Origin of the sequence: Photorhabdus kayaii (assembly GCF_025384895.1) — a bacterium.
GTDB lineage: Bacteria > Pseudomonadota > Gammaproteobacteria > Enterobacterales > Enterobacteriaceae > Photorhabdus > Photorhabdus kayaii.
In genome coordinates, this window is the sequence record NZ_JAJAFZ010000046.1 from 1 (window position 1) to 40,772 (window position 40,772).

The 40,772-nt window shown below is 43.0% G+C and carries 37 protein-coding genes, 1 other RNA gene and 1 pseudogene; 24 read left to right on the forward strand and 15 right to left on the reverse strand.

The window, feature by feature from the left end:
• Window positions 1-135: 135 nt before the first annotated feature.
• Complete coding sequence (locus LGZ98_RS16030) at window positions 136-291, reverse strand: hypothetical protein (RefSeq protein ID WP_162120488.1); 156 nt, start codon at window positions 289-291, stop codon at window positions 136-138.
• A gap of 82 nt (window positions 292-373) precedes the next feature.
• Between LGZ98_RS16030 and LGZ98_RS16035 the strand changes: the two genes are divergently transcribed.
• A complete protein-coding gene (locus LGZ98_RS16035) occupies window positions 374-2,395 on the forward strand; it encodes an oxidoreductase (protein WP_262978282.1) in 2,022 nt (673 codons plus the stop codon).
• A 125-nt stretch (window positions 2,396-2,520) separates the two neighbouring features.
• On the opposite strand, the gene sstT is transcribed toward LGZ98_RS16035, so the two are convergent.
• Both sstT and LGZ98_RS16045 read right to left on the reverse strand, forming a co-directional pair.
• Complete coding sequence (gene sstT / locus LGZ98_RS16040; protein WP_262978283.1) at window positions 2,521-3,768, reverse strand: serine/threonine transporter SstT; 1,248 nt, start codon at window positions 3,766-3,768, stop codon at window positions 2,521-2,523.
• Between the two features lie 290 nt (window positions 3,769-4,058).
• On the reverse strand, window positions 4,059-5,021 hold the full coding sequence (locus tag LGZ98_RS16045) for a TerC family protein (RefSeq protein WP_262978284.1): 963 nt from the start codon (window positions 5,019-5,021) through the stop codon (window positions 4,059-4,061).
• Window positions 5,022-5,110: 89 nt separating this feature from the next.
• Between LGZ98_RS16045 and LGZ98_RS16050 the strand changes: the two genes are divergently transcribed.
• The 8 genes from LGZ98_RS16050 (at window position 5,111) to LGZ98_RS16085 (ending at window position 10,073) form a co-directional block, all read left to right on the forward strand.
• Window positions 5,111-5,317: a hypothetical protein gene (locus LGZ98_RS16050; protein WP_146748133.1), complete on the forward strand. Its 207-nt coding sequence runs from the start codon at window positions 5,111-5,113 to the stop codon at window positions 5,315-5,317.
• A gap of 264 nt (window positions 5,318-5,581) precedes the next feature.
• A complete protein-coding gene (locus LGZ98_RS16055; RefSeq protein WP_112878867.1) occupies window positions 5,582-6,253 on the forward strand; it encodes a DedA family protein in 672 nt (223 codons plus the stop codon).
• A 194-nt stretch (window positions 6,254-6,447) separates the two neighbouring features.
• On the forward strand, window positions 6,448-6,753 hold the full coding sequence (locus LGZ98_RS16060; RefSeq protein ID WP_112878868.1) for an ElaB/YgaM/YqjD family protein: 306 nt from the start codon (window positions 6,448-6,450) through the stop codon (window positions 6,751-6,753).
• Between the two features lies 1 nt (window position 6,754).
• A complete protein-coding gene (locus LGZ98_RS16065) occupies window positions 6,755-7,156 on the forward strand; it encodes a phage holin family protein (RefSeq protein ID WP_228902200.1) in 402 nt (133 codons plus the stop codon).
• The gene (locus LGZ98_RS16070) at window positions 7,149-7,409 is read left to right on the forward strand and encodes a YqjK-like family protein (protein WP_113043961.1); all 261 of its coding nucleotides are present in this window, start codon (window positions 7,149-7,151) and stop codon (window positions 7,407-7,409) included. The genes LGZ98_RS16065 and LGZ98_RS16070 overlap by 8 nt, the downstream gene beginning before the upstream one ends.
• 212 nt (window positions 7,410-7,621) lie before the next feature.
• Window positions 7,622-8,017, forward strand: a complete 396-nt coding sequence (locus tag LGZ98_RS16075; RefSeq protein ID WP_113043960.1) for a DoxX family protein — start codon at window positions 7,622-7,624, stop codon at window positions 8,015-8,017.
• A gap of 848 nt (window positions 8,018-8,865) precedes the next feature.
• Window positions 8,866-9,204 carry a hypothetical protein gene (locus tag LGZ98_RS16080; protein ID WP_113043959.1) on the forward strand — a complete coding sequence of 113 codons (339 nt, stop codon included), beginning with the start codon at window positions 8,866-8,868 and terminating at the stop codon, window positions 9,202-9,204.
• Window positions 9,205-9,302: 98 nt separating this feature from the next.
• On the forward strand, window positions 9,303-10,073 hold the full coding sequence (locus LGZ98_RS16085) for a hypothetical protein (protein WP_113043958.1): 771 nt from the start codon (window positions 9,303-9,305) through the stop codon (window positions 10,071-10,073).
• A gap of 339 nt (window positions 10,074-10,412) precedes the next feature.
• Here the strand turns inward: LGZ98_RS16085 and LGZ98_RS16090 are convergent, their stop codons facing one another.
• The gene (locus tag LGZ98_RS16090) at window positions 10,413-11,309 is read right to left on the reverse strand and encodes a LysR family transcriptional regulator (RefSeq protein ID WP_112895519.1); all 897 of its coding nucleotides are present in this window, start codon (window positions 11,307-11,309) and stop codon (window positions 10,413-10,415) included.
• A 110-nt stretch (window positions 11,310-11,419) separates the two neighbouring features.
• On the opposite strand from LGZ98_RS16090, the gene LGZ98_RS16095 reads away from it, so the two are divergent.
• The gene (locus LGZ98_RS16095; RefSeq protein WP_113043957.1) at window positions 11,420-12,121 is read left to right on the forward strand and encodes a pirin family protein; all 702 of its coding nucleotides are present in this window, start codon (window positions 11,420-11,422) and stop codon (window positions 12,119-12,121) included.
• Window positions 12,122-12,164: 43 nt separating this feature from the next.
• On the opposite strand, the gene rnpB is transcribed toward LGZ98_RS16095, so the two are convergent.
• Together rnpB and rsmI are read right to left on the reverse strand one after the other, a co-directional pair.
• Window positions 12,165-12,541, reverse strand: an RNA gene (gene rnpB, locus LGZ98_RS16100) — RNase P RNA component class A.
• A 75-nt stretch (window positions 12,542-12,616) separates the two neighbouring features.
• Window positions 12,617-13,483, reverse strand: coding sequence for a 16S rRNA (cytidine(1402)-2'-O)-methyltransferase (gene rsmI, locus LGZ98_RS16105; protein ID WP_113043956.1), 867 nt, complete (start codon window positions 13,481-13,483; stop codon window positions 12,617-12,619).
• A gap of 63 nt (window positions 13,484-13,546) precedes the next feature.
• On the opposite strand from rsmI, the gene LGZ98_RS16110 reads away from it, so the two are divergent.
• The 4 genes from LGZ98_RS16110 (at window position 13,547) to dolP (ending at window position 16,941) form a co-directional block, all read left to right on the forward strand.
• Entirely contained in the window at window positions 13,547-15,289 is a 1,743-nt protein-coding gene (locus LGZ98_RS16110) for a penicillin-binding protein activator (RefSeq protein ID WP_228901164.1), read from the forward strand.
• Window positions 15,290-15,359: 70 nt separating this feature from the next.
• Window positions 15,360-15,740 carry a YraN family protein gene (locus LGZ98_RS16115; protein WP_113043967.1) on the forward strand — a complete coding sequence of 127 codons (381 nt, stop codon included), beginning with the start codon at window positions 15,360-15,362 and terminating at the stop codon, window positions 15,738-15,740.
• Window positions 15,741-15,764: 24 nt separating this feature from the next.
• Window positions 15,765-16,355 carry a DnaA initiator-associating protein DiaA gene (gene diaA / locus LGZ98_RS16120; RefSeq protein ID WP_112878876.1) on the forward strand — a complete coding sequence of 197 codons (591 nt, stop codon included), beginning with the start codon at window positions 15,765-15,767 and terminating at the stop codon, window positions 16,353-16,355.
• Between the two features lie 10 nt (window positions 16,356-16,365).
• Window positions 16,366-16,941, forward strand: coding sequence for a division/outer membrane stress-associated lipid-binding lipoprotein (gene dolP / locus LGZ98_RS16125; RefSeq protein WP_113043955.1), 576 nt, complete (start codon window positions 16,366-16,368; stop codon window positions 16,939-16,941).
• A 131-nt stretch (window positions 16,942-17,072) separates the two neighbouring features.
• Here dolP and mtgA read toward each other — a convergent pair whose 3' ends face one another.
• The 3 genes from mtgA to arcB form a co-directional block, all read right to left on the reverse strand.
• Window positions 17,073-17,798, reverse strand: coding sequence for a monofunctional biosynthetic peptidoglycan transglycosylase (gene mtgA, locus LGZ98_RS16130; RefSeq protein WP_113043954.1), 726 nt, complete (start codon window positions 17,796-17,798; stop codon window positions 17,073-17,075).
• 4 nt (window positions 17,799-17,802) lie between these two features.
• Complete coding sequence (elbB, locus tag LGZ98_RS16135; protein ID WP_113043953.1) at window positions 17,803-18,456, reverse strand: isoprenoid biosynthesis glyoxalase ElbB; 654 nt, start codon at window positions 18,454-18,456, stop codon at window positions 17,803-17,805.
• A gap of 233 nt (window positions 18,457-18,689) precedes the next feature.
• On the reverse strand, window positions 18,690-21,035 hold the full coding sequence (arcB, locus tag LGZ98_RS16140) for an aerobic respiration two-component sensor histidine kinase ArcB (protein ID WP_113043952.1): 2,346 nt from the start codon (window positions 21,033-21,035) through the stop codon (window positions 18,690-18,692).
• 750 nt (window positions 21,036-21,785) lie between these two features.
• On the opposite strand from arcB, the gene gltB reads away from it, so the two are divergent.
• The 3 genes from gltB (at window position 21,786) to LGZ98_RS16155 (ending at window position 28,416) form a co-directional block, all read left to right on the forward strand.
• Window positions 21,786-26,243 (forward strand): glutamate synthase large subunit, encoded by a 4,458-nt coding sequence (gene gltB, locus LGZ98_RS16145; protein ID WP_113043951.1) that lies wholly within the window; start codon window positions 21,786-21,788, stop codon window positions 26,241-26,243.
• Window positions 26,244-26,252: 9 nt separating this feature from the next.
• The gene (locus LGZ98_RS16150; protein WP_113043950.1) at window positions 26,253-27,671 is read left to right on the forward strand and encodes a glutamate synthase small subunit; all 1,419 of its coding nucleotides are present in this window, start codon (window positions 26,253-26,255) and stop codon (window positions 27,669-27,671) included.
• Window positions 27,672-27,909: 238 nt separating this feature from the next.
• Window positions 27,910-28,416 carry a hypothetical protein gene (locus LGZ98_RS16155; RefSeq protein ID WP_113043949.1) on the forward strand — a complete coding sequence of 169 codons (507 nt, stop codon included), beginning with the start codon at window positions 27,910-27,912 and terminating at the stop codon, window positions 28,414-28,416.
• Window positions 28,417-28,468: 52 nt separating this feature from the next.
• Here LGZ98_RS16155 and sspB read toward each other — a convergent pair whose 3' ends face one another.
• The 6 genes from sspB to tnpA all read right to left on the reverse strand — a co-directional run bounded on the left by sspB (window position 28,469) and on the right by tnpA (window position 32,705).
• Entirely contained in the window at window positions 28,469-28,984 is a 516-nt protein-coding gene (sspB, locus tag LGZ98_RS16160) for a ClpXP protease specificity-enhancing factor (protein WP_262978285.1), read from the reverse strand.
• A gap of 3 nt (window positions 28,985-28,987) precedes the next feature.
• Window positions 28,988-29,629 carry a stringent starvation protein SspA gene (sspA, locus tag LGZ98_RS16165; RefSeq protein ID WP_058589205.1) on the reverse strand — a complete coding sequence of 214 codons (642 nt, stop codon included), beginning with the start codon at window positions 29,627-29,629 and terminating at the stop codon, window positions 28,988-28,990.
• 330 nt (window positions 29,630-29,959) lie between these two features.
• Window positions 29,960-30,352, reverse strand: a complete 393-nt coding sequence (rpsI, locus tag LGZ98_RS16170) for a 30S ribosomal protein S9 (protein WP_011148146.1) — start codon at window positions 30,350-30,352, stop codon at window positions 29,960-29,962.
• A gap of 15 nt (window positions 30,353-30,367) precedes the next feature.
• Window positions 30,368-30,796: a 50S ribosomal protein L13 gene (rplM, locus tag LGZ98_RS16175; protein WP_112878885.1), complete on the reverse strand. Its 429-nt coding sequence runs from the start codon at window positions 30,794-30,796 to the stop codon at window positions 30,368-30,370.
• A gap of 253 nt (window positions 30,797-31,049) precedes the next feature.
• Window positions 31,050-32,183 carry a cell division protein ZapE gene (gene zapE, locus LGZ98_RS16180; RefSeq protein ID WP_113043947.1) on the reverse strand — a complete coding sequence of 378 codons (1,134 nt, stop codon included), beginning with the start codon at window positions 32,181-32,183 and terminating at the stop codon, window positions 31,050-31,052.
• Between the two features lie 105 nt (window positions 32,184-32,288).
• On the reverse strand, window positions 32,289-32,705 hold the full coding sequence (gene tnpA / locus LGZ98_RS16185; protein WP_113043946.1) for an IS200/IS605 family transposase: 417 nt from the start codon (window positions 32,703-32,705) through the stop codon (window positions 32,289-32,291).
• Window positions 32,706-32,727: 22 nt separating this feature from the next.
• On the opposite strand from tnpA, the gene LGZ98_RS16190 reads away from it, so the two are divergent.
• From LGZ98_RS16190 to LGZ98_RS16220, 7 genes and pseudogenes are all read left to right on the forward strand, one after another.
• Entirely contained in the window at window positions 32,728-33,924 is a 1,197-nt protein-coding gene (locus tag LGZ98_RS16190) for an RNA-guided endonuclease InsQ/TnpB family protein (protein WP_262978286.1), read from the forward strand.
• Between the two features lie 47 nt (window positions 33,925-33,971).
• Window positions 33,972-34,184, forward strand: a complete 213-nt coding sequence (locus LGZ98_RS16195) for a hypothetical protein (protein WP_146748132.1) — start codon at window positions 33,972-33,974, stop codon at window positions 34,182-34,184.
• A gap of 97 nt (window positions 34,185-34,281) precedes the next feature.
• Window positions 34,282-34,686 (forward strand): Z-ring associated protein ZapG, encoded by a 405-nt coding sequence (gene zapG / locus LGZ98_RS16200; RefSeq protein ID WP_113043966.1) that lies wholly within the window; start codon window positions 34,282-34,284, stop codon window positions 34,684-34,686.
• A 236-nt stretch (window positions 34,687-34,922) separates the two neighbouring features.
• Window positions 34,923-36,299 carry a serine endoprotease DegQ gene (degQ, locus tag LGZ98_RS16205; protein ID WP_113043944.1) on the forward strand — a complete coding sequence of 459 codons (1,377 nt, stop codon included), beginning with the start codon at window positions 34,923-34,925 and terminating at the stop codon, window positions 36,297-36,299.
• Between the two features lie 68 nt (window positions 36,300-36,367).
• Window positions 36,368-36,547: pseudogene (locus LGZ98_RS16210) on the forward strand (type II toxin-antitoxin system VapB family antitoxin).
• A 1,444-nt stretch (window positions 36,548-37,991) separates the two neighbouring features.
• The gene (gene degS / locus LGZ98_RS16215; protein ID WP_262978287.1) at window positions 37,992-39,053 is read left to right on the forward strand and encodes an outer membrane-stress sensor serine endopeptidase DegS; all 1,062 of its coding nucleotides are present in this window, start codon (window positions 37,992-37,994) and stop codon (window positions 39,051-39,053) included.
• 592 nt (window positions 39,054-39,645) lie between these two features.
• Window positions 39,646-40,772 (forward strand): PAAR domain-containing protein (locus tag LGZ98_RS16220; protein ID WP_262978288.1); only part of this gene is annotated, 1,127 nt, incomplete at its 3' end.

Genomic DNA, 40,772 nt, shown 5'->3' on the forward strand with positions numbered 1-40,772 from the left:
ACTGGGTAAATAAATCGCCTGACTGAATTAGCCTATTTTCTCTCTATGTAAGAATACAAAACCATGCTACGGACTATCTGGGAAAGTGAACGACTGAAATCGATTATGGCCCATAGTGTGATCTATTTAACCTTTCTAGAACCAATCAACAAAGAGTACATCAACAACTTTTGCATTCAGATTATTTTCACTAACTCTATGATAGAACCTGATTTCATGACCTTCATCACATTCATTTAACATTTTTTTTCCAATTAACCTTATTCCATCTAAATTTGAACCATTACTCATCCGACCACTTTGCGTTTTGTTCCGTGGTTTAAAACACAATAATAATCTGGTTATGATTGACAAACACCCGATGGAGATTGCAATGAGCCATTATCCTCACCTGTTCGCCCCTCTAGACCTGGGGTTTACCACACTAAAAAACCGCATTTTGATGGGATCAATGCACACTGGGCTAGAGGAACATCCTGATCGCGCCCAGAGGCTTGCCCGCTTTTACGCTGAACGGGCAGCCGGAGGCGTGGCATTGATTGTCACAGGCGGCATTTCGCCAAATAAACAAGGTGTTATAGGGAAAGGCACTGCATTCCTAGTAGATGAAAAAGATCTTATCCACCATAAAGTTATTACAGACGCAGTTCATCAGGCTGGTGGAAAAATTGCAATGCAAATCCTACATACCGGCCGTTATAGCTATCAACCACACCTTGTCGCCCCTACCGCTATTCAAGCACCAATTAATCCATTCATGCCTCGTGAAATGACAGAAGAAGACATTCAGCAAACCATTGCTGACTTCGCTCATTGTGCTCAACTGGCACAGCTAGCAGGTTATGATGGCGTAGAAATCATGGGTTCTGAGGGTTATCTGATTAACCAGTTTCTGACTACCCGTACCAATCGCCGCCAGGATAAATGGGGCGGAAGTTTCGAAAATCGAATGCGTTTTGCTGTGGAAGTTGTTAAAGCAGTCCGTCAAGCAACAGGGAGAGAATTTATTCTAATCTACCGGCTTTCGATGTTGGATTTAGTCGAAGATGGTTCTAATTGGCAGGAAATCGAGCAACTCGCAGTTGCTATTGAGCAAGCGGGAGCATCTATCATCAATACCGGTATCGGCTGGCATGAAGCTCGAATCCCAACGATTGCTACTATGGTTCCCCGCGCCGGATTCAGTTGGGTAACGCAAAAGCTGATGGGGAAAGTTTCTATTCCACTGATCACAACAAACAGAATTAATGATCCCAACATTGCAGAGCAAGTGCTAGCACAGGGTTGTGCCGATATGGTTTCTATGGCACGACCTTTTCTGGCTGATGCTGAATTTGTTATGAAAGCCCAGCAAGGACGAGCCGATGAGATTAACACTTGTATTGGCTGTAATCAGGCATGTCTGGATCAGATTTTTGTCGGTGAAATAGCCTCTTGTTTAGTTAATCCCCGCGCCTGCCACGAAACAGAAATGGCCGCCGAACCGGCTATCACACCGAAAAAACTGGCGGTTGTCGGTGCCGGACCTGCCGGATTGTCATTCTCAGTGACCGCTGCCAGTCGTGGTCATCATGTCACTCTGTTTGAACGTGACGGACAGATTGGCGGACAATTTAATATTGCTAAACAGATCCCCGGTAAAGAAGAATTTCATGAAACACTGCGTTATTTTCAGCGTCAGTTAGCAATCCATCATGTTGATGTACGGTTGAACCAGACTGCCACAACAGAAACACTCTCTGATTTCGATGAAGTGATTATCGCCAGCGGCATTGTACCTCGCCAACTCACGATCGATGGTATCCATCACGAAAAGGTATTGAGCTACTTAGATGTATTAAGAGATAAGAAAAATGTCGGTCAACGTGTCGCTATCATTGGCGCAGGTGGCATCGGTTTTGATACCGCAGAATATCTGAGTCAACCAGGAAAAAGTACTAGCCTTGATAGCGCCGCTTTCAGTGAAGAATGGGGTATCGACCATAATTTGACACATCGTGGTGGTTTATCCCCTCAAGGCCCCAAGCCAGAATCTTCTCCCCGGACAATTTATTTATTACAACGTAAACCGACAAAAGTTGGTGAAGGATTAGGTAAAACAACAGGTTGGGTACACAGAACCAATCTACACCTGCGTGGTGTGAAAATGCTCAACAATATGCAATATTTGAAAATAGATGATCAAGGATTACATATTAGCAGCAATGGGGAACAGCGCTGTCTTGCCGTAGATAATATCGTTATTTGTGCCGGACAAGAGCCACTGAGAGAATTATATCAACCGTTACAGCGAGCGGGAAAAACAGTGCATCTTATTGGTGGGGCAGATGTTGCAACGGAATTGGATGCCCGACGGGCTATCGATCAAGGTACTCGGTTGGGCCTTAAAATTTGATGATAAATAATGACGGTCATAGACAGGCCGTAAAAACAGAGTAAATTCTCAAACCGCGCCTTCCTGGCGCGGATATTTTACTCTTTCTTACCTAATCTTTTTTTAAACCAGAATACTTTAATCAATTAATTACGTTGAGTTAGCTGATCCGACGCCAGACGGTCATCCTCAGCCTGACAAACAGCGGCAGTGAACAATACATCGGTAGAAGAGTTCAGGCTGGTTTCCGCGGAATCCTGTAATACACCAATAATCAAACCGACTGCCACAACCTGCATAGCCATCTCATTGGAAATCCCAAACATGCTACACGCTAAGGGGATCAACAATAACGATCCCCCGGCCACACCCGAAGCACCACAGGCACAAATTGCAGCAACCACACTCAGTAGAAATGCTGTAGGCAAATCAACCGATATACCTAGCGTATTGACCGCAGCCAGAGTCAATACCGTAATAGTCACCGCAGCGCCTTCCATATTGATAGTTGCGCCTAATGGAATAGAAACTGAATAAGTATCTTCATGCAGATTCATACGGCGGCACATCGCCATATTCACTGGAATATTTGCAGCCGAACTGCGAGTGAAAAATGCAGTTACACCGCTTTCACGCAGACAAGCAAATACCAGCGGATAAGGATTACGACGAATTTTCCAGTAAACAATCAATGGATTTACAATGAATGCCATAACCAACATACAACCCAGTAATACAACCAGCAATTGGACATATCCCAGTAAGGCACCAAATCCCGTTTCTGCAATGGTTGCAGACACCAGACCGAAAATACCAATCGGTGCAAGACGAATGACCACCCGAACAACCTGAGTAACCGCCTCAGACATGTCATGAATTAGAGACTTAGTTGAATCCGTCGCATGACGCAGGGCGATACCCAAACTAATAGCCCAGGCAAGAATACCGATATAGTTACCGTTCAGTAACGCGTTTACTGGATTAGCGACAACATTAACCAGTAACCCTTTAATCACCTCCATAATGTTTTCAGGCGGAGACATCTGAGCATCATTGACAGCTAGCACCAGTTGTAACGGGAACATAAAGCTACCGACTACGGCAACCAGAGCAGCAAAAAATGTACCCAAGATATAGAGGATAAGGATTGGACGAATATTGGTTTTTTGGCCTTTTTTATGGTTAGCAATAGAAGACATAACCAGAACCCATACCAATACCGGGGCTACTGCTTTCAAGGCGCCAACAAACAACGTCCCAAGTAAACTGACTGATTTGGCAACCGAAGGCGTCAACCACGCTAACAGTATCCCTGCAATTAAACCTACCAAAATTTGTTTAACCAGGCTCCCTTGTACAAGGTAATGCACGAAGCCACGTTTTTGTTTTTCCATAGCTGATCCATTTTATTAACAGTTCTGTTAAGCCTATATTTTTTGTGTTTATTTCCTCAGTATAGGGAAACCAAGAGTAGTGAAAAGCTACGATAGTTAAAATATACAACCTCGCCAGCACTTATTAACAATACATTCACATTTGTGTGATCAAAACGGCAATTTACACATTTACAAAACACAATTATTTGTTTTTATGTTTAACCATTTCACAGCAATTTAAGACAATAAGAAACCATATCTCCCCATTCAAGAAAGATATGGTTATCTGTTAAAAAATAGTTATCTAATTACTGTATCTCTTTAGTTTTGTATTTATTTACCCAAACATTAATAATCATTGTTATTGTCAAAATACTTGCTACAGTTCCCAGAGAAATCCCCATAGGAATATGATAAAAATCCATTATTAGCATTTTAATACCGATAAATACCAGAATGACTGATAAACCATATTTCAGCATTGTAAATTTCTCTGCCACCCCTGCCAGCAGAAAATACATCGCACGTAATCCTAAGATAGCGAAAAGATTAGAGGTCAAAACAATAAAAGGATCTGTAGTCACAGCAAAAATAGCAGGAATACTGTCTACCGCAAAAATAACGTCACTCATTTCAACTAAAATCAGAACCAGGATTAGTGGAGTCGCATATAACAACTCCTTTTCTTTCACAAAGAAACGTTCTCCGTGAAGATTATCAGTGATGCGAATATGCGCTTTTAGCCAACGAACAAAAGGTTTATCGCCTATCGGGGAATCATCCTCTTTCGCCAACGCCATCTTAACGCCGGTAACCAGCAAAAAGAGGCCAAACAGATAGAGTATCCAACTGAATTGAGAAACCAACCAGCTCCCTGCAAAGATCATCACGGTACGCAACACAATTGCGCCTAAGACACCGTAAATGAGCACCCGACGTTGCAAATTTGCCGGAATAGCAAAATAGCTAAATAACATCAGCCAAACAAACACATTATCAACAGCAAGTGCTTTCTCAAGTAAATACCCGGTAAGGAAAGCCATTGTCTGACTATTGGCAACCGCTTCCCCTGCGGTTTCTCTGCAATACCACCATAATCCTAATGCAAATAAGAGCGATAAACTTATCCAGATCACACTCCAGACAGCAGCTTGACGAAATGACATTGCCTGCTCTTTCTTACGCCCCTGTAAGGATAGATCCAGCAACAACATAATCGTAATTAAGACAGCAAAACTTCCCCATAAAAGAGGGCTACCCACAGAGTTCATTTTCTCTCTCTCACAAACAAAAACGGCTGAAGTCTCAGAAGACGCCAGCCGCTGCTATATTTCTTCCCCACATCGTGGAGATGGATGTATTGCAAGCAACCCTCGCCTTCTGGCAAGGTCTCACTTACAACACAGAAAATGCACCATCAGGTATAAGTTCAGGGTTGCCCGGCTACCGGATGCTGTTGCACCGTAATGACGATAAACCGGCAAGGAAGTTACTCCCCTTTGCTGTGGTGAAAAATAAATCAAATTCAGACAAGAATCAATCTACCACTGAAAAAATAAAAAAATGACAATAAAAACAGTGGGAACAAACGCAATTCATCCAACCTCATAGACCCATTTCTTATCCTATTTTAATGAACGTTCAATTGATCACCAAAATTTTCTGTTTAGTCACCCCTGATTTTGTTACAGTGGCGCAGGCTGCGTCATTTGCTTTTTTCAACGGTGAAAAGGCATAAAAACCAACCAAATAACGTAAAATAGGATGTAATTTAATCGGTTTAGCCTCATGCTTTCAGGATGAACGAACAAAGGCATTTTAGGAACACCTGATGGAAATAGTAAAAGAACTTATATATGCACTTTGGTACCAGGATTATGAAACTCTGGCCAACCCATCCCTATTATGGGCCATTTACATCATGCTATTCTTGATTCTCTTCCTTGAAAATGGCCTCCTTCCTGCTGCATTTTTACCAGGAGACAGCCTGCTTATACTAGTTGGCGTATTGATTGCCAAAGGTGCAATGAGTTTCCCTCTAACGATTGTAGTATTAACTGCCGGAGCAAGCTTAGGTTGTTGGATTGGTTATCTCCAAGGAAAATGGTTAGGAAATACCAAGACAGTACAAGGCTGGCTCTCTCACCTTCCAGCTTATTATCACCAAAGAGCTTACAATCTTTTTCACCGCCACGGCCTATCAGCTTTACTTCTTGGCCGCTTCCTCGCATTTGTCAGAACCCTCTTACCAACACTTGCAGGACTGACAGGTCTACAAAACAGTCGTTTCCAGTTTTTTAACTGGCTCAGTGGCTTCCTGTGGGTCATTATCCTTACCTCTTTGGGTTATGCATTTGGTAAGACCCCCATTTTCCGTCAATATGAAGACTTGGTAATGAATTTCCTGATATTACTGCCACTTGCCTTACTTATTATTGGTTTTAGCGGCAGTTTGTTAGTTGTATGGCGTAAAAAAACTTGCCAACCCCCTCAAAAAAAGTAATTAATTCCAATAAAATCCAATATCCCTCCCTGCTGTAGATGAAAGTATCGTTTGCAGCAGAATAGTGAAATAACGCTAATGTTTTTTATTCACCTTCCAAAATATAAGCTATATTTAGTGATAGTCTTTTCCGGCATTAGGAAAAGCAACTGACTAAGTCAAATACACACACCTTACATTGAGGAGTAATCTACATGTCAAAGATCAAAACTACTGAAGATCTACACGTTGAATTAAAATCACTCGCAGATACACTGGAAGAAGTGATCAAAAGCTCTGGTGATAAATCCAAAGTCGAGCTGGAAGAACTTCGCGGCAAAGTAGAGGAAGTCATCAAAGATACTCGTTTTAAACTCAGTAATGCCAGTGATATGGTTGTTAAGAAAACAAAAGATATGGCGGGTCGTGCTGATGTCTACGTTCACGATAAGCCCTGGGTAAGCATCGGTATTGGTACTGTTGTCGGTGCCATATTAGGTGTAGTGTTAGCTAAACGCTAATATGATCAACTCATCCAAATCTCAAGGCCCCGCTAAAGGGGTCCTTGACATTCTCCAACGCATTGCCGCTGTTGTTATCGAGATAGTAGAAACTCGTTTGCAATTGATCGTTCTGGAGTTGGAAAAAGAAAAAGCCACTTTAATACAGCTAATAGTCATAGCCAGTCTGACACTACTGCTTACCGCTTTCGGCCTCATGTGTCTGCTTGTTATGATTTTTTGGGCTATCGATCCTAGCTGGCGCTTTATTGTATTAGCTAGTACCACTAGCACACTACTCATTCTGGCGCTTATCGGCCTTATATGGACCATCAGGAAAGCGCGAAATTCAACATTACTTAGTGCAACACGCGAGCAATTAAAGATAGATAGAGAAATGTTGGAGGATCACAGTAATGAGTAAACAACGTCAGAAAAAAAAGCTAAAAAAACAGCAACTACTCAGAAATATCCAGCTACAGCGACTTGAACTTTCCAACAATACACAGCTCTGGAAGAGCTTTACTGAACCTTATGACAAAAGCTGGCAAAAGCTTTTGTCATTAAAACCCTATCTGCGACCCGCAATCCACGCTATCTCTTTATATAGCCTGCGTCATCCTATGAAATTTTATCGTTTGTCGCGCTACATCATTCGAATATTGAAATGGAAATAATTCTTCATAATATATCTCATTGATGATAACTTTAGTTACCTACATTCAAAAACTTTGTATAAAATTGTTAATAATCCTTGCTTACAACTAAGCTCACCTACCTTTAGGATACATTCCATCCGTTAATGATTAGCAAATCGTGCTATTTCGAGTTAGTACAAGTTAATCATCAAAAAAACTATTATTATTTCTCTGCGTTTTAGGAGTTGTTAATGAAAAAATTTGAAGATAGTGCCCTGCTACTGGCTCGCATTTTGATGCCGATTCTGTTTATCGTTGCAGGTTATGGAAAATTAGGTGATTCCTACGCGGGTACTCAACAATATATGAATGCTATGGGCGTCCCTGGCTTTCTATTACCACTGACAATCTTACTTGAATTAGGTGGTGGCCTGGCAGTTCTGTTTGGTTTGTTAACCCGTACCACCGCGTTATTTACCTTTGGTTTCTGTGTCCTGACTGCCGTGCTCTTCCACAGCAATTTTGCTGAAGGGATGAACCAGACTATGTTTCTTAAGAACCTGACTATCGGAGGAGGTTATCTGTTACTGTCTATCACAGGTCCAGGTAAATTCAGTATTGATCGTCTGATGAAGAGAAACTGGTAATATCCTGCTGTGACTGTTATGAATCTGAAAAATAATAGTTTTCAGGTAAAAGGCGAAACGATCAAAATCCCACTCTCGCTCAAGGATTTTATCAGCCAAATATCCAATATTCAGTCTAAAGGTAAATAGCAAGCTGAAAGATCTCGAAGATCTTTCGGCTCACTTTAATCAATAGGACAAACTTCTATTGAATCACAATGACTCTGGTAAAATAGTTATTTTATCAAAATAAATAACCATCTCCCTTCTCGGCAGGAAATAATTAAATTATTTCATAATAAATCATTGCTATTATAATATCGAATTATTATTTATATAGAGATTTAAATTAAAATTCACACATTTTTATTATTCAATTTCACGATTAATATATTTTCTTCGCATAATTATCACTCATTATATTCCAGACAATAAAATAATAAAAAATTAACATTATCACATTAAATTAAAATCCTTTTCAATAATAGCTATACTTATTATATTACCACCACTTTTCCACAAAATAATATTAAGACAATCGGCTTTTAAAAAAACCAGTTGTTTTTTAAATTGCAGTTTGAAATTTAAAAACCCTATAACCATTAAATAAAACAAAATAAAAAGACGTGTTTAAAGAGATAAATCAAGAATATTATCAATTGACACAAAAACTGAAAAAAAACAACTTGACACATAACTATATACATTAGAAAATCATTTAAGCAATAGGAGACCCACTAAAAATATTGATAGTCACTCAGACTAATAGTTAGTATTTAAATTTAAATAATTATGTTTTAATTTCAACAAAATACCTGTACCAGATAATTCACAGAATCCTTCATACAATAAACGAATAGGGAAGACAAATGAAATATAGCTCAATTGCTTATACCATTATTTGTTTAATGCCTTTTTATGCTACCGGAGCAGGAAAATTAAAGGATGTTTGCGACGGTAAATTAATTGCTAATACATCTATAAGCAGTATAAATATTACAAGCAACCAAAATGGAAATGGACCTGCCATGAATGTATTAGTAGAAGGGAAATGGTATGACACATATCTAACCCCCGGTATTACAGAGGGTAACGGTGTTTATGGGCTCTATGATATGAGTCATAATGCTTATCTCAATGCATTAGAAGTTAACATTTGCGTAAGACTTGGCAATTTAAGAGGCATTGAATTAATTTATAGACCATAAAATTCTAAGCTAGAAAAATAGAGCTCAAATTAATCAATGTACCTATAATGCATTGTTAAATCAACATTTAATTCCCATAAAATAATAACGGAGAGTTTATGACTATCTATGGTAAAAAAATAAATGTGAGATTAAGAAAAGACACACCAGACCAACTATCCACAAGTGACTTAAAGGCACAATTAACTGCTCTTGGATTAACATGTGATCTTACGGATGAAAGTTTACTCTCAGAATATATTGAGGATGTAAGAAAACAACTAATTACAGGAAGTACACAGTCATTTGCAATTGGGGAGTATATTGCTGACAATTTCGTACATACATCCAAAGCTAACTGGTCACCAGAGGATGATGCCCTCGGATACAAAACAAAACTAATTTATATTGGTGTACCGGAACATTTTAAATGGCTAGGGGAAAATTGCAGTACATTTACGGGAAATGAGGATGATCCTCCAGCATCAATCAATAAATATGATAACGTAGAGGCAGTGAAAAATGCTTTTATCCAAATTGCCAGGGGATCTTCTGAGACTCTAGTAGAACCTCTGGACAAAACAGATATGGAATCTGCGCTAACAAATCTCCTAAGCTCAATTAACGATGACAATATCAAAGACTATGATTCCGGGTGGAGAATAAAATTCCTCTTACTAATAGATAATTTCGATAAAAAAAAATACACAAGCGATGGAATTGGGGTATTAGGAATACGTTGGAGACTACAAATAAAAGATTATAAACAAAAGAACAAAGACAGTGTTAAACATAACACAACAATTAACCTAAGTAGCTGGTCTGTCACATACGATAATACCGATGATCTTCTCAAACAATATCATATGGCAAAAAATCATTTTGGCTAAAAATAATAAATGGAGACAGATTCGGCTAATAAGTACAATTTTTCAGAAAGTCAGGCAGTTGCTATAGCAGCATCTTTCTTGCCAAAGAAAAATGCACTATGGCCTGTCCTATTTGTTGCCATCCCCCAAAATTTTGGTTCAGAAAAAATTTACACCTACTAATGATGCCAGCTCTGCTCAAAAAGATCAGCACAGCCAACCAGACAGTCTGCTGTACTAGCTGGCGCCATTTACGAATGTCACATTCGTTGTGCCACAATTTCATATTTTGTTAAACAATCATCGAATCATGTTTTTTTACATCCTAACTCCTAATTTGATTGTTCACATCGCTTCTACTTACCGACTAACAAATAATTTAGGGATTTCCCGCAAACACCAAGACTTAGCTTCCCCCATGCTGTCTCGTCGCCATGCCATAATGACATTTGTGTCATGGCTGTATTCAGAACTAATCACCCGCAAACGACCCTCTGCAATATCTTGTTCCACCATAGGATAAGGCATGGTAGCAACGCCCAGCCCAGCTAAGAGAGCACGGCGTTTATCTTCCAGAGAACTGACCGTCAAACGCTGCTGCTTATCTAACAATTGAACCGTCAATACCGGGCGCTCCCTCGCTGTATCTGCTACAGCAATACCACGGTACTTCACCCTCGTGACATCGGACAGAGGCTCCGGCTCTTGATGTATAGGATGATCAGGGCTAGCGACATAGACATTGGTAATGCTGTAAAGCTGACGTGAATTAATTTCTGCCGATGCGCGAAAATGCATATCTGGTGCAATAACAATATCCGCCCGACCAGTTTCCAACCTCTCCCATGCACCCGCCAAAACCTCAGTCAATAAAGAGAGCTGAGTATTCGATTTTTGAGCAAGCTTACCTACTAACGGGAATAATGAAGAAGCCGGAACCAATGCTTCACAAACAATTGTCAGGTGAGTTTCCCAACCTCGCGCTAATGCTTCTGCATCAGCCGTTAATTTATCAGCAGCTTCAAGCAATTGACGTCCACGCTCAAGCAACATACGGCCAACATTGGTGAATTTAGTTCTGTGACCCGAACGGTCAAACAGCACTACATCCAACTCCTCTTCTAATTTTTGCATCGTATAGCTAAGTGCAGAAGGAACACGACCAAGCTCATCAGCGGCCGCAGCAAAACTTCCCCGCCGATCAATCGCATCCATGACCCGGAGAGATTCCAGTGTAAGCGCTCGTTCTTTGCTCATATTTTTCTCAATCAGGAAATTTGAATATGCTGACCAGATTAACTGGCTAACATTTCGCCGTCCAGATAATTACTATTCTTAGTGTGTGTTTTTTTAAGGTAACCACCATCATGATTATAAATAGAACAGCAAAACAATGTGGGAAAGCTGACTATGGTTGGCTACAGGCTCGTTATACATTTTCATTTGGTCACTATTTTGATCCAAAGTTTTTAGGTTATGGTGCGCTACGTGTACTCAATCAGGAAGTCATCGCCCCCAAAGCCGCTTTCCAACCTAGATCCTATCCACATGTGGATATATTGAATATTATTCTACAAGGTGAAGCAGAATACCGTGACAGCGAAGGCAACTACATCAAAGCCGGTAAAGGAGAATGTTTACTATTTTCTACCCGTCAAGGCATCAGCTACAGTGAACATAATGCCAGTATTAATAAGCCACTAACACGCTTACAGCTTTGGCTGAATGCCTTTCCTCAGCAGGAAAGCTTACCATTGCAACGAATGGAATTACCGGAACAGCCATTGGCTATGCTAGCTTCTCCAACCGCGGAAGATGGCAGTATGCAATTACGTCAGCAAGTGTGGGTAAATCATATTTTCCTTAATAAAAATCAATCTCATCATCTGCAATTAAAGGGAAAAAATGCCTATCTGCAATCCCTAAACGGAAATATAAAAATAAGAGGCAATTCTAAGGATAGCAATTTAATTAAATGCGGAGATGGCGCTTTTATTCATGAAGAAAGTCGTCTGGTTTTAAAAGCAGATACGGAATTCCAGGGGCTGTTAATTGATCTGGCTGCTTAAAAAAGTGAAAGCCCCGTCAGATTTCAATCTAACGGGGCTAAATTTGTGAAGTTGACCGATAAGCCGGGTTCTGTCGTGGACAGTCATTCATCTAGGCCAGCACTTACGCACTGGCTCAAGCAGCCTACCCGGGTTCGATACGGGCCGTACCTAATGAACCCCTATTTGGCCTTGCTCCGGGTGGAGTTTACCGTGCCACGAACTGTCACCAGCCGCGCGGTGCGCTCTTACCGCACCCTTTCACCCTTACCTGATCCTACATTAAGTAAGCCATCGGCGGTTTGCTCTCTGTTGCACTGGTCGTGGGCTTTCACCCCCCAGACGTTATCTGGCACCCTGCCCTGTGGAGCCCGGACTTTCCTCTCCTCCATCTATCATCCAAAGGATTAATGATAAAGCAGCGACTGTCTAGTCAACTCCGCGGCGGATTATAAAAGGTTTGTCCAACGATGTATAGGCATTTACCGACTATCTGCCCTAATTCAGCAATTGCTATTATTCTTCATTCTGACCCAACCCATGGCGATAAAGTGCATTTTTCTTCACACCATGAATCTCTGCTGCCAATGCCGCTGCTTTTTTCAATGGCAGCTCTTGTTGAAGAAGCGCCAGCGTTCTTAATGCCTCTGGAGGCAAAACATCGTCATCCGGTTTTTTATAGCCTTCAACGATCAATACCATTTCACCACGACGACGGGTTTCATCTTCCTTCACCCATGCCAAAAGTTCACCCACTGGCATCCCTTGAATAGATTCCCAAGTTTTTGTTAATTCCCTTGCCAAAACGATGTAACGTTCAGTTCCCCACACCTCAACCATATCTTCTAAACTTTCGATCAGACGATGAGTGGATTCATAAAAAATTAATGAGCGTGGTTCCTGTTGCAAAGCCCGTAAAGTATCTGTCCGACTTTTACGCTTTGCGGGCAGAAATCCTTCGTAACAGAAACGATCTGATGGCAGACCAGCAGCAGACAAGGCGGTTATCGCCGCACAAGGCCCTGGAAGTGGGACAACATGAATACCAGCTTCACGGCAACGGCGAACCACATGATAACCAGGATCATTAATCAGAGGCGTTCCTGCATCAGAGACTAATGCAATACTTTTCCCTTGTTGGAGTTTTGTAATTAATTGATCTGCTTTCTGCTGTTCATTATGATCATGAAGTGCGAACATGCGTGCATTAATGGCAAAATGTTGAAGCAACAAGCCAGTATGTCGCGTATCTTCGGCTGCAATCAGATCGACATGCTCAAGAACTTCAAGCGCACGCTGAGTGATATCACCCAAGTTTCCAATGGGGGTTGGTACAACATATAGCGTGGATGTCGTAACCACTGCTCGATTAGGTTGATTCATTGTTTCATCCGAATGGCCGATTTAAAATTGAGCATCTTTGAAAAAAACATCGCTGGATACAGTATGCTTTCCTCAATTTTTGTGCGTATCAAAACTGGTTTAGTCTGTTCAGCTATGCTGGCAGTCATGATCATCGCAGGATGTACCGTACCTGATCAACAGGGGCAACAACCTTCGCAAACTCAGGACAAAATCAGTGCAGAAATCGCCCGTTATCAATCCATCATTGATGCCGCCCATGGCGAACCTTCTCTTGATGTTATCCGTGCTTATATCGCTCAGGAACCACTTGTGAAAGAGAGTGCGGCTCGTCAAAAAAATATTGATGATACCTGGCAAATGCTAACCCGTCTTTCACCACAAGAGCGCCGTGGATTGGTCATCAACGCTGATGAAAATGTTCTGCAAGGCTGGCTGGACTTACTCAGTGCCTATCAGGATAACAAACAGGACTCCGACAAACTACAGGCAGCTATCCGTGACTGGAAAATTCGTTATCCACAAAACCCTGCCGCACAGTCACTCCCAGTTCAATTACAACAGACAGCCATCCAACAGCAAAATACGAATATCCGTATTGCTCTGTTCCTGCCATTAAGTGGTCAAGCAAAAGTATTCGGTGAAGCCATTCGCCAAGGTTTTCTTGATGCTCAGGCCGGTTTACCCAGTCCATCATTGCCAACAGAAAACCCGGAAAATTTATCTATAGCAGACAACGATAGCGCGTCAGATAGCGTGGTTTCTACCGATATGTCCCCTAGTGAAGGGGCGATCATAGACTCAACAATACCAACCACTCAAACAACACCTGTCATAGCCAATGCACCGGTTAACACACAACAGGTCAAAATCTATGACACAGCCAGCCAGCCATTGGAAAACTTATTCATTCAGGCTAAGCAGGATGGTGTGAATTTAGTTGTCGGGCCGTTACTTAAGCCAGATGTGGTTAAACTCGTTCAGATAAATACTGCATTAAACATGCTAGTACTAAACGAGTTAGACAATGCTCAACCACACTCTAATATCTGCTATTTTTCTTTGTCACCAGAAGATGAAGCGAAAAATGCTGCGGAACATATTTGGCAGCAACAGAAACAGAATCCTCTGATTTTGGTCCCCAGAGGGACTTTTGGTGATCGCATTGCCAAAGCCTTTGCACAGGAATGGCAAAAACAAGGGGGACATGCTGTTCTGCAACAAACTTTTAGCTCTTCCGCCGAACTGAAACAATTAATTAATAGAGGTACCGGTATTCGCTTGACCGGAACAGCCGTCAATGTCACAAGCAATCAACCTACATCAATCGCTATTGGTGATCTGGAAATCCCCCAGATAAACACCGATGTCGTTCCTACTTCTACTGGCGGCTCAGTGGATGCCGTTTATATTGTTTCTACCCTGGATGAACTGACGCTAATTAAGACAATGATTGATATGGCAATCAGCTCCCGCGATAAGCCCGCCCTTTACGCAAGTTCCCGCAGTAATCAGGCGGGCGTTGGTCCCGATTTCCGCCTGGAGATGGAGGGAATGCAATTCAGTGACATTCCCTTAATCGCCGGTGCTAACTTGTCACTGATGCAGCAAGCAGCCAGTAAATTTACACATGATTACTCTTTGATGCGCCTTTATGCTATGGGTATTGATGCCTGGTCATTAGCAAATCAATTCAGTCAAGTTCAGCTTCAAAGTGATTTCCAACTCAATGGTGCTTCCGGGGTGCTGTCTGTTCAAGAAAACTGCACCATTTTCCGACAACTCTCATGGATGCAATATCATCAAGGCCAAATCACGGCTATTTAGTTACTTGCCGCTTGCTACCAAGCGGCCTTTCAATTCAAATGACTCATTTCAGAATGAAATAAAAAGCAGGATAAAAATGAAGAAGCTGACAAGTTATCTGCTGGGACGCAACTATGAAGCGCAGGCAAAGTTGTTTTTACAAAAACAAGGATTATCTTTTATCGCCGCAAATGTGAAAGTTCACGGTGGTGAAATTGACCTGATTATGAAAGACAAGCAAACTTGGGTCTTTATTGAAGTCCGTTTTCGCAAATCAGGACAATATGGAGATGCATTGGTGACAATCACCCGTAGCAAGCGTAAAAAATTATTACACACTGCCGCAGTATGGCTGTTTCAACGAGGTGAATGTTTTGAAACCTCTTCTTGTCGCTTTGATATTTGTGCTATTACTGGTCAACAATTTGAATGGTTGCAAAATGCCTTCAATCAAAATGAGTTTACTCGTTAAAATGATACTGAGTAGGTTATAAACGTGCTGGATAGAATTAAAGTCTGTTTTACAGAAAGTATTCAAACTCAGATTGCAGCCGCAGAAGCATTACCTGATGCTATCTCGCGAGCGGCAATGATGATGGTTCAGTCATTACTGAATGGTAACAAAATCCTTTGCTGTGGTAATGGAGGCTCAGCAGCGACTGCCCAACGGTTTGCTGCCAATATGATTAACCGGTTTGAAACTGAGCGCCCAAGCCTGCCCGCATTGTCACTTAATGCAGACAATGTGGTCATCACTGCGATTTCAAGCAATAAACAGCATGATGAAATTTATGCTAAACAAGTACGGGCATTAGGTCAGCCAGGCGATGTGTTATTAGCGATTTCTACACATGGTAATAGCCGTGATATTGTCAAAGCCGTTGAAGCCGCCGTAACCCGCGATATGACAATTGTCGCCCTTACTGGCTATGATGGTGGTGAGCTTGCCGGCTTACTCGGTCCACAAGACGTAGAGATTCGTATTCCATCTCATCGCAGTACCAGAATTCAAGAAGTTCATATGCTAACAGTTAACTGCTTATGTGACTTAATCGATAATACACTCTTTCCCCATCAGGATGACTAAGGAGCCAATAATGCGATTTTTCTCCCTATTAGCTACGATTTGTGCTGCTGTAATGTTACAAGGATGTATTGGTGCAGTCGTGGTCAGTTCTGCTGCCGTAGCGACTAAAACCGCAACCGATCCCCGCACTATTGGTCAACAGGTTGACGATAGTACTCTCGAAGCCCGTGTCAGTAATGCGCTTAACAAAGATAAGCAGCTCAAAGAGCAAACCCGTATTATTACCACTGCCTATCAAGGAAAAGTTTTACTGACAGGTCAAACCCCAGACTCAAGCCTTTCAGACCGTGCTAAACAGATAGCATCGCGTGTTGATGGAGCACACACCGTTTACAATGAAATTCGTCAGGGGAAACCTGTTGAATTAGGTACTGCTTCTAAGGATACCTGGGTTACAACTAAAGTACGCTCAAAAATCCTGGCTAGTGACTCGGTTAAGTCTTCTAACATAAAAGTCGTTACGGAAAACGGCGAAGTCTTTTTACTGGGCATTCTGACCAAACAAGAGGGTAACGCCGCAGCGAAAATTGCCAGCGAAACTAACGGTGTTAAGCGGGTAACAACCGCATTTACTTATTTGAATTAAATATATTGATTGAAAGTGATGACACGATAAATCTGTCAAACATTCAGGTATCAGGCCGCGTCATTTTTTGGCGCTGGCGTTTTACCCTTTTCATCATCCCACGTCAAACTGAATAACCTCTCATTCTTCCTTCAATCATTTTTCATTAACCCATTTTTCTCAAGATAACTCACCCCACCCAACAACCGCATTTGCCGCAAAATCCATTGCTGACGCTGTAAGACATAAGCCGAAGGTGAGTTAACTTTATAGCGGTGTGGATTAGGCAATACAGCAGCAAGTAAAGCGGCTTCTGATGCCGTCAATTTACTGGCTGATTTATGAAAATAGCGTTTAGATGCCTCTTCAACACCAAAAATGCCATCGCCAAATTCTGCTACGTTAAGGTAAACAGTCAGAATTCTACTTTTTGACCATCCCAGTTCAATAGCAAAGGTCATCCCGGCTTCCAACCCTTTTCTTACCCAGCTACGTCCGTCCCACAAAAATAAATTTTTGGCCGTTTGCTGAGAAATCGTTGAAGCCCCCCTGAGCCTTCCAGAATTATTCTTATTACGCTCAAGTACACTTTCGATAGCATCAAAGTCAAATCCCCAATGCTGTGGGAATTTTTGATCTTCCGCAGCAATAACAGCCAATGCGATATTTGGCGATATTTGTCCTTGCCCTACCCAACTAGAACAAGATACATAATAAAAATTAACTGATAACCAAGCGCTAATCTGGCGCTCAACCATAACCATAGAAAACGGCACTGGCAAAAATGAAAATGCAACAACAGAAACTATCCATAAGATAATAACTGAGATTACGATTTTTTTAAGCCAGTACCATAAAAATTGAAAAGGATTTCGCATCCAGTTACTCAGTCATTTCCAATACTTTTCTGACAAGTTTATCAATTCCCTCTTCTGCCTGAGAAATAGATTCAGCAAGCATGTAGGCTGGTGTCGTCACAATTTTATTTTCTAAATCAACAACAACATCATTTACCTTGCAAATGATATGGACTCCTCCCATTGCCTCTACTTGAGCAACCGTTTCAGGATCATTGCCGACAGTTAGTTTCACCGGTTTATTAAGTAATTTTGGCAACATAACAGGCGCAATACACATAAATCCCATTGGTTTATGTTGCTTATGCATAGCCCTCACAAAACTTAATAATTCCTTATTTATTTCGCAATCAACTGTCTTAACGGCAAAGTCACATAAATTCTTTGCAACACCAAATCCCCCAGGAATTATCAGGGCATCAAATTCATCGGCATTTGCTTGTGATAAAGGCTTAATTTTTCCCCTTGAAATACGAGCAGATTCCTGTAGGACGTTACGTTCTTCGCCAGTTTCTCCACCGTTAATATGATTAATAACATGAAGTTGTCGTTCGTCAGGCGCAAAAAAGCTCGTTTTAACACCTAAACGGTCTAAAGAAAGCAGAGTTAATACTGACTCATGAATTTCGCTACCATCGAATACACCACATCCACTTAAGACAACCGCAACTGATTTCATACCTCACTCCATTTGTAGTAGATTATTGCTTAACCCTTTAGGGGGTTAAACACCAATCTTCATCACAGATTTTAATGAATCTTGTAACAAAAAATCTTATCTTTGCTATGTTGGTACTTGTATGATGTACGGAGAATTCCTCATTTACTCGCCGCAACCAAATATTAGATAGGCGTGTAAACAGTTTTCCCTGGTGTTGGCGCAGTATTCGCGCACCCCAACCTCGGTTGGGGTTATTTTTTTTCAGCGTCCGTCAACCATTCTCCCAAAATTTCCGTATCGTTTCTCCATTCTTGCTTTAACTCATCAACCCATTCCTGAACATTATCCCACCATGCAGGTAAATCAGGTGATTGAATCTGCTGGGCCAGTTGCTGTAAATGACGCAATCCAACTGATCCCGCAGCACCTTTTATCTTATGCGCTTCCTCCGTAATGCCTTTCTGGTCTTTAGCTGTCATGTTTGAGTCCAGAACAGATAAGTAACCCGGCATCATCTTTTCAAACACACTCAGACTATTGCGAATCAATTGAGGCCCAACGAGCTCGATGTATTGGTTAAGCATTTCTGTATCAAGTAAATCTTCACCTTTTTTCATCAATCCTGACTCCTCTTCTTCCGGCTGCATATGATGCACAGACTGTTCCCCCCAATATTGTTCAATAATGGCGGTTAACGCATTCACAGAAAGCGGCTTACTCAACACACCATTCATACCTGCATCCAGATACTCTTTTTTGTCTTTTAAGACATTTGCTGTCAGTGCAATCAGCGGTGGCAGATCCTTTTTGGCATATCGCTGACTTAATTCCCGGGAGATATCTAACCCGGTCATATCGGGTAGCTGAATATCAAGCAGTACCAAATCGAACTCTCCTGGCTTAAACACGTCTAGCGCATCTTTACCATTCATAGCGACTTCCACGCTGTTACCCAATTTCTCCAACACAGAGCGAGCAACAATCACATTCAGCTCAATATCTTCCACCAATAAGATATGCAACGCTGGAAGTGGATAATCATCTGTATCTTCTTTGCATAAAAGATTCTCCTCCATAGCCGGTGCAATGATAGACAGTGTAAATCGAGAACCTTGTCCCGGCTCACTTTCCACCACAATATCCCCTCCCATACTTTGAGCCAAACGTTTGGATACCGCCAATCCAATACCGGTTCCCGTTGCTGGACAACCACCATGACTGCCTCTCACTTGATAATACATCGCAAAAATCTTCTCCAGCTCATCATGTGGGATACCAATCCCCGTATCTGTGACTTCAAACAGCAAACGTTCTTCCTCTTCGTACCAGATTCGAACAGTAATCTCACCTTTTTGCGTAAATTTCACCGCATTGCCAATCAAGTTCCACAGAATTTGGCGCAAGCGAGTACCATCTGTCATGATTCTGGCAGGCAGTGGCAGTTCTGGGTTCATGACAAATTTAATATCTTTCGGTTGCACCAGCAGCCCAGAGAGGTTTTCCAGATCGGACATAAAACCGGTAAAATCAATTGGCTGATTATCAATTTGCACTTTACGCCGTTCAATTTTATCCATTTCAATAATGTCATTGAAAATATTACCCAGCGTGATGGCACTGACATGAATCGTTTTCAGATAGTCATTTTGCTCAGATGTCAACTCAGTATCGAGCAGAATACGGCTCAAACCAACAATGCCATTTAAAGGCGTACGAAGCTCATGGCTAATCGTTGAGATAAAAGTGGTCTTATCCCTACTTGCATTCTCCAAAGCGTCCTGATAACGCTTACGTTCCGTTATATCGCGCCCAAATCCCATAAGCCCATGTCTTTTTCCTACCCGATCATAAAAAGGGACTTTCCGAAGCTCAAAACAGGCTTTTCGACCATCGGGATAAACTAGCCATTGCTCATAAGTGAGTGCAACATTATGACGGAACACTTTTTCATCGGTTTTCATTACCTTGCGAGCAACCTCTTTGTCATAAACATCGTTTGGTGTCAGCCCGACAAGTTGTTTCTGGCTTTTACCCGTCAGCAATTCCATCGCCCGGTTACAACCAGAAAATTCATTATTTTCATTACGGTAATAGACCAAATCAGGAGAAGCATCGAGAAAAGATTTCAACAATACAGATTGTTGTTCCAACTCAATCTGCGTCTGCTCACGGTGTTTCATCTCTTCTTTGAGTTTATCCAACAATATCAGATGCGCCTGCTCAGCTTTTTCTCTTTCCGAGATCTCCTGATTAAGCTTAATAATGTTGTCTTTTAATTGCTGATTAAGTTCCCGATCACGCTGACGCATAACTTCCAACTTTTCAACTAATTTAGATAATCGCTGACGGGACTCTTCAAGCTGTTCAACAACAACCGAAAGAAAATAGACAGCCCAAGGTGTAATCAACAAACCAAAAAAGATTGAGCGAACTAAATCAATACTTTGCACTCCTCCCTGAAGCAGAAAAGTGACTACCATCTGTACACACATAGCAAGAACGACCAGTGCAGATGCAAGCAGTAATGAGAAGCGCACTAACCCCAATTTCATCATTAAATCAACATAATATTGGGCCAGGCCCCTGAGCAGCTTCATTTCATAAAAACTCCCGTTAAATATGACCATTCCGGATCATACCGTAAAAAACCGGCCACTTCGTTGAAGGAATAACAGAAATTGTTGACCTGGTAAAACAATAGTATTATTTAATAGTTTTAATGATGACTTCCCAAACATTATTCTGGCTTTTTACTCCTGCCGGTCTTTTCGCACAATCCAAGCATGAATAAATAATCAAATACATTGATAAAATAAGCATAAAATTCTTTTTTACTCTGTTAATACCCCAAAAAGATAAAACTTTATTCTTATAAATAAACAAAAATATAAATTAATTCCGTAAAGTTAACATTAGTCAGATTTTAAATCTAATAAATAAAAGTTTAACAGCATATACAAAACAAATATTACACGAATATTAGTGATATAAATCACATTAAAATCCTAACATGATCTATATCACACAACACTAATGTTAATTTTTCCACTTATAAATCATAGCATTAACTTTACTTGTCACCTGTCCTTATCTTATCCCGGTGATATTTGACCTGATTTATATTTCTAGTTAACTTGGAAAGTCGTCACTGGAAATCATCTGTCAGATTCTCATCTGAACCATAATTATGCAGTGACACAATATCATTTAAGTCACCACCTGTTTATCACAAATAAACAAGTGGTGGTTGATTGAGGGCGCAATTCAGACGCCAGTAAAAAATATTAATCTCACAAATGTCTGTGAGTTTCTGTGAGAGTCGGACAGAACCTCGGGAGGTTCACACTATGCTATATAACAAATCTCAAGAAAAGGATAACTGTGGCTTTGGACTGATAGCCCATATTGAAGGGGAGCCAAGCCACAAAGTAGTACGTACCGCTATCCATGCCTTGGCCAGAATGCAACATCGTGGGGCAATCCTGGCAGATGGCAAAACCGGTGACGGTTGTGGTTTATTGTTGCAAAAACCTGACCGCTTTTTTCGGATGGTCGCACAGGAGCAAGAGTGGCATTTAGCCCGCAATTACGCCGTCGGTATGCTATTTCTCAGCCAAGATCCTCAGATTGCACAAAACTGCCGGGCAATCATCGAACAAGAGCTACAAAATGAAACCCTGTCAGTCGTTGGCTGGCGTGCAGTCCCCATCAACAGTGATATTCTGGGCGAAATAGCCCTTTCAAGCCTCCCTCATATTGAACAGATTTTTGTTAATGCTCCGGCTGGCTGGCGTGCACGTGATTTAGAACGCCGCTTGTTCGTTGCTCGCCGACGAATAGAAAAACGCATCAATGACAGCGACTTTTATGTTTGCAGTTTGTCTAATCTAGTGACTATCTATAAAGGGCTGTGCATGGCGGCAGATTTGCCCCGTTTCTATCCCGATCTGGCTGATTTACGTTTGGAATCGGCAATTTGCCTATTCCATCAACGCTTTTCAACCAATACCGTCCCGCGCTGGCCATTGGCACAACCTTTCCGCTATCTTGCCCATAACGGTGAAATAAACACCATCACCGGTAACCGCCAGTGGGCACGAGCAAGATCCTATAAATTCAAGACACCGCTTATTCCCGATCTGCACACTGCCGCCCCTTTTGTCAATGAAACAGGGTCAGATTCCAGCTCGCTGGATAATATGCTGGAACTGTTTCTCAACGGCGGAATGGATTTAATCCGTGCTATGCGATTGCTGGTTCCTCCCGCATGGCAAAACAATCCTGATATGGATGAAGATCTGCGGGCTTTTTTTGATTTCAACTCTATGCACATGGAACCGTGGGATGGCCCCGCGGGTATCGTTATGTCAGATGGACGCTACGCTGCCTGTAATCTGGATCGTAATGGCTTGCGCCCAGCCCGTTATGTTATCACCAAAGATAAGTTGATCACCTGTGCTTCCGAAGTCGGTATCTGGGATTATCAACCAGATGAAGTGGTGGAAAAAGGGCGAGTTGGTCCCGGTGAACTTATCGTGATTGATACCCGCCAAGGCCGCATCCTGCATGCAGAAGAAACAGACAATGACTTGAAAAGCCGCCATCCCTATAAAGAATGGATGGATAAAAACGTCAAGCGTCTGACCCCATTCGAAGAATTACTGGAAGATCAAACTGGTCATCGGGATCTGAACGATCAATCCTTAGCGGTCTATCACAAACAATTTGCCTACAGCAACGAAGAGCTAGATCAAATCATCCGAGTCCTGGGAGAGAATGGTCAGGAAGCAACCGGTTCAATGGGAGATGATACGCCGTTTGCCGTCCTTTCCAGCCGCCCACGGATTATTTATGACTATTTCCGCCAGCAATTTGCTCAAGTCACTAATCCGCCAATCGACCCACTACGCGAAGCACATGTTATGTCTCTCACCACCTGCATCGGGCGGGAGATGAACGTATTTTGTGAAGCAGAGGGACAGGCACACCGATTAAGTTTTAAATCTCCTATTCTGCTCTACTCTGACTTTCACCAATTAATAACGCAGCAAAGTCCACACTATCGCGCAGAACAATTAGACTTAACTTTCAATCCACAAGAAACCAATCTGCAAAATGCCCTGTTTGCATTGTGTGATCAGGCTGAACAACTCGCCAGAGATGGTGCGGTATTGTTGGTATTATCTGACCGCAACATTACGTCGGAGAAGTTACCTATACCAGCGCCTATGGCCGTTGGCGCTATTCAACACCGTTTGGTAGAAAAAAGCCTACGCTGTGATACCAACTTGATAGTAGAAACAGCGAGTGCCCGTGATCCACACCATTTCACTGTACTACTGGGATTTGGTGCAACAGCGATTTATCCCTACCTGGCTTATGAATCCCTCGCCAAAATGGTCGATAATGGCACAATTAATAAACCTTATGCTGATGTCATGCTTAACTACCGCAATGGTATTAATAAAGGGTTATATAAAATCATGTCGAAAATGGGCATCTCGACTATCGCCTCCTATCGCTGCTCTAAACTATTTGAAGCTGTCGGCTTACATTCCGAATTAACTGAATTCTGCTTCAATGGCGTCGTCAGCCGAATTGGCGGTGCTAATTTCAGCGATTTCGAGCAGGATCTGCAAAACTTATCTAAACGTACATGGCTTGCTCGTCAACCACTCGATCAGGGCGGATTGCTGAAATATGTTCATAACGGCGAATATCACGCTTATAACCCAGATGTGATAAGCACTTTACAGTCTGCGGTTCATAGTGGCGAATATCACGATTACTTGAAATATTCTCGTTTGGTTAATCAGCGTCCAATTACCACAATCCGTGATTTGCTGGCGATAAAAACAAAAGGTGAACCTCTACCTATTGAAGAAGTAGAACCTGCCGAAGAGCTGTTTAAACGCTTTGATACCGCAGCGATGTCGATTGGAGCATTAAGCCCGGAAGCACACGAAGCTCTGGCTGAAGCTATGAATACGTTAGGTGGTTTTTCCAACTCCGGCGAAGGTGGAGAAGATCCCGCACGTTATGGAACAAAAAAGGTTTCCCGTATCAAACAAGTTGCTTCCGGTCGGTTTGGTGTGACACCGGCTTATCTGGTCAACGCTGATGTGATTCAGATTAAAGTCGCACAAGGCGCTAAACCCGGAGAAGGTGGGCAATTACCGGGTGATAAGGTAACACCGTACATTGCAAAACTACGTTATTCCGTCCCCGGCGTAACACTTATTTCTCCACCACCACATCACGATATTTACTCTATTGAAGATTTAGCTCAGTTGATTTTCGATCTAAAACAGATCAACCCCAATGCGCTGATCTCAGTAAAACTGGTTTCAGAACCCGGTGTTGGTACTGTTGCCACTGGCGTTGCCAAAGCTTATGCCGATTTAATTACTATCGCAGGCTATGACGGCGGTACCGGTGCCAGTCCATTGTCATCGGTGAAATATGCAGGATGCCCGTGGGAATTGGGGCTGGTGGAAACCCAACAAGCGCTAGTTGCTAACGGATTACGTCATAAGATCCGCTTACAAGTTGACGGCGGGTTGAAAACAGGCGTAGATATTATTAAAGCGGCCATTCTTGGCGCTGAAAGTTTCGGTTTCGGTACTGGGCCAATGGTTGCCCTTGGATGCAAATATCTGCGTATTTGCCATCTTAATAATTGTGCAACCGGGGTTGCCACTCAGGATGAGAAATTACGTCGCGACCACTACCACGGATTACCTGAACGGGTAATGAATTATTTCCGCTTTATCGCCCGTGAAACCAGAGAAATCATGGCTACATTGGGTGTCAAAAATCTAACTGATTTAATAGGCCGAACTGACCTGTTGGAAGTACTGGAAGGTATTTCAGCAAAACAGAGCAAACTCAATCTTGATCCGCTCTTGGCAACCGCAGAACCCCATCAGGGCAAAGCCTTATATTGCACTGAAAACAATCCACCATTCGATAATGGGGTCCTGAATAAGAATTTACTGGCTCAAGCCGCTAGCTATATTGAAAACCAACAAAGTAAAACTTTCTATTTCGATATCCGTAATACGGATCGTTCAGTGGGCGCTTCCCTTTCCGGTTTTATCGCTGCTCGATATGGTAATCAGGGGATCGCCGCAACGCCCATAAAAATTCATTTCAATGGTACTGCCGGTCAAAGTTTTGGCGTCTGGAATGCCGGCGGTCTGGAGCTGACGCTTATCGGTGATGCCAATGATTATGTCGGCAAAGGTATGGCTGGCGGCCGCATTGTCATACACCCTCCTGTAGGTTCTGCCTTCAAAAGCCATCAGGCAACCCTCATTGGCAACACATGTCTCTACGGTGCAACCGGAGGCAAGCTGTTTGCAGCCGGGCGAGCAGGAGAACGCTTCGCCGTTCGTAATTCAGGTGCTATCACGGTTGTGGAAGGTATCGGAGATAACGGCTGTGAATATATGACAGGAGGTATCGTCTGTATTCTCGGACGCACTGGAATAAATTTTGGTGCAGGAATGACCGGCGGCTTTGCTTATGTCCTGGATGAAAATGATGATTTCCGCAAACGGGTTAACCCAGAGTTGGTTGAAGTACTGGCAGTAGATGCCTTAGCTATCCACGAAGAGCACTTGAGAGGGCTTATCACTGAACACGTCCACCTGACAGGCTCCCAGCGCGGTGAAGATATTCTTGCTAACTGGCAACAGTGGCTGAGCAAATTTGCGCTTGTGAAGCCAAAATCCAGTGATGTGAAAGCCCTATTGGGACATCGCAGTCGTTCTTCCGCAGAGTTGCGAATTCAAGCGCAATAAGGAGCCAAGATGAGCCAGAATGTATATCAATTTATCGACTTACAACGCGTCGATCCGCCTAAAAAGCCGTTGAAAATCCGTAAAATAGAATTTGTGGAAATCTATGAGCCATTTTCAGCCATTCAGGCACAGACACAGGCTGATCGCTGCCTTTCTTGCGGTAACCCTTATTGCGAATGGAAATGTCCCGTTCATAACTACATTCCCAATTGGCTTAAACTTGCCAATGAAGGACGTATTATGGAAGCGGCTGATTTATCCCATCAAACAAACAGCCTGCCGGAAGTTTGTGGTCGTGTTTGTCCACAGGATCGCCTTTGTGAAGGCGCTTGCACTCTGAATGATGAGTTCGGTGCAGTAACCATTGGTAATATTGAACGCTACATCAATGATAAAGCGATTGCTATGGGCTGGAAGCCCGATATGTCACAAGTTCAGCCAACGGGCAAACAGGTTGCGATTATTGGTGCAGGCCCTGCTGGGTTAGCTTGTGCTGATGTATTGACTCGTAATGGCGTACAAGCCGTTGTTTTTGATCGTCACCCGGAAATCGGTGGATTACTCACCTTTGGCATACCGGCGTTTAAACTGGAAAAAGAGGTCATGATACGCCGCCGTGAAATTTTCTCTGAGATGGGAATTGAATTCCGGCTCAATACTGAAATAGGCAAAGATATTGCCTTATCTGAACTGACTGAGCAGTTTGATGCGGTATTTCTTGGTGTAGGAACCTATCAGTCAATGCGTGGGGGGCTGACAAATGAAGATGCTGATGGTGTTTATGATGCGCTGCCATTTCTGACTGCCAATACCCGACATTTGATGGGTTATCCCGCCCTACAATCGCAACCTTTCATCAATATGCAAGGTAAGCGGGTCGTGGTGCTTGGTGGCGGTGATACTGCAATGGATTGTGTCAGAACGGCTATTCGCCAAAAAGCAGCTTCAGTTACCTGTGCTTATCGTCGTGACGAAATCAACATGCCAGGCTCTCAGCGTGAAGTCAAAAATTCCAAGGAAGAAGGTGTGGAATTTCTGTTTAATCTGCAACCGGTCAGGATTGAAATCAACCATTCAGGTCAAGTTTGTGGCATAAAAATGGTACGGACTCAATTAGGTCAACCTGATGAAAATGGACGCCGCCAAGCTGAAATTATCGCAGGATCGGAACACCTGCTTAAGGCCGATGCAGTGATCATGGCATTCGGCTTTAAACCACATACCATGAACTGGCTAAGTGATCACCAAGTAACCTTGGATAAACAAGGACGTATTGTCGCACCAGAGTACTCAGACACTCCCTTTCAAACTAGCAATCCGCAGATATTTGCTGGTGGAGATGCTGTTCGTGGCTCAGATCTCGTTGTAACCGCAATTGCCGAGGGGCGTAAAGCCGCGCAAGGCATTCTTGATTATCTCAACATCTAATCAACCAAGGGAGCTTTTCAGCTCCCAACTCTTTCTATCATCAGTTCGATAACTTATATTAATTGGATTACCCTTACACAAAAAAGTAAGTGAATTTAATGAACATTCCACACTTATTACTGTCGTACATAATATTTTGGAATATTCATTCTCATTAGTGTGGGTCTTAAATAAAACATTCCAATTAACCGACACAAATATCACGATGCTTATTCAACTATAAATACTGGAAATATTAATGAAGCTAATAAAAACCTTAACTTTATTATCTCCAATGCTGTTTATCAGTCATACAGCACTTGCTTTATCACAGCCCTTAACATCTGAAAATATTAATAAAGAAATTATGAATAGAGGTACCAATTCTGTAGTGGCAGAATTAGGTGAAATAGGAGCCAAACAAGAAATCACTCACAACATTTCTACTGGTGATAGTAAATGGATAAAACTGGCTTTTAAATTAACGCAAAGCATACACCTAGGTTTTGCCAAAGAAGTTCACTACGCATTATCCTTAGCATTAATTAATAATCCTGCTGAAGTCCTTGCTAACGTAGATAAAGAAAACAATATATCATTGGCCGATATCTGCACAATCCCACCAGAACTGGGGACCAGAGAGAATAAAATAGAATTTGTAAATAAGGTTAAAAGGAGCTTAAGCGCTATCACAGATTTCAAAGCTAAAAACAGAGCTGAAGATTGTTTTTGGGAATTAGAAAAAGCCTACAATACAGAATTCTAATCAATGAATTTGAAAAAAAATAAGGAGGCAAACCGCCCCCTCTTTTTAACGCTTATTTTACTACCCGTAAAGCAGGGCGCCCTCTCGTCGGTTTTGGTGGCTCATCATCAGGTGAAGCTCCATTATCATCTCCAGCACCGGGCAATGCATCCGTAACTAATACCAGATTATCTGTCGCGGATGCAGAGGTATCAGCCTTATCCTGATCTGAAGCGGATTTAAAAAGATATTCATCTTTATAAGCTGCTTCAGGCTCAAACATCATTCCCGCCCCATTTTCACGGCCACAAATCGCAATAACTGCCGCCATCGGTACATTAACCCGACGGGGAACGCCACCAAAACGGGCATTGAAGCGTACTTCATCATTGGTTAACTCAAGATTACCAACAGCTCTCGGCGCTATATTCAGCACAATTTGCCCATCACGGGCATATTCCATTGGTACATTAACTCCACGTAAAGTCACGTCTATAACCAGATGCGGAGTCATATCATTATCGAGTAACCACTCGTAGTGAGCACGCAACAAATAAGGACGACGGGGAGACATTTGAGACAGCTCCATAAATCAGCTCCTGGATTGCAAGCGCATTTCACGTTCAGCTTCGGTTAATGAAGCCAAGAATGCATCACGCTCAAAGACACGCTGCATGTAAATTTGTAAATCTTTAGTACCAGAACTCGGTAATTCTATACCCAATACCGGTAAACGCCACAGTAAAGGAGCAAGATAACAATCAACCAAACTGAATTCTTCGCTCATAAAGAATGGCATCTCTTTAAATATTGGCGCCACTGCTAGCAACTCTTCTGCTAATCGTTTACGGGCAGTATTGGCCTCTTGAGAATTGCCTTCCTCAATAGTATGCATCAGGGAATACCAGTCTTTTTCGATGCGGTGCATCATCAAACGGCTGGAACCACGGGCAACTGGATACACAGGCATTAATGGTGGATGAGGAAAGCGTTCATCCAGATATTCCATAATGATGCGGGAATCATATAGCGTCAGCTCACGATCAACCAAAGTCGGAACTGTCTGATAAGGGTTCAGATCGATAAGGTCCTGTGGCAGGTTACCTGCCTCAACCTGCTCAACTTCAACACTGACACCTTTTTCCGCCAATACAATTCGCACTTGATGGCTAAAAATGTCGGCCGGGCCTGAAAACAGAGTCATTACCGAACGTTTGTTGGCAGCGACAGCCATGAAAACCTCCAAGTTTATCTAAAAAGGGAATGAATAGCCCCACACGACCACGACTATTCTTACTCATTCATTCTCATCCTTTATGTTTCTACGTCACAACGGTGAATACGGAATGCGCTACTCAACACAATGACTCTCGTTTCAACGCAGTCATTACCGTTTCAACGTAATTACTACCGTTCAAATAGTAGGCAGACAAATGGATGAGGCAAAAATTGGCACTAGTTTACCAGATTTTGTACATTTTGGGGGAAGTGTGTGGATAATTAAGTAAAAAACCCGCCACAAAGACGGGTTTGCACATTAAATAATTGCCATAAAGACAAAAAATTAACGTTTGGAGAACTGTGGACGACGACGTGCTTTACGCAGACCAACCTTCTTACGTTCAACTTCACGAGCATCGCGGGTAACGAAGCCAGCTTTACGAAGATCAGAACGCAGAGTTTCGTCATACGCCATCAGTGCGCGGGTGATACCGTGACGGATTGCACCTGCTTGACCAGAAATACCACCACCTTTAACAGTGATGTACAGATCCAGTTTACCCAACATATCAACCAACTCCAGCGGCTGACGAACAACCATGCGCGCTGTTTCACGGCCGAAGTAAACTTCAAGACTGCGTTTGTTGATGACGATATTACCGCTACCTGGCTTAATAAAGACACGTGCGGAAGAGCTTTTGCGGCGACCAGTGCCGTAGTATTGATTTTCAGCCATTGCCTATAATCCCGATTAAATGTCCAGAACTTGCGGTTGCTGTGCCGCATGGTTGTGCTCGCTACCTGCATAAACTTTCAGTTTACGGTACATTGCACGGCCCAGCGGCCCTTTTGGCAGCATGCCTTTAACCGCGATTTCAATTACACGCTCAGGGCGGCGGGCAATCATCTCTTCAAAGGTCGCTTGCTTAATACCACCGATATGACCGGTGTGGTGATAGTAGATTTTATCAGAACGCTTGTTGCCGGTGACTGCAACTTTTTCTGCATTAACGATGATGATGTAATCACCGGTATCAACATGCGGAGTGTATTCCGCTTTATGCTTGCCGCGCAGACGACTAGCCACTTCAGTTGCAAGACGGCCTAAAGTTTTGCCATCTGCGTCAACAACATACCAGTCGCGTTTTACGGTCTCTGGTTTAGCTGTAAAAGTTTTCATTAAAGCTTACCCAATAATAAGTTACACGTTGGTGAACACTCAAGGTTCAGAAACTTGCTGAGGTTCACACGACTCTTGTCCAGCAAACCTACCCCTTCGAATAGCCTATGCCGGCACTATTGCAAGTTTTTGGGAAAAAAACATTGCCGTAACGTGGGGTCGCAAGATTATAGAGAAGTCAAAAATAAAAATCGACCCCAATTTGAATATTTAAAATCAGTTTTGAGTCTGAAATATACGGGTAAACACAAAATTAAGGTAAATGAGGTAATTTCAGATACTCTTCACTTTGCATCTCTTGCAAACGGGATAAGCAACGCTGGTATTCGAAAACCAACAACACCCCTTGGTAAATTTGCTCCATCGGCACCGCCGCATTAATTATCAATTTTACCCGGCGTTCGTAAAATTCATCAACCAGCGCCAGGAAACGGCGAGCGGCATTTTCATTACCCGGCATTATCGCCGGAACCTGATATAACAAAACCGTGTGATAAAGTTTTGATAAAACAATGTAATCCATCTGACTACGCGCATCTTCACACAAAACTTTAAATCCAATTGCCAATACACCATCAGCATGACGAATCGCGGGCATCTGCCGGTGGTTAATTTCCAATACAGAGGCTTGTTCTCTACTATTATTACCGGTCAAAAGAATAAACATTTGATCCATCGCGCGTTCATTATCTTCATTCAGCGGTGTGAAATAGAGATGAGCTTGAGTCAACGTGCGCAACCGATAGTCAATACCCGAATCCACATTCATCACGTCACAATATTTTTTGATCTGCTCAATAGCAGGCAAAAAGCGAGCTCTCTGTAAACCATTACGATAGAGTTCATCAGGAGGAATATTTGACGTTGCAATCAAGGTAATCCCCCTGACAAACAGCGCTTCCAACAATGTACCAAGAATCATCGCATCAGTAATATCGGAGACAAAAAATTCATCAAAGCAAAGTACATCTGTTTCCGTTTTAAAACCATCAGCCACAATATCCAGCGGATTTTCATGCCCTTGCAATACCTTTAATTCTTCATGTACCCGCAGCATAAAACGATGGAAATGCAAGCGTAGTTTTCTTTCACCGGGTAAACTCTGGTAAAACATATCCATTAACCAAGTTTTCCCTCTACCCACGCCCCCCCACATATAAAGCCCTTGAACAGGCGCACAGCTCATTGAAGCCTGCTTTCCTAACAGTTTACTCAGACGCCTTTTCAAGCTTTGTCGCCTCACGGGATTACTGGGAGAAGCATTAATCAGAGTATTGTGAATGGTATCCAATTGCGCTACAACTTGGCGCTGAACATCATCTGGTTGGTATTTACCCTCAGAAAGGGCTTGTTGATAATATGATGAAGGGGTAGTCAATGATGGCATAACAATAACAATCCTTAAAATAATCGCCCGTTTTTTATCGTTTTTATCCGATGCGCCGTAAAACCCCGGTCCTTCAGGGCGGTGATATAAGGCGCGGTATTCAGACTAACTCGGTGTTTGCTGTTGCTCAATGTATTGGCGAATGATTGATATTGGCGCCCCGCCACAACTACCCGCAAAATAACTCGGTGTCCAAAGAACACCTTTGTAGTAATAGCGCTGTGCAATATCAGGACGATCTCGGCGAAGCAATCGACTCGATACCCCTTTGAGGCTGTTAACCAGATTAGATACGGCCAATTTAGGGGGGTAATTAATTAGCAGGTGAACATGATCTTGTTCGCCATCCATTTCAACCAGTTCAACAGCAAAATCGGCACAGACACGGGCAAAATAGCCTCGTAGCTTTTCAATCGCATCCTGATCAAATATTTTTCGCCTGTATTTTGTGACAAATACCAAGTGGACGTGCATCAGGAAAATACAGTGTCTTCCACGGCGAATATCCGTTTCATTTTTCATAGACCAAAGTATAATGGCGGGGATGAAACGATTACAAGCCTTCAAATTCCAGTTAAGACCCAATGGTCAGCAGGAGCGTGATATGCGACGCTTCGCTGGAGCTTGTCGTTTTGTTTTCAATCGGGCTTTGGCTCACCAAAATGAAAACTCTGAATCGGGAAATAAGTACATTCCCTATCCAAAAATGGCATCATGGCTCATTGCATGGAAATCTGACACCGAGACACCATGGCTTAAAGACGCCCCATCACAGCCCTTGCAGCAGTCTCTTAAAGATCTGGAGCGAGCCTACAAAAACTGCTTTCAAAAGCGAGCCGCGTTTCCCCGTTTCAAAAAGCGGGGATGTCACGATGCTTTCCGCTATCCACAGGGTGTCAAACTGGATCAGGCCAACAGCCGTATTTTTCTTCCCAGGCTGGGCTGGCTACGCTATCACAGCAGCCGTGAAGTCATCAGTGAAGTGAAGAACGTCACCGTCAGCCAGTCATGCGGCAGATGGTACGCCAGCCTCCAGACAGAGTATGAGACGACAGAGCCCCGGCATGAATCCTCATCAATGGTGGGGCTTGATGCGGGGGTAGCAAAACTGGCCACCCTTTCAGATGGCACGGTATACGAGCCTGTAAACAGTTTTAAAACCAGCCTGCATAAGCTGGCGAGACTCCAGCGTCAGTTAAGCCGAAAAGTGAAGTTCAGCGCTAACTGGCAGAAACAGAAACGAAAAATTCAGAAACTGCACACCCATATAGCCAACATACGCAAGGACTATCTTCATAAAGTCACCACGACAATCAGCAAAAACCACGCAATGATAGTCATGGAGGACTTGAAGGTCAGAAACCTGTCAAAATCGGCGAAAGGAACGACAGAACAGCCTGGACGCAATGTACGAGCAAAATCAGGCTTAAACCGCGCGATACTGGATCAGGGCTGGTATGAAATGCGCCGTCAGCTTGAGTATAAGCAGCTCTGGCGCGGAGGTCAGGTATTAGCCATAGCGCCAGCCTATACCAGTCAACAATGTGCTTGCTGTGGTCATACCGCAAAAGAAAACCGCCAGTCACAGAATAAATTCGAGTGTCAGGCATGTGGCTATACCGCAAACGCCGATATCAACGGAACGCGCAATATTTTAGCGGCAGGGCATGCCGTGCTTGCCTGTGGAGGGAGGGTGCAGTCAGACCGCCCGTTGAAGCAGGAACCCACCGAAATGATTTAGACTTCGGTCTGAACATAGTAGGAATCCTCGTCCTTTGGGCGGGGAGGATGTCAAGATTCAGATTGACCTTATTATCGGATCAATTGTCTACAATTAAGGTCCACAATAAGATCTATACCCTATGGATTTCAAGATGCATCGCGACGGCAAGGGAGCGAATCCCCGAGAGCATAGAGAACGATGAGACCGGGGTGAGTGAGCGCAGCCAACAAAGAGGCAACTTGAAAGATGACGGGTATACAAGCAAATGTAAATCATGATCAATATTCCACTCTAACTAGATTAACGGTTATAGTGACGATAATTAAGTGAAACATTCTGCGGAACAACGATGTCGATGAAGGAGTAGCTATGACTATGACTTGGGAGTATGCACTGATTGGATTGGTGGTTGGTTTTGCTATCGGAGCGCTAGTTATGCGTTTTGGTAACACTAAGCTGCGCCAGCAGAAAGCCTTACAAACTGAATTGGAGAATAATAAATCAGAACTGGAAGAGTACCGTAAAGAATTAGTTGGTCATTTTGCCCGTAGCGCAGAATTACTCGACAATATGGCTCGCGATTATCGTCAGTTATATCAACATATGGCTAAAAGCTCTCATGAACTGATGCCAAATATGCCAGCACAAGAAAATCCATTTAATTATCGATTGACTGAGTCAGAAGCGGATAATGATCAATCTCCGGTTAAAATGCCACCAAGAGATTATTCCGATAGCGCTTCCGGCCTGTTTCGTCCGATGAATGAAAAAAACCAGTAAATACCCTGCTGTGGCACATCGTGTGCCACAGCATTAATTCAAATGTAAAAGCTATTATCTACCTACAAGTTTTGTTTTTTTGTTTTTCAATCATGTAAATACCTGTAAAGAATCATGCTAAATCTGTTTGCCCGATGAACTTTATTTAATAATTAACAGTCATAGAGTAATCATGGCAGCTTGCCAGAATTAACTCAGTTAGCCTTCGGCTTAGGTATACAAGAGAACAAAATTAGATGAAAAGAAAACACTTATTCCTTAGTGCATTAGCAATCAGTATCGGATTGTCTACAATTTCTGTCCCTACGATTAGCCAGGCTGCTTTGCCTGCTGCTATCGCCGGTCAGGCGTTGCCAAGCCTCGCACCGATGCTTGAAAAAGTCCTGCCAGCCGTTGTCAGCGTGCATGTCTCTGGTACGCAGGTACAACAGGAACAGAGTATACCTGAAGAATTCAGATTCTTCTTTGGTCCAAATCTACCCATGGGCCGTGAAAGTACCCGCCCATTCCAAGGGCTTGGTTCAGGTGTCATCATTGACGCTGCCAAAGGTTATATATTAACCAACAATCACGTTATTGAAAATGCAGATAAAATCCGTGTGCAATTGAATGATGGCCGCGAATATGAAGCCAAATTATTAGGCCGCGATCCTCAGACCGATATTGCCTTACTGCAACTGAAAGATGCTAAGAATTTAACTGCAATTACTATGGCCGATTCTGATAAGCTCCGAGTTGGTGATTTCGCTGTTGCAGTTGGTAATCCATTTGGCCTTGGTCAAACTGCAACTTCCGGCATTATCTCTGCGTTAGGGCGTAGCGGTTTGAATCTGGAAGGATTGGAAAACTTCATCCAAACAGATGCCTCTATTAACCGTGGCAACTCCGGTGGCGCACTGGTTAATTTGAATGGTGAATTAATCGGTATCAATACCGCTATTCTAGCCCCAGGTGGTGGTAACATCGGTATCGGCTTTGCTATCCCAAGTAATATGGCAAAAACCCTGAGCGAGCAGCTTATCGCGCATGGTGAAGTAAAACGCGGTATTCTCGGTATTAAAGGCACTGAAATGAATTCCGATATCGCTAAGGCATTCAATATTGACGCCCAGCGCGGAGCATTTGTCAGTGAAGTATTACCAAAATCCGCAGCAGCGAAAGCAGGTATTAAATCCGGCGATATTCTTATTTCCGTTGACGGTAAGAAGATTAGTAGCTTTGCTGAACTGAAAGCCAAAATCGGCACAACGATACCAGGTAAAGAAATTAAAATTGGTTTATTGCGTAAAGGTAAGCCAATGGAGGTTTCTGTTACGCTGGAAAACAGTGAAGGTCAAACAACCAAAGCCGGAAATCTAACTCTTGCCCTGCAAGGTGCAACCCTAAGCAATGGTGAAGTGAAAGGGACTTACGGTGTGAAAATCGATAGTGTTGCTCAAAACTCACCGGCGGCGTTATCTGGCTTACAGAAAAATGACCTGATTGTTGGGATCAATAATGAACGGGTACAGAATATTAATGAACTGCGCAAAGTTATTGATTCTAAACCACCCGTCATAGCGCTGAACATCCTTCGCGGAGAAGAGAGTATCTATCTGTTACTGAGAAATTAATACTTTTAGTAAAAATCGATCTCATTCCATTTAAGACACAGCATAAAGCTGTGTCTTAAGTCGCTGATATCCCTCGCGACCTCGATTTCGAGGGAGTAAACGAATTGGAGATTATTCGTGAAGACGATATCATTATTCTGCGGCCGGTTAAATCCTGTTGGAATTCCTTTTTGTAACAAGAAAAAGCTAACTCTGGCTTTTTAACCGAACGGCTGGATATTATGGAAGAAGGACGCGTTAAGTTATGAAAAAATATATACCCGTCATCTTTCAAGTTGCCTCTTTCTGTTAATGGTTAATAGCATTTGATTAAATGTAATTAACTGTTCTTATAAAAAATGCATCATTGAGTTAAATCCGCCTTTTACTTTCACATAAAACCTTTAATTTCTCTGCATTCTCACTTTTAAATGTTCATAGTAAGGAATAGAGCATATTTATTTACTCTGCACTTTTTAAAAAGTTGGCATTAATGGGATACCTACTTTTTAAATCCTCAGATGAGTTAATTACCGATAAAAAATGCTTGCATTCACTAATAACTGGAAATACAAGTAAAAAGAGAAAGTTAACCATGTTAAAAAAGATGGCATCTGTAAAACAATTATCATTCCTGGGGTTTTCCTATTTTTTAAAGCAAAAATGCATCCAATAGATGGTTTTGATTAAGCAGTTTTTATAAACCTAATGATTTTTCGTTTCCTGATACGTATTTAACTTTCCCACTTTCATTAAACTGATGTTTAGGTTTTCTCTTTTCCCGTATTTAACTCTTCAACTTTAAAACCAGAGCAGATATGCTAATAGTATTTAAGCTCAATATTTAATACTGCTAATCTAGTCAACCTAAAGGTTTATCGATTTTCTTTAATGATTGACTCTGTTTTTCATAAACGCCTTACAACCCATACAAAACCACTTATTTAAGCACATTAGCTTAATTTGGTTAATCCTGTTAAATAAGATTTCAAAATAGTGCTACATCTTATACCACTCATAATTCTATGTATAACAATGGGTTGAAGAAGGCTATGTGTAGCATAATTACGAAACGTTATTTAAATATTTTTATTCTTATTATTGGATTAACGCTGTCACTTTATTAATCAATTCAAGACCGGTTTTTCCTGATGTTTTCTCTTACAATGCCAGTATAACGTCGAATTTTTTACCCATTTTAAAAAAGCCTTAATCACTTATTTTCACCTTTAATGATTAAAGTTTTTACCTGTTTTTTCATAATACGCTTACTATTTTTTCCAGATTTTAAAACTACACTGATAGACCATAAACGGTTTTTTAACGACTGTTTTATCATATGCAGATAAAGCGTACCTTATCTTACCTGAATGAGTGAAAATTTCTGTCACGCCTTGCTTTCAAACGATATGAAAAACGACACCTCACATGATTTAATCTGAGTGAATCTCAACATGACGAAGTAAATAAAAAGCGCTAAAACGAAAAGTTAAAGATAGTGAAAACAGCGTTAAAACCCCTCCGGTTGTAGCAAAATGCGATAAAAAAAGTTTAATACCCTCGTAAACTGTCAGTACAAATTTTTTCGTTTTATGATTAATGAAAACTCAATAGTGATAATCGAAGCGCTAAAAGTAGATACAGCATAATGCGGTGTCTGTTAATTTCTATGTTATCCTGCCATGACTCATCAACTCACACTGAATAATACCCATGATTGCCAAGTTGCTGCGCTCTGCTTTTTTAGGATTACTTGTAGCTGTAATTTTGCTAATTACCATTCCATCGCTGCGCCCTAGCGGGCTGATATCTGCAATTACCAGCAACAGTAATGACGAAATTCCATTCAGCTTTAATAAAGGTGTCCGCAGGGCGGCGCCCGCCGTGGTTAACGTCTACAGCAGCAACATGGGGAGTTTTTCTCATCAAGGTCGGGAAAACCATACCCTTGGTTCCGGCGTCATCATGAGCGATAAGGGCTACATCCTTACCAATAAACACGTCATTAATAATGCAGGACAAATTATTGTTGCACTGCAAGACGGTCATTTTTATGAAGCTCTGGTCATAGGTTCTGATAGCTTAACGGATCTTGCTGTCCTGAAAATTAATGCCGAGAACCTGCCTGTCATAACGATTAATCCAAATAGAGTCGCGCATGTGGGAGATGTCGTTCTAGCCATTGGTAACCCTTACAACTTGGGGCAAACCATTACTCAAGGGATTATTAGCGCTACCGGTCGCGTTGGATTAAGCCCTACCCGCCGCCAAAACTTTCTCCAAACTGATGCTTCCATTAATCAAGGTAACTCCGGCGGAGCGCTGATTAACACCCTTGGTGAGCTGGTGGGTATCAATACATTATCATTCGATAAAAGTGAAAATGGTGAAACGCCAGAAGGACTGGGGTTTGCTATTCCGACTGAACTCGCCACTAAAATTATGCAAAAACTTATCCGTGACGGACGGGTTATCCGGGGTTTTATCGGCATAACGTCACAAGAGCTGCCACATATTCGCTCTTCTAACGGCAATATTAACCAGATTCAGGGATTACGAGTATTTCAGGTGACTGCAAACGGGCCAGCGCAAAAAGCCAGTATTAAAGTGGGTGATATCATTACCAGTGTCAATAACAAACCCGCTATTTCTGCGGTTGAAACAATGGATCAAGTCGCTGAAATACGCCCCGGCAGCGTTGTTCCTGTCACTTTATTGCGCAATGGGAAATTGTTATCGCTGCAAGTGACCATTGAAGAATTTGATGAATATTAATTAATCTGAGCTTCACTTAAATCGGATTTTTGATTAACGCTGCTGGTTTAGTTTAAAAAAACTTTTGCGACACACATCACATTTATTAATGTTAATCAAATGTTCATCACCCAAACAGACGGGACAACATGAATTTTTTATTATATGTTCTTGATTGGATATTAAACAAATAAAACGACTTATTAGTTATCTTAACTGTACTCTTAAGCAGCAATGGAATATCCCCGATGTTGCCTGTTCAATACAGGTTATCAATAAGACCATCAACAACAGACTGCTAGCGCCTTTATAGTTCTGACGTAACTTGCCCGAGGTTCTTTAACCCTTGGGTAGCTTATAACTATGCGCCGCATGCCGGGCAACTGTGCTGTGCGTTGTAAACCTCAAAAATGATAAGGGAAGCGTGATGTCATTCCAAAAAAACCAATGCAGGCGATTTAGCGCCGAACAAATCTCTGACCGCCTGAGTGCTCAAAGCGCTGGCGGTCTAACATGCAACAAGCCCTCAATCCAGCTAAAACAGCGGCTCACTATCATGACCTCGTTTCAGCCCCGCCGGGATGATAACCCACAATAGTGTCCGGGAGGGGTCATGAGTGTATTGATGATGGCCTGGCTGGGGGCCGGCGCCGCGCAGCGCGCAACCAGACCAGAGACGACCGCCGCGGGAAATGCTCCGCCACCGACCGAAGGCAGCGCTTCGGCCGATACGGCGCTGAATTATCTGGAAAGTGAGGATTTTCAGCGTCATTCGCTGGCGGCGGCGATAACGTATACCGTTGCGGTGGGCGGCGCTCCCGCCGCCCTCCCGCTGGTCGCCGGGGTGGCCGCCGGGAAACTGGGGGCGCAGATAGGCAATGATATCGGCGAAAGCCTCACCCATGGCGTGATGGGTTTTTTTGGCCAGAGTACCGTCGCCACCGAAGGCCAGGCCCCGGCCCGCCTGGGGGATGCGATTGCCCACCAGAATAAAAGCGCCGGATTATGGGGCGCGCTGGGCGGCGTGGTGCTCGGCGCGCTGGCGGCGGTGGCCGTCGGCGGGTTAATTGTGGCGACCGGCGGCCTGGCGATGGCCGTGGTGGCCGGGGCGGCGGCCGGGCTGGCAGGCGGTTTTGTCGGCGGACTGGTCTCGGCCGTGGGCGCGGCACTCGGGCAATATGGGGCGAATAAGGGCCAAATTGTCGAAGGCTCGCCGGACGTCTTTTTTGAAGGTCAGCCGGTGGCCCGTCAGGGGGACAAAATTATGTGCAGCGACCACCCCGGCCCGGTGGTGATTGCCGAAGGCGCGAAAACGGTGTTTGCCAATGGCAAGCCCATTGCCCGGCTGGGCCACCGCACCACCTGTGACGCCAATATCAACAGCGCTGCCGCCTCAATTGCCATCACCCCGCAAACCGGTGAGGCCCTGACTATCCTGACCGCCAACAACAAAGACCTGCGCTGGCTGGTCGCCATTGCCGGCCTGCTCCCGCTGCCGCTTGGCCGGAAAGGCAACGGCGGCAAAGCCAAATCCGGGGCGGAACCCACCCCGTCGGTGAAAAAAACCGGCTGTAACCGTCAGCTCTGTAGCAAAGCCGGCGAGCCGGTAGACGTGGCGACCGGCGACTTCCTACAGGTCTGGCCGGTGCTGGCCCTGCCGGGGGTATTGCCGCTGACCCTGAACCGGACTTACCGCTCCACCGCCGCCCTGGCCGGGCTGTTCGGCCCCAAATGGGCCGA

Coding starts and splice junctions, on each gene's coding strand:
- arcB (WP_113043952.1), bottom strand. CDS start 21,035: ATGAAGCTGCTCAGGGGCCTGGCCCAATATTATGTTGATTTAATGATG.
- LGZ98_RS16195 (WP_146748132.1), top strand. CDS start 33,972: ATGTCAAGATTCAGATTGACCTTATTATCGGATCAATTGTCTACAATT.
- LGZ98_RS16060 (WP_112878868.1), top strand. CDS start 6,448: ATGTCAAAGATCAAAACTACTGAAGATCTACACGTTGAATTAAAATCA.
- LGZ98_RS16075 (WP_113043960.1), top strand. CDS start 7,622: ATGAAAAAATTTGAAGATAGTGCCCTGCTACTGGCTCGCATTTTGATG.
- rplM (WP_112878885.1), bottom strand. CDS start 30,796: ATGAAAACTTTTACAGCTAAACCAGAGACCGTAAAACGCGACTGGTAT.
- gltB (WP_113043951.1), top strand. CDS start 21,786: ATGCTATATAACAAATCTCAAGAAAAGGATAACTGTGGCTTTGGACTG.
- rpsI (WP_011148146.1), bottom strand. CDS start 30,352: ATGGCTGAAAATCAATACTACGGCACTGGTCGCCGCAAAAGCTCTTCC.
- LGZ98_RS16155 (WP_113043949.1), top strand. CDS start 27,910: ATGAAGCTAATAAAAACCTTAACTTTATTATCTCCAATGCTGTTTATC.
- LGZ98_RS16070 (WP_113043961.1), top strand. CDS start 7,149: ATGAGTAAACAACGTCAGAAAAAAAAGCTAAAAAAACAGCAACTACTC.
- LGZ98_RS16030 (WP_162120488.1), bottom strand. CDS start 291: ATGAGTAATGGTTCAAATTTAGATGGAATAAGGTTAATTGGAAAAAAA.
- elbB (WP_113043953.1), bottom strand. CDS start 18,456: ATGAAATCAGTTGCGGTTGTCTTAAGTGGATGTGGTGTATTCGATGGT.
- LGZ98_RS16055 (WP_112878867.1), top strand. CDS start 5,582: ATGGAAATAGTAAAAGAACTTATATATGCACTTTGGTACCAGGATTAT.
- LGZ98_RS16150 (WP_113043950.1), top strand. CDS start 26,253: ATGAGCCAGAATGTATATCAATTTATCGACTTACAACGCGTCGATCCG.
- sstT (WP_262978283.1), bottom strand. CDS start 3,768: ATGGAAAAACAAAAACGTGGCTTCGTGCATTACCTTGTACAAGGGAGC.
- degS (WP_262978287.1), top strand. CDS start 37,992: ATGATTGCCAAGTTGCTGCGCTCTGCTTTTTTAGGATTACTTGTAGCT.
- LGZ98_RS16090 (WP_112895519.1), bottom strand. CDS start 11,309: ATGAGCAAAGAACGAGCGCTTACACTGGAATCTCTCCGGGTCATGGAT.
- dolP (WP_113043955.1), top strand. CDS start 16,366: ATGCGATTTTTCTCCCTATTAGCTACGATTTGTGCTGCTGTAATGTTA.
- LGZ98_RS16110 (WP_228901164.1), top strand. CDS start 13,547: ATGCTTTCCTCAATTTTTGTGCGTATCAAAACTGGTTTAGTCTGTTCA.
- LGZ98_RS16045 (WP_262978284.1), bottom strand. CDS start 5,021: ATGAACTCTGTGGGTAGCCCTCTTTTATGGGGAAGTTTTGCTGTCTTA.
- zapG (WP_113043966.1), top strand. CDS start 34,282: ATGACTTGGGAGTATGCACTGATTGGATTGGTGGTTGGTTTTGCTATC.
- mtgA (WP_113043954.1), bottom strand. CDS start 17,798: ATGCGAAATCCTTTTCAATTTTTATGGTACTGGCTTAAAAAAATCGTA.
- LGZ98_RS16035 (WP_262978282.1), top strand. CDS start 374: ATGAGCCATTATCCTCACCTGTTCGCCCCTCTAGACCTGGGGTTTACC.
- LGZ98_RS16085 (WP_113043958.1), top strand. CDS start 9,303: ATGACTATCTATGGTAAAAAAATAAATGTGAGATTAAGAAAAGACACA.
- LGZ98_RS16080 (WP_113043959.1), top strand. CDS start 8,866: ATGAAATATAGCTCAATTGCTTATACCATTATTTGTTTAATGCCTTTT.
- LGZ98_RS16190 (WP_262978286.1), top strand. CDS start 32,728: ATGAAACGATTACAAGCCTTCAAATTCCAGTTAAGACCCAATGGTCAG.
- LGZ98_RS16095 (WP_113043957.1), top strand. CDS start 11,420: ATGATTATAAATAGAACAGCAAAACAATGTGGGAAAGCTGACTATGGT.
- sspA (WP_058589205.1), bottom strand. CDS start 29,629: ATGGCTGTCGCTGCCAACAAACGTTCGGTAATGACTCTGTTTTCAGGC.
- rsmI (WP_113043956.1), bottom strand. CDS start 13,483: ATGAATCAACCTAATCGAGCAGTGGTTACGACATCCACGCTATATGTT.
- LGZ98_RS16065 (WP_228902200.1), top strand. CDS start 6,755: ATGATCAACTCATCCAAATCTCAAGGCCCCGCTAAAGGGGTCCTTGAC.
- degQ (WP_113043944.1), top strand. CDS start 34,923: ATGAAAAGAAAACACTTATTCCTTAGTGCATTAGCAATCAGTATCGGA.
- tnpA (WP_113043946.1), bottom strand. CDS start 32,705: ATGAAAAATGAAACGGATATTCGCCGTGGAAGACACTGTATTTTCCTG.
- zapE (WP_113043947.1), bottom strand. CDS start 32,183: ATGCCATCATTGACTACCCCTTCATCATATTATCAACAAGCCCTTTCT.
- sspB (WP_262978285.1), bottom strand. CDS start 28,984: ATGGAGCTGTCTCAAATGTCTCCCCGTCGTCCTTATTTGTTGCGTGCT.